Genomic DNA, 55,043 nt, shown 5'->3' with positions numbered 1-55,043 from the left:
GGGACGCTTCAGCAAAACAAAACCCCTCCGGAGGAAATTAAGCGGGGAAGGGCAAGGGAAGAGCAGGTGTTTGATTCACTGGCGCTGCCAAGGCCAGCGGCGCTTGGCGGGCGTGTCGATCTGCCCGATGGCGCTGGTGAGCGGCAGCATGATAGCGCTGAGCTGGCGGTGGCAGACGGCGCTGCTGAGCACGCCGGGGCACTGCTTGAGCAGCAGGTCGCACTGCTGCGAGGCGATGAACAGCTGCTCGACCACCGCCGGGGCGAACAGCGGCTTGGCTTGCTGGCAGCAGCGGGTCAGCTCGCGGGAGAGCAGGGAGAGCATGCTGCTATCCAGCCAGCAGGGCAGCGGGTCTTCCAGCCGTCCTGCAATCGAGTGCTGAACGGCTTCAAACGACGTGCGTAAAAACAGCAGGGTTTGACGAAGCTGGCGCTGTTCACTGGTCATGGGACGTTCCTTCACCTCAACGGCTCTTTCTCTGCCAGGGGGATGGCTAAAAAGAGAGTGTTTCTCATTTGCATCTTTGGTGAAGATAGCCTCCTTCAATCGCAGTGTCAATCACAGGCTATGAGCGGGCAGGCTGACATTCGCCAACCCATGGGTGCTGTAAGTGCCATCAACGCTTAGCGTGTCAGCAGGTAAACCCCCTGCAGGAAGTAGAACACCCCAATGCCGGTGACGATCCAGCGGGTCCAGGTGCGGAAGTTGGCATCGGTCAGGCGGTGCAGGATCCGCGTGCCGGTTTGGGTGCCCAGCATGGCAAAGGGCGCAGCCAGCAACACCATGGCCCACTCGCCAGCGCTGAGTGCCAGCGCTGCCCCCAGGTAAAAGATGATCTTGATGGAGTGAGCGACGACCTGAATCATCGCCTTGGTGGCCACCACCTGGCGGCGGTCCATGTGGGAGCGCACGAAGAAGATGTCGATCAGCGGACCAGACACCCCGGCGGCGATGGTCAGGCCGCCGGAGGCCAGGCCGCAGCACACGGCATGGCTGGGACGTTTGGCGTCCAGTTGAAACCAGTGTTTGGGCATCCAGACCAGCAGCGGCATCAGGCCGATCAGCAGCGACACCGTCGCCGCGTTGGGTGCGTAGTTGAAGAGCAGCAGTAACCCGGCGGCGCTCGTAACCCCCAGTGTCATGAGCGCCACGATCCGCCAGACGATGAAGTGTCGCGATAGCCACGCCCGCGACGCATTGGCGGTCAGCTGAATGACCCCATGTACGGCCATGGCGGTGCCCGCCGGGAAGATCACCAGCAGAAACCACAGCAACACCAGCCCGCCCGCCATGCCAAACACGCCAGACAGCAGGGAAGTAAAAAACACCACGCCAACGAATAAGCTACCTACCAACAGGGTCATGATGCGTGCCCTCAGCTACGGCAAAAGGGCCAGACCTGGTAGAAGCGTCGACACTGAAATTCGGCTTCACAGCTGTTCAGCTGGGCTTGATAACGCCCGGCTCGCTGGGCGACCTGGCGGCCCGCGCTGAGCACGTGGGGCTTATTGCGGTAGGTGCCACGCTGATAGCCGCCCGCGCCTTCATGGTAGGCGTAATAAAGGTGTTCGGGGTTGCTCAGGGAAATGCCGGTTTGCGCGCGGGTGCGGGCGTTGTACCAGCCGATGAAGTCGGTGGCGTGCTTCATGTGAGTGCGCCGCGCAAACATGCTGCCAGCCTGGTCGCGGTATTCGCCCCACACCGGGTCCTGTGCCTGGGCATAACCCCTGGCCGATGAAGGGCGCGGGCCGGGAATGAAGCCCAGGTAGCGCTTGCGGTCGGGGCGCACATGGCTACGGAACGAGGACTCCTGCTGAATGAACGACATCTGGGTGGCAATCGGCGTGCCCCACTGCTCCTGAGACTCCCGCGCATAGTCGTACCAGCTGGGCTGCTCGCGGAAGATTTCGCAGATGTTGCTCTGGTCCTGTGGCGGGCTGGGCGCCAATGAGGCACACCCCGACAGCAGCAACAGCGCCGCGATGCTCAACCATAGGCGCCAGGCCAGAGAGTTATCAACAGGGCGATGCATAGGACGTTCCTTATGAATAAATGGTTATACGGGGTCAGTGCCCCTGGCGCAGCAGTGGTTCCAGGCAGCGGCGCAGGCGCTGCGCTTCGCGTGCCAGGGTTTCCCCCGACAGCATACCCACCCCCATCACCAGGCCCACGCGAGGGTCAGAGGCGGCGCACACCGGGCTCAAAGGCCGCACGATCAAGTGCTCTTTCAGCAGCGCCTGGGCGATGGCCACGTCGTTGACGCCCGGCGCGAACTCCACGCACAGGCTGATGGCACTGCTGGGCGGCGAGACCGAGCGCACCTGGGGCAGCGAGCACAGTTGGTCGTGCAGCACCTGCTGGCGGCCTAGATAATCCCGTTGAATACGCCGACACCAGGCATCCAGGTCGCCGTCGAAGATGAACTGGGCCAGCACCGCCTGGTCCAGCATGCGGCCCTCGCGAAACAGCTCGCTGCGCAGGCGGTTCATCGGCCCCGCCAAGTGGCGTGGCACCACCAGATAGCCCAGCCGCAGGCCGGGAAACATCATCTTGGAGAACGAGCCTACCAGCAAATGGCGCTCAGAGGTGGTATCAAAAAGTAGATTGGCATGATCGTCCCGGTTGAACTCGTAGTCATCCTCGACCACGTAGCGGGGCGCAAGCGCCTCGCACAAGCGCTGCTTGTGGGCAGCACGGGTCGGCACGCTGAGCGGGTAGTGGTGCGAGCCGGTGAGGTAAGCCAGCGTGACCGGGCTGGAAGCGGTGGGCAGCGTATGGCCCGTGTCCGGCCGCCAGGGCAGCATGTCGATGTTCAAGCCCGCCGCCGTGAAGACGTTGCGCGCGCCCCAGTAACAGGGCGACTCCATGGCCACCGTGTCGCCCACATCCGCCAGGGCCACGGCGCACAGCTCGATGCCATTGTGGGTGCCGTCGGTAATGATGATCTGCTCGGTATCGCAGTGAATATTGCGCCAGCGGGCCAGAAATTCGCGGATGGCCCGCTTCAGCGGCCCGTAGCCGCCGGTGGAGTAGGAGAGCAGCAGGGCGTTTTGCGGCACCGTGACGCTGGCATAGAGCTGGCGCCACTTGCGCATCGGGAACTGGGCAATGTCCGGGATGCCCGGCACGAAAGCGCCGCTTTGAATCATGCTGGCCCCAGGCCCCTGCAAGACGCGCTGAGCGCGACGCGAAAGCCGAGGCGGCAGCGGGGGCTCGTGCGCTGGCGCGCTGGGCTTGCAGGTCCAGGTGCCCTGGCCGTGGCCGGTGGTCAGCAGGCGCTCCTCCTGCAGGGTGGCCATGGCCAGGGCCAGCGTTTGGCGGGCCACGCCGAAGGCCTCTGCCAGGGCGCGGTGCGAAGGCAGCCGCAGCCCACCAGGCCACTGCTGAATGATGGCCTGGCGCAGCGCCTGCTCTATTCGTACCTGCTTGCTGAGCCGTTCAGGCTGCAGTGCATAAAGTTGTACGCATTGGTGCAACACCCGCTCGCGATCCATGAAATTGCCTCTTTTTTTCTGCCAGGCCGCTCACGATCAGCCTCTTAGACGAAAGCATCATGCGGAACATGCACCTCCATGGTGCATTAAAAAAGTGGTCTAGTCGAACGCCAAAGTGGTCCATTACGCGGTTTGGCAGCCACCTGCTAGCGTGACGTTATTCCCTTGTCGGAATCAGGACACTGCGCCCAGAGCGCCAACCATAATCTCCAAAAACGTGCAGGAAAACGATAATGACGACTCCCTCTTCTGAACAGGACAAGCTCGTCCGAGTGCTGGCCCGGGGCGACGTATTGGCCCTGGCCTTTGGCGCGATGATCGGCTGGGGCTGGATTGTACTGACCGGCACCGCCATTCAATCCGCCGGTAGCCTGGGCGCTATTTTAGCCTTTATCGTCGGCGGTCTGGCGATCGTGATGGTCGGCCTCACCTACGCCGAGCTGGCCTCGGCCATGCCCAGGGTGGGCGGCGAGCACGTCTACAGCTACCGCGCCCTGGGCCACTTGCCCTCGTTCCTGTGCACCTGGGCCATCATTCTGGGCTACTTGAGCGTAGTGGCGTTCGAAGCCGTGGCGCTGCCCACGGTCATCGAGCACCTGGCCCCCAACTACGCCGTGGGCCACCTGTGGACCATCGCCGGCTGGGAAGTGAAAGCCACCTGGGTCGCCGTGGGCGTGGGCGGTTCGCTGGCCATGATGATCATCAACTACTTCGGCGTAACCACCGCGGCGCTGATTCAGAAAGTCGTCACGGGCATGATTCTGCTGGTGGGCGTCATGTTTGTCACGGGGGCGCTGTTCGAAGGCGAAACCATCAACATGATGCCGCTGTTCACCCAGGCCGATACCGGCGTGGTGGCGGGCATCGTCGCGGTGCTGGTCATGGTGCCGTTCCTGTTCGTGGGGTTCGATGTGATTCCCCAGGCCGCCGAAGAGATCAACCTGCCGTACAAGGCCATCGGCAAGGTACTGATGATGTCGGTGATCCTGGCGGTGGTGTGGTACGCGCTGATCATCCTGGCCACCAGTCTGGCCCTGAACAGCACCGAGCTGGCCGCCAGCTCCCTGAGCGTGCCGGATGCCATGGGCAGCCTGTTCAACGCCCCCTGGGCCAGCAACCTGATGGTATTGGCCGGTATTGCGGGCATCATCACCAGCTGGAACGCCTTCTACATTGGCGGTTCACGGGCCATTTACGCCTTGGCCAAAGCGGGCATGCTGCCTGCGCCGTTTGCCAAGCTGCACCCGCGCTATAAAACGCCCACCAACGCCATTTTCCTGATGGGCTTTCTCTCCTGTATCGCGCCGTTTTTCGGCCGTCCGGCGCTGGTGTGGATCGTCAATGCCGGTGGCCTGGGCATCGTGATCGCCTACCTGTTCGTGGCCATCTCCTTCGTGGTGCTGCGGGTTCGCGAGCCGGAGATGGAGCGCCCGTTCCGCATTCGTCACGGCAAGCTGTGCGGCACCCTGGCCGTGGTGCTCTCCTTCGGCATGGCCTGCCTCTACCTGCCCGGTAGCCCGGCGGCCCTGAGCGGTGCGGAGTGGTCGATCTTCGCGGGCTGGTCTTTGCTCGGGGTGGGGCTGTACATCCACGCCCTGCGTACCTACGGCCGCGCCTACAGCGACCGCCACATGCTGGCGGATCTATAAACCCCTTCCAACACCCTAATAGTAGGAGCACGCCATGAGTTTTATCGAACAGTGGTTGCACGATGCCGTACCGGCCCTGGTGGGCGGTGAATGGCGCAAGGGCCAGCAGACCTTTGCGGTGGACAACCCCGCCACCGGCGAGACCATCGCCCATGTGGCGGACTTGAGCGCCGACGACACCCGCGACGCTGTGGCCGCCGCTTACGAAGCCGGTGCCGCCTGGCGCGCCACCCCGGTGAAACAGCGCTCGGCCCTGCTGCGCCGCTGGTTTGAGCTGGTCAATGAGCACGCCGACGACCTGGCCCGCCTGATGACTCTGGAGCAGGGCAAGCCGCTGGCGGAAGCCAAGGGCGAAGTGACCTACGGCGCCTCGTTCATCGAGTTTTTCGCCGAAGAAGCCAAGCGCATGGCCGGGGAAACCCTGCCCAGCCACGGTGCCGACAAGCGCCTGCTGGTACTGCGCGAGCCGGTAGGTGTGGTGGCCGCGATTACCCCGTGGAACTTCCCGCTGGCGATGATTACCCGCAAGTGCGCCCCGGCCCTGGCCGCCGGTTGCACCGTGGTCATCAAACCCGCCGAAGCCACCCCGCTCACCGCGCTGGCCGCCGCCTACTTGGCGCTGGAAGCGGGCCTGCCCGCCGGTACCATCAACGTGGTGACGGCCTCCAAGCCCGCCGCCGTGGGCGAAGTGCTCACCACCGATGCGCGGGTGCGCAAAGTGTCGTTTACCGGCTCTACCCCGGTGGGTAAGCACTTACTTGCCCAGTGCGCCAGCACGGTGAAGAAAACTGCCATGGAGCTGGGCGGCAACGCCCCGTTCATCGTCTTCGATGACGCCGACGTGGACGCCGCCGTGGACGGAGCCATCGCCTCCAAATTCCGCAACGCCGGGCAAACCTGCGTATGCACCAACCGCTTCCTGGTGCAGGACGGCATTTACGATGCCTTCGTCGCCAAGCTCACCGAACGCGTGAACGCGCTGAAGGTAGGCGACGGCCTGGCCGACGGCAGCATCATCGGCCCACTGATCAACCAAGCAGCGGTGGATAAAGTGCAGCGCCACGTCGATGACGCGATAAATAAAGGCGCACGGCTGCTGTGCGGCGGCCAGCCCCACGCGGCGGGCGAGCGCTTCTTCACCCCCACGGTGCTGGCGGATGTGACCACCCAAATGGCCGTGGCCGATGAAGAGACTTTCGGCCCAGTCGCGCCGGTGTTCCGCTTCAAGCAGGACGAAGAAGCCATCTCCATGGCCAACGACACGCCGTTTGGCCTGGCCGCCTACTTCTACGCCACGGATTACCGCCGCATCTGGCGCACCATGGAAGCGCTTGAATACGGCATGGTCGGCGTCAACGAAGGCTTGATCTCTACCGAGCTGGCGCCGTTTGGCGGCGTGAAGGAGTCCGGGTTGGGCCGTGAAGGCTCTCACCACGGATTGGATGAATTTACCGAACTGAAATACGTCTGCGTAGGCGGCCTGTAAAGAGAACGATGATGACTAACCAAGAACTGAACGACCTGAAAAACCGCTTCGTGGCCAACGGTGCCGCCACACCCACCACCCAGTTTGCCGAGCGTGCCGAAAACGCCGAGCTGTGGGACGCCGACGGCAACCGCTGGATCGACTTCGCGGGCGGCATCGGCGTGCTCAACCTGGGCCACCGCCACCCGAAAATCGTGGCCGCCGTGGAAGCGCAGCTCAAGAAAGTCATGCACACCAGCGCCGCGGTGATCTCCTACGCGCCCTACGTGCAGCTGTGCCAAAAGCTCTGCGAACTGACGCCGGTACGCGGCCCCGAGCGCAAGGCCATGCTGGTGAACACCGGCGCCGAAGCGCTGGAAAACGCCGTGAAGATCGCCCGCGCTGCCACTGGCCGCACCGGCATCATCACCTTCGATGGCGCCTTCCACGGCCGCACCATGATGACCCTGGCGATGACCGGCAAGGTGCTGCCCTACAAGAACGACTTCGGCCCCATGCCGGGCGATGTGTTCCGCGCCCCGTTCCCCAACCCGCTGCACGGCATCAGCGAAGAAGCCTCGCTGAACGCCATTCGCACGCTGTTCAAGACCGATATCGCCCCGCACCGCACGGCGGCCATCGTCATCGAGCCGGTACAAGGCGAAGGCGGTTTCTACATCGCCTCACCGGACTACCTGAAAGCCCTGCGCACCCTGTGCGACGAGCACGGCATTCTGCTGATCGCCGACGAAGTGCAGTCCGGCTTCGCCCGTACCGGCAAGCTGTTCGCGCTGGAACACAGCGGCATCGAAGCGGACATTCTCACCACCGCCAAGAGCCTCGCCAACGGCATGCCGCTTTCTGCTGTGGTCGGCACCGCCAAGGTGATGGACGCCTCCGGCCCCAACTCCCTAGGCGGCACCTACAGCGGCAACCCGCTCTCCTGCGCAGCGGCCCTGGCGGTGATCGACGCCATCGAAGAAGAGAACATCCTGGCCCGCAGCGAGCAGATGGGTAAGATGCTGGCCGAACGCTTCGCCGTTTGGGAAGAACGCTTCCCCGCCGTCGCCCACGGTCGCCAACTCGGCGCCATGGCCGCGTTCGAACTGCTTGATAGCGAAGGCAAGCCAGATGCTCAGATGACGGGTGCGCTATGTGCCAAAGCACGGGAGAAAGGCCTGATCCTGCTGTCGTGTGGCTTCTACGGCAACAGCATCCGCATCCTGGTGCCGCTGACGGTATCGTCTGCGGTGCTGGAGGAGGGGCTGAGCATTATCGAGGAATCGTTGGAAGCGCTTAGCTAGTAGCCTTCTAAGCGGCACTAAGCCCGCCCATCGTCAGGTAGCGTAAGCTGTTGGCGATGGGTGGGTTGAAAGCTCAAAGCCGAGATAGTTAGATTTCCTAAGAATTTTGTGCCAATCTGGAGTTCGTAGGGTGGATGAGAAAAATAGCAAGACATGTGGCCTTCCAATGAGGAGGTGTTGCAAATACAGTGAAGCGCGAGTTTTAGATATGCAGCCTAAAAAATTAATAAATATGAAAATCAAAGGTTTGGGAGCATGAGGCAGGCTATATTTTAGGAAAATCATGTCGGCGCTTTCATCCAATCATAGAAGGCGCTGCCTAATACCTGTTAGGTTTCAAAACTATGAAAGATCCGTGGGAAGAAAGGACTAAACCCAGCATAGATCACATAGCCTCTTTGTTTGAAAATGAGGTGCTGGGTGCATTCTTGGCCGGTCACCTGATTCTTGAGTCAGTGTTGGTATTAATGCTCGAAACGACCCCTAAAGACTCCGATAAAGGTAAGTATTTCGATTGGAGCTTTTACAGAAAAATTAATGCTGCTGAAGCAAGAGGGCTGATTCATAATGAAATGGCGTGCTTTCTCCATGAGGTAAATGGGATAAGAAACCGGTTGGCGCACAAATTAGATACACCAATTTCATTTGATGAGGCCTTTTTTCTTGCTCAGAAGGCAGCTGCTGGTGGTGTGGATTTTTCTGATGACACGATTCATTCTGATCGTATGAAGTCAGAAGAATGGTATGGGATTCATGGAATAGTCCAAGAAGTTTTCCAAAATGCTTCTCAGGATTTGCTCTTCTTGCTAGAAGATGATGATCATATAACGAACTTCGTGTCTGACAATGAAATATAAAAAATCAATCAACTAGGCGCCTGCTGTGCCGGACAGACTACACTGCTCTTCGCTCTGTTAAGCTGCCGGTTATTTAGGTGTTAGGCTCAATATGTACGCTGTCGACCCACATGACTCTCTTGTCCCTATTTTCGTGGAGCACTTAAGCTCTGGAAAAATCGAGCAGATTGGAACCGGTATATTTATTGAGCTCCAAGGAGCCCCTTTTCTTTTAACCGCAGCACATGTCACCGATATAGCAGAGTATGGTAGCTTAATGGCCCCGACTATACATGGCATATCTGCAATTGATGGATATATGGCATATGTGGATTTATTGCCTGAAAGCAAAAGGGAGGAAGATGCTGTTGATATAGCTTATTTCAAGCTGGACACTAATTATGCTAGAAGCCTAACTGCTTTTTTCAAGCCTTTACATCAATCTAGGTGCGATATTGTTCATGATTTAGCCGAGCCAGGTGTTTATTCTGTATGCGGCTACCCTGCAAGCAAGGCGCGTCAAAAAGGTGATTTTTTTAGCTCCGAGTTTGCATCCTACCGTGGCCTTTCTGCAAGAAGTGAAATATACGACGAACTTGGTTTAAATAGTGAATCGAATCTTGTCATTCACTTTCGTAAGAAAAATGCCGTCTCCCCATTAAATGGCAAAAAAATGAATCCCCTTAGCCCACGCGGCGTAAGTGGTGGTGGCATATTTGCTTGGCCTGCTGGGCATGAGTTTTCTAACGACTGGTCTCTTACTCGTTTAGTAGGCATATTTCATACCTATAAAGAGAGAAAAGGCCTAATGATTGGCACTAACCTCATACCTGTATTCACGGCAGTGCAGCTTGGGGCAATGAAAAATTATGGCTGTGTTGAGTGACCGCCCAGCCTAACAACTGATTCAAATCGTTAGCTTCGCTCACTAGGGTGGATTAAAGCATTTTACTTAATCAAAATTAGAAACTTTATGGTCAACTGAGAAAACACATTCTGACAGTTTCTCGAACAGGTCGCAGGCAAGGTAAAGTCGTGTATCTAAACGCTTGGTTAGAGATGTTAAAGCAATAAATTAGCCAAAGCATTTTGCTTATGTCCTGGTTTGCTCGATGCGACGCGTGTAGGTAATGGCCTTGTTAAATAGAATGCGATCGCCACTGGGACGCATGATTAGCTATGCTGAGTCGGTGCTAATGTGGCCACTTCCTCTATCAAAGAGAATAGTGAGCCTTATCCAAGTATAATAGCTACCTATCCACTAACCCGCCCTCACCAAACAACAAAAGCTGCTGCCGATTATCAGCCTTCGCTTTTTTACCACGCCGAGCCGCAGGCCGCCGCTGACTAGCCAGCTTCTCCACAATCGCCTGACTGGCATCGCGGGCTTCCGGCGTTCGGCGCAGTTCGTACAACATCTTCTTCCAGTGGCGCGCTTCGGCTTCGAAGTCGTTGGGGATGGGGTAGTCAACGCCCGGCTGAAAGCCGAAGCGTTTTTGCAGGCTTTCCGGTAGTGCCCAGGGTTTGGCGCGCCATTCCTGGGGCAGGGGCGAAAGCTCCGGCACCCAGCGGGCGATGAATTCGCCGGTAGGGTCGTTATCTTCTGCTTGCTTGATGGGGTTGTAGACCCGCAGGGCGTTGGTGCCGGTGGCGCCTGCCTGCATCTGCACCTGGGGGTAGTGAATGCCGGGTTCGAAGTCGGTGAATAGCCGCGCCAAATGTAAGGCTGGCTCAACCCAGTGCAGCCCCAGGCCGAAGGTGGCGTGGGAGAGCAGCATGGCGCGCATGCGAAAGTTGATCCAGCCGGTGGCGGTCAGGCTGCGCATGCAGGCATCCACCAGCGGCACGCCGGTTTGACCCTGTTTCCAGGCGATCAGGTGCGGGTGTTCCGGGTCGCGCTCCCGCAGGCCGCGCAGCGCCGGGTGCAGGGTTTGCTGCTCGATGCTGGGTTCGCTTTCCAGCTTTTGAATGAAGTGGCAGTGCCAGTAGAGCCGCGAGGTAAAGGCGCGCAGCGAGCGGGCCCAGGCGGTGTCGTCGGCGTGTTTTTGGCGCTGGCGGCGCAGGGATTGCACCACTTCGCGCATCGAGAGCGTGCCCCAGGCCAGGTGCGGGGAGAGCCGCGAACCAAACTCCCAGGCCAATAACGGTTTGGAAAGCGAGCCGCGATAGCGCCGCCCGCGCTGCGTAATAAAGCTCAACCACAGCGCGCGGCCTTCGCTGCGCCCGCCGCGCTGGCGTTGGGGGCAGGGCGTGGTATCGAACCCCAAGGTCAGCGAGGGCAGTTGCGTTACGTCTACGTGATGAAAGGCTTCCCAACCGGGTGCGGCCACCGCTGCTTGTGGCGCGGGGCAGGTGGGGGCGGCCATCAGAGTTTCCCAGTGGTTTTCCCAGCGGGATTGGTGCCCGGTGCGGCTGCTCAACCCGCGAATCACGCCCTGCTGGCGGGCTTCCTGCCAGGGCACCTGGTGGGCCTGGCACCAGGCCTGAACGCGCTGGTCCCGCGCGAAGCTCCAGGCGTTGCCGGTCTCCTGGTGGGAGTGCAGCACCAGTTCGCCGTAGTGGGCTTTGAGGGCGGCCAGGCACTCCAGCATATCGCCTTGCCACAGGCAGAGCGGCAGGCCCAGGGTGTCGAGCGCCTGGGCCAGGTCAACTAGCGAATCGGCGGCAAACTGCCAGTGGCGCAGGGCGCTGTCGGGCGCTTGCCACTGGTCGGGCTCGATGGCAAACAGCGGCAGCACCGGGCCTACCGCTGCGGCGTTGGTCAGCGGTACGTGATCGTGAATGCGCAAATCGCGTTTGAACCAAACGACCTGAAGGGGTGCCTGAGCCATGAGCCGTAACGCCTGTTCGTCGCAATCTATTCGTGATGAACGGAAGACGTTACCATCAAGCCAGCGTTGGCGTAATCACTCTATCTACTCCCGATCAACAGGAGAGTCTCGATGTACATTGCCATGAACCGTTTTCGGATTGCCCCAGGCCGCGAAGAGGATTTTCTGGAGGTGTGGCGCAACCGCGATTCCCACCTGGAGGAAGTGCCGGGCTTCAAGGAGTTTCACATGCTGCAGGGCAAAAGCCAGGAAGAGCACACCGTGTTCATCTCCCACAGCGTGTGGGAATCTGAAGAGGCCTTCCGCGCCTGGACCAAGTCAGAGGCTTTCCGCAAGGCCCACGCCAATGCCAAATCGCCGGAAGGCATTTACCTCGGCCCGCCCAAGTTCGAAGGCTATGAGGTAGTGCTGTAAGGCCCCAGGCCCTTGGCTCCAAGCCGCCGTCAGGCAAGCGCCAGCCCCACCGCGAGCAGCAGGCTGTAAACCAGCGTGGAAAGCGCGGTTTTCTTGAGCATGCCCGTTAGCTGCTCGCCATTTTCGGTGCGGCTGAGCGTGCGCCCGGCGTCGTAGAGCGGCTTGGCCACCACCAGGCAGCTCCAGCCCACCCAGGGCACGGGCAGCCACACCAGATACCCCAGCGTCAGCAGCAGGGCGGCGCCCAGAAGCGCCCAGTGGTAGAGAACGGCCCGCCGTTTGCCCAGCCTCACGGCCAGCGTCATCTTGCCGTGGCGGGCATCGCTGTGGATGTCGCGCACGTTATTGACGTTGAGCACGGCGGTGGCCAGCAAGCCGCACACGGCGGCGGGCAGTATGGCCAGCCCGTTCAGGCTCTGGGTATGCAAGTAGAGGGTACCCAGCACGCCCAGCAGCCCAAAAAACACGAACACCGCCACATCCCCCAGCCCACGATAGCCATACGGCTTGCCGCCCAGCCCCACGGTGTAAGTGATGGCCGCTAGCAAGGACGCGGCTCCCAGCAGCACGAACACCAGCCAGCTGCGCAGGTCGCTGCCAAAAGCGACGAACAGCAGCGATAACCCCGCTATGGCCGCCGCCAGCCCGGTGAGCAGCATGCCCCGGCGCATGGCGTCTGGGGTCAATAGCCCGCTGGCCACCGCCCGCACGGGGCCGGTGCGGCTAGCATCGTCCACCCCCGATTGGGCATCGCCATAATCGTTGGCCAGGTTGGAAAGCACCTGCAGCAGAATGGCCGTGAGCAGCGACAGCAGCAGCACCCCACCCTGAAAGCCACCCGCCTGCGCCGCCATGCCCGAACCCAGCAGGATCGAGGCGCAGGCCAGCGGCAGGGTGCGCAGCCGTGCGGCGAGCAACCAGGCATGAAGTGGGCGGTGTGGGGTGGTGTGTTCCATGGTGAGCATTCCTGTTGCAGTCGCTGAACTGGTCAGCGTGGCCGGTCGGTGTAGCCATCGGGCAGAGTAAACATTCAACTCTGTATCATTAATGGCAAAAACCACGACCTGGGTCAAAAAAGAGGTATCCGTCCTGACGCACACTGGGGCTTCCCCCTGAAAGTGAACGTGGCAGGAGTCTACGCGATGATCGGCGAGTTTTTCAGACAAAACAAATATGCTGCCCTGGTTTGGCTACTGTTGAGGCTGTACCTGGGCATTACCTGGCTGACCCTGGGCATCGGCAAGATGACCGGCGGCTTCAATGCCGAAGGGTTTTTGCGCAACGCCGTGGCCAACCCGGTCATGCGCGAAGGCAGTATGGTCTACCCCAACTACGTGGCGTTTCTGGAGCATGTCGCGCTGCCGTATGCGGATGTGATCAACGTGATGATCCCGCTGGGGGAAGTGCTGGTGGGGCTGGGGCTGATCGTGGGCGTGTTGACCTGCTATGCCGCTTTCTTTGCTATCGTCATGAACATGTCGTTCTTGATGGCGGGCACGGTGTCCACCAACCCCTGGATGATCGCCCTGAGCTTTTTCCTGCTGGTGGCCGGTGCCAACGCCGGGCGCTATGGCGGCGACCGCTGGGTGCTACCCTATATCAGGCATCGGTTGTCAGGGAAGTAACGACTATGCAGGTGATCCAGGCCGCGAAGGCGCTGGCAGCACAGCTGTCGGCGCTGGACCTTTTGGCATGCCGGGGTACGCAGAGCCTGAGCGTGCCCTGCGAGGTGGAGGATTTGGTGGGGTGGTTGAACGCACAGCGCGTGACGCCCCGCCTTTATTGGCAGCCGCGTGAGGCCTCGGCGGCGGGCTATGCCGTGCTGGGCGAAGCGCGAGCGTTTGACTCTCTGGTGGCGCTGCAGGTCGATATGCAGGCTCAAGCCCAAGCTCAAGCTCAAGCCCAGCCCGACAGCGGCTCACCCGACTATTTCGGCGGGGTGGCCTTCGATGCCCAGTCGGCGGGTTGGCCCGGGTTTGGTGACTGCCGCTTCATACTGCCCCGGGTGTTGCTCAAGCGTCAGCAGGGGCGATGCACGCTTTCCGTGAACCTGCGCTTCGATGACCGCCCTCCCGCCGAAGAGCTGGCCGCCGCCCAGGCGTGCCTGGCGGCCATCGCCCCGGAACAGCCGCTGCCCCCGGTAGCCCATGGCAGCTACCAGCGGTGTGATACGCCCACTCGGCCGGAGTGGGGCCGCTGGGTGTCGCAGGTGACCCAGCCCGAACGGCTGCAGCAGCTTCCAAAAGTGGTGCTTTCCCGAGAAACCTGCCTGACCGCCGAGCGCGTGCCCAGCCCCTGGGCCTTGCTGGGGCGCTGGCAGGCCGAGGCGCGGCACTGCTTCCATTTCGGGGTGCAGTGGGCGCCCGGTACGGCGCTGATTGGCTGCTCCCCCGAACGGCTCTACCGCCGCCAGGGCCAGCAGCTGATCACGGAGGCACTGGCCGGTACGGCCCGGCGGGGGCGTGACACGGTGCAGGACGAAGCGCTCGCCGGGGCGCTGCTGGCCGATAAAAAGAACGGCCTGGAAAACCAGTGCGTGTACCAGCAGCTGTTGACCCAGCTGGAGCCGCTGGCCCAGCGCCTGGAGATGGGGGAGGCCCACGTGGTGCCGCTGCGGTCCGTGCAGCATATTCGCCGCGAAATTCACGCCGAGCTGCACCCCTTCATCACCGACCAGCAGCTGCTCAGCGTGCTGCCCCCTACGCCCGCGGTCGGCGGCACTCCGCGGTCGGCGGCGCTGGCCAGAATCCGTGAGCTGGAGCGCCACGCCAGGGGCTGGTACGCCGGTGCTTTTGGCCGCGTGGGGCATGACTCCAGCGAGCTGGCGGTGTCGATTCGCTGTGCCCAGGTCAGCGATACGGCGATCCGCCTGTATGCGGGGGCGGGTATCGTGGCGGGGTCGCAGGCCGAAGACGAGTGGCACGAGCTGGATGCCAAGATTGCCGATATTCTCTCGCTGCTGGGAATGGGATAAGCCGATGCATTACGCCACCTTTAACCACGTTTGGGCGTCGCTGCTGTTGGAAGAGCTGTACCGCTGGGGGCTGCGCGAGGTAGTCGTGGCGCCGGGCTCGCGCTCCACCCCGCTGACCATGGCGGCCAGCGAGCACGCCGGGCTGCGCTGCCATACTCACTTCGACGAGCGCGGGCTGGGGTTCATGGCGCTGGGCCTGGCCCGAGGCGCCCAGCAGCCGGTGGCGGTGATCACCACGTCCGGAACGGCGGTGGCCAACCTTTATCCGGCCGTGGTGGAAGCCGCGCTGCTGGGTGTGCCGCTGGTGATTCTGTCTGCCGACCGGCCCATCGAGCTGCTGGATAACGGCAGTAACCAGGCCATCGACCAGCGGGATATCTTCGCCCGCCACACGGTGGCGCACCACGACTTGCCGACCCCCAGCCGCGAGATTCCCGCCGCCTATTTGCTCAGCACGATCGACCAGACCATGGCGCGGCAGCACCGCCTGCCGGGCCCGGTGCACTTCAACTGCCGCTACCGCGAACCGCTCTACCCCTCCGCCCCGCCCGTGGCGGCCAGCGACTACCTGGCGCCGCTTTCGCGCTGGCAGCACAGCGCTGCCCCCTGGAGCGCCTGGCAAACCGCCCCCGCCGCCTTGCCGGTGGCATGGCCCGCCGCCTTCACCCGGCAGCGTGGGGTAATCGTGGTGGGGCGCATCGATGACCCTCAACAGGCGGCCCCCATTGCGGCCCTGGCCGAGCAGTTGGGCTGGCCGCTGCTGGCCGACCTGCAAAGTCAGCTGCACGGCGACCCGCGCCACCTGGTGCACATGGACCTGGCCCTTCAGGACCCGCAGGTCAGTGCCGAGCTGGGCCGCGCCAACGTGCTGCTGCAGTTTGGCGGCAGGCTGATTTCCAAACGCCTGACCCAGATGATTGCAAGCCACCCCTGGCAGCAGGCGTGGCTGGTCGACCCGTTGCCCCAGCGTCTGGACCCGGACTTCACCCTTACCCAGCGGCTAGTGTGCACGCCCGCCGAGGCCATCGCCACGCTGCCCGCCGGGCCCGCCCAGCCCCCCTGGCATACCCTGGCACGCCTTCAGCAGCGCACCCGCCAGGGCATCGAACGCTATACGGCGGAGTTTTCCGAGCTGGGGGTGTGTCATCAGCTGGCCCAACTGGCCAGAGGGGCGCTGTTCGTGGGCAACAGCCTGCCCGCCCGGCTGATGAACATGCTGGGCTCTACCCGTTCGACGCCGCTGCGGGTGATGGCCAATCGCGGGGCTTCGGGCATCGATGGGCTGCTGGCCACTGCGTACGGGCTGGCCTGCACGACCGATGAACCCACCACGGTGATTCTGGGCGACACCAGCGCGCTTCATGACCTCAACAGCCTGGCGCTGCTGGCCAGGGCCCAAGCGCCGCTGGTCGTGGTGGTGCTGAATAACGATGGCGGCAGCATTTTCCACATGCTGCCGGTGCCGGACGAGGGCGACCTGCTGGAGCGCTACTATCGCCAACCCCACGGGCTCGCGTTCGAGCATGCGGCGCGCATGTTTCATCTGAACTATGCCGCACCGACCACGCTGGCGGCGTTTTGCGAGGCCTACACCCAGGCGCTGGAAGCCGGGGTGACGCTGATCGAGGTCACGGTGCCCCATCAGCAGGCCACCGATGCGCTGCAGGCTCTGGGCGCGTGGCTCCGGGAGGCAGCCCATGCATCCTGACCCTTCGCCGCCCTTTACGCTGGTAATGCTGCACGGCCTGCTGGGCGATAGGGACGATTGGCAGGCGCTTGGCGAGGCGCTGGAACAAGTGCTGCCGGGCGTGCGCTGCCTGGCGCTGAACCTGCCGGGGCATGGGCAGCCCACCACGCCTGCAGTAGGCTCTTTTGCGGATGTTCATGACTGGCTCAGCGGCACGCTGGCCGAGGCGGGCGTGGGGCGTTATGGCCTGCTGGGCTACTCCTTGGGTGGCCGGCTGGCGCTCTATCATGCCAGCCAACGGCCCGCCGGTCTGGAGGCGCTGTGGCTGGAGAGCGCGCACCCCGGGCTGGCCGCGCCAGAGCGGGAAGCGCGCCGCGCCCACGATGAGCACTGGGCGCAGCGTTTTGAACAGTCGCCGCTGGTCGACGTGCTGACAGCATGGTACCAGCAGCCGGTGTTTGCCGATTTGACGCCAGCACAGCGCCAGCGTCAGATTCAGCGCCGGTTGGCCAACCATGGCCCCGCCGTGGCGCACATGCTGCGGGCCACCTCGCTGGGTCGGCAGCCCTCTCTCTGGCAGTGGCTGGCCGAGACCGAGCTGCCGGTTGGCTATTTCTCCGGCCTGCGGGACCCTAAGTTCAACACCCTGGCCAATCGCCTGACGCAGCACGCGCCGCGCCTGCGCCACTGGGCGCTGCCGGGCGGCCATAACCTGCACGTGGAACACCCCAAGGCCATGGCAGGGCACTTGTCACAGCAACTGGCACAGCACTTGGCACAGACGCTGCCGCGCTGAGGCGCGGCAAGCGCATGGTGCACTGAGTCAGTACATGGCTCACTGAATCAGCAGTAGCCAGGGCAGGCCAATGGCCAGCCAGGCCACCAGGAACAGCAGCCCGAAGATGGCCCCCAGGCGCCAGTACAGTGCGCTGGGCAAGTATCCGCTGCCGTAATACACCGGGCTGGGGCCGGTGCCATAAGGGGTCAGGATGCCCATGAAGCCCAAGGTGGGCAGCAACAGCAGAATGAACAGCTGCATGTCCAGCCCGGCAATGCCCGACGCCGCCGCCAGCATGACCGGCAGCAGGGCGGTGACGTGGGCGGTGACGCTGGCGAAGAAGTAGTGCAGGACATAGAAGATGACCACCAGGGCGACCATGGCCAGCAGCGGGTCGAAGTGGCTGATCTGCCCACCCACCACGTTACCGAACCAGCCCACGAAGCCCACCTGGCTCAAGCCGCCCGCCAGAGCCACCAGGGTGGCAAACCACACGAAGGTGTTCCAGGCGGCGCGGTTGTCGAGAATGTCGTTCCAGCTCACCATGCCGGTCAGCAGCATGCCGCAGATGACCACCAGCCCCACCAGCGACGCCGATACCCGGTCGCCAGCGAAGATCCATAGCAGCAGCGCGGTGACCACCATGATGACCAGCACGATTTCGTGGCGGGTCAGCGGGCCCAGGTTCTGCAGTTCCCCTTCCGCCCAGTCGGAGATCTCATGCCCGGCCTTTACCTCCGGGGCGCACAGCCAGTAGCACAGCAGCGGCACCAACAGCAGCAGAAGGACCCCCACCGGCACCACCGCCATGAACCACTGCCCCCAACTGATATGGATGCCCGTGGCGCTTTCGGTGAGCGCGATGGCCAGCAGGTTCGGCGCCAGGGCGGTGAGAAACATCGAGCTGGTCACGCAGGTGGCCGCAATGGCGGTCCACATCAGGAAGCTGCCCATACGCTTCATGCTGGGGTCGTTGGGGTGCGAGTCATACAGCGGCGGCAGGTTACGAATGACCGGATAGATGGTGCCTGCGCTGCGCGCCGTATTGGAGGGCGTAAAGGGGGCCAGAATGCCATCGGCGATCATCACCGCGTAGCCCAGGGTCAGCGTGCGCTTGCCCATGGCGTGCACCAGCCACAGCGAGATCCGCCGCCCCAGCCCGGTCTTTTCATACCCCAGGGCAAACATGAAGGCACCGAAAATCAGCCAGACGGTAGCGTTGGTGAACCCCGAGACCGCCCAGGCGAAGGCCTGGTTGGCGGCGTTGAAGCCGTCATTGGCCAGCTGCTCCGGGGAGAACAGCACCCAGCGGGAAAGCAGCGCCACCAGGGTAATGCCAACCAGCCCGATGACCGCGCCGGGCAGGGGTTCCAGAATCAGGCCGACCACGCAGCCCATGAAGATGGCAAAGAAGTACCAGGCATGGGGCGGTAGCCCGGCCGGGGTAGGCAGCAGGGCGATCACCAGCGTGGTGGCCAGTGGCGCGAGCAGCGGCCAGCGAGTGCGGAGCGAAGCGCTGAGGTTCATGGCGACCTCTCGATAAGTTATCGGCAAGCCGTAGCGCCTTGCCTGAGTGAGCACAGCAGAGATGAGGTTCAGCGTGGTGTTTCACGGGTGTCAGGGAAAGCATAGGCAAGGCAAGTCGCGGTTTATTTGATCTACATCAATCATGCTTTAGATCAAGGCCGAGGGCCTGTCGGGCTGTGATAACGTCGCTTCATCAGCAGGGCGGCAGGCCGTGCGCAGGCCGGAATCGCGTCATGAGAAGTACGTCATGAGAAGTCCGTCATGAGAAGTGCAGCCGCACAAGGGGGTGCCATGCAGCAGCAGGATGTGGATATCGTCATCGTCGGCGGTGGGGGCGCGGGCCTGCGGGCCGCCATCGCGGCCGCCGAGCAGGCCAAACAGGGCGGTCACGCGCAGCGCATCGCGCTGGTGTCCAAGGTGTATCCCATGCGTTCCCACACGGTGGCAGCCGAAGGGGGCGCGGCGGCGGTGACCAGTGATGAGGACTCGTTTCAGGCGCACTTCGACGACACGGTTTCCGGAGGCGACTGGCTGGTGGAGCAGGGCGTGGTGGACTACTTCGTGCGCCACGCCTACCAGGAACTGGTGCAGATGGAGCGCTGGGGGTGCCCCTGGAGCCGCCAGCCCGACGGCCGCATACAGGTGCGCCGCTTTGGTGGCATGAAAACGGCGCGCACCTGGTTTGCTGCCGACAAGACCGGCTTCCATATGCTGCACACGCTGTTTCAGACCTCGCTGAAATACCCCGAGATCGAACGCTTCGACGAGTACTTCGTACTGGACCTGGCCGTGCACGAAGGGGCCGTGGTGGGCGTCATTGCCCTGCAGGTCGCCACGGGCGAGCTGCTGCTGTTGCGTGCCAAGGCGGTGGTGCTGGCCACCGGCGGGGCCGGGCGGCTGTTCCGCTTCAATACCAATGCGGGCATCGTCACCGGTGACGGCATGGCCATGGCCTACCGCCACGGCGTGGCGCTGCGCGACATGGAGTTCGTGCAGTACCACCCCACCGGCTTGCCCGGCTCGGGCATCCTGATCACCGAAGCGTGCCGGGGGGAAGGCGGTATTCTGCTCAACAAGGAGGGTTACCGCTACCTCCAGGACTACGGCCTAGGCCCGGAAACACCCCTGGGCAAGCCGGAAAACAAGTACATGGAGCTGGGGCCTCGGGACAAGCTTTCCCAGGCGTTCTGGCAGGAGCAGCAGGCCGGGCGTACCGGCAAGTTTGGCGACAGCGACGTGGTCTATCTCGACCTTCGCCACCTGGGCGCCGACTATCTGCATGAGCGCCTGCCGTTCATCTGCGAGCTGGCCAAATCCTATATCAATATCGACCCCGTCAAGGAGCCGATCCCTATTCGGCCTGCGGTGCACTACACCATGGGCGGCATCGAAACCGATCCCGAGTGCGAAACGACCATTGCGGGCCTATACGCCGCCGGGGAGTGTGCATCGGTAGGCCTGCATGGGGCCAACCGGCTGGGCTCCAACTCGCTGACCGAGCTGCTGGTTTTTGGCCGTTTGGCCGGGGAGCAGGCCAGCCAGCGGGCTGCCCGCACCGACTGGGTGGCGCTGCCGGTCTTGCAGGCGCAGGCCCAGCGGCAGCAGGCGCGGCTGGCCACGCTCTGCGATGGCCAGGGCAGCGGTGAATCCTGGGTGACGCTCAAGCACGCCATGGTGCAGGCCATGGAGAGCGGCTGCGGCATTTACCGCACCGAAGCAGGCATGCAGCAGGCGTTGGACACCCTTCGCCAGCTGCGCCAGCGCTATGCCCAGGTGCGGGTCAGTGACACCAGCAAGATATTCAATACCGAGCTGCTGGAGTGCCTGGAGTTTGGCTATGGGCTGGAGATCGCCGAGGCGTCGTGCCTGGCCGCCTTGGAGCGCCGCGAATCCCGGGGTGCCCACCAGCGCCTGGACGAGGGCCTGCAGGCCCGTGACGATGTGGGCTATCTCAAGCATAGCCAGGTGTTTTACCAGGGTGACGCGCCCGCCGAGCTGCGCTGGCAGGCGGTGGATACCCGCTTTTCGGCCCCGGCCGCTCGGGTTTACGGGGATGCGGCCAAGGGAGGCAAGGCATGAACAAGCACATCAGCATCAAGCGTTACCTGCCCGACAGCGCAGCGGAACCCTACTGGCAAACCTACGACGTGGCGGTGGAGGACAGCACCTCGCTCCTTGATGCGCTGAACCATATCAAGGAACAGCAGGACAGCACGCTAAGCTACCGCTGGTCTTGCCGAATGGCGATTTGTGGCTCCTGCGGCGTCATGGTCAACGGTATTCCCAAGCTGGGCTGTAAAACCTTCCTGCGCGACTACCCTGACGAGATTCGTATCGAACCGCTGGCGCACTTCCCCGTGCAGCGGGACCTGGTCGTGGACATGGCGCTGTTCCTGGAGCACCTGGCGTCGGTGAAGCCCTACCTGATCGAACAGGACACGGTGCAGACCTTCGATCCCGGCCAGGCGCAGCCCCATGTGCAAACGCCTGAACAGCTGGCGCGCTATCGGCAGTTTGCCAACTGCATCAACTGTGGCCTGTGCTATTCGGCGTGCCCGCAGTTTGGTTTGAACCCGGAGTTTCTGGGGCCTGCGGCGCTGACCCTGGCGCACCGTTACAACCTAGACAGCCGGGACCAGGGCAAACGCCAGCGCATGGCGCAGCTCAACCGCCACGATGGTGTCTGGAGCTGTACCTTCGTGGGCTTCTGCTCGCAGGTATGCCCCAAGCACGTCGACCCGGCCGCTGCGGTCAACCAGGGCAAGGTCGAGGCCGCCAAACATACGCTGATCGCGCTGTTCAAGGGGTAGGGGTAACCAAACCGCGTTGCCGTGCGGCAGGTTTCCGCGAGGGCGCTGTGAACCCATCCATGGGCGCTACTTTCGCCATCCTTGGCGAAAGACCCTCGCTACAACCTGCCCCACTCAACGGTATCGGATATCCGTCACTAACTGAGATAGCCCAGTTAGAAAAGGCGTAGGAGATTAGATATGGAAAAATCATCATCACAACGGCTGCCGCCCCTGAAGCGCAACTGGTGGCTGAAGCACGGCTTCTTCAAGCGCTATATGCTGCGCGAAGCCACGGTGGTGCCGCTGGTGTTTTTCATTCTCTGCCTGTTGGCAGGGGTGTTCGCGCTGTTGCAGGGCCCGGCGAGCTGGCAGGGCTGGGTGGCCTTCATGGGCTCGCCGCTGGTGCTGCTGCTGAATGCGCTGGCGCTGGTGGCCAGCCTCTATCACGCGGCCACCTTCTTCGTGCTGTTTCCTCGGGTCATGCCGCTACGCGTGGCGGGGCGCAGCGTGCCCGCTGGTGCCATCGTTGCTGGCCAGTGGGCGGGAGTCGTGGCAGTGGCGGTCGTGTTGTTCTGGCTCTTGGGGAGGGTGGGCGCATGAAAACCTCACATCAAAAAGCAACCCTGGGTCAGCCACGGCAAGCCTATGACGAACCCCTGTGGTGGGGGCTGTTCAGTGCCGGGGGCGTCTGTTTTGCCGTGGTCTTGCCTGCGGTGATTCTGTTCATCGGGCTATTGCTGCCGTTGGGCCTGCTGCCCGCCGAGGCGCTTGGCCACGAGCGGGCCTCCCGCCTGCTGTTCAGCCTGCCCGGCGTGCTGTTCATCGGCGCCGCCGTGTGCTTGCCGCTGTTTCATGCCGCCCACCGGCTGCGCCATGGCCTATTCGACCTGAGCCTGGGCCAGGACACCCGCAACAAATGGCTGATGTACGGCCTGGCGTCCCTGCTGAGCCTGTTGGCGCTGGCTCTGGTGATCGTGGGCTGGCTGCGCTGAGGCCCGCTCGCGAATATGGTCGTATCAAAAATAATGCACACCCCTGATAAAGCACGAGGTCAGCATGATCGAAGGACTCACGGAACAGGCGCTGTATGCCCCCATCAAGTGGCAGGACGCCTCGCAGGAGTACCAGGACATCCTCTATCACACCGCTGAAGAGGGTATTGCCCGGATCACCATCAATCGCCCTGAGGTGCGCAATGCGTTTCGCCCGCAAACGGTGAGCGAGATGATCCATGCCCTGGGCCGCGCGCGCCACGACAGCGCCATTGGCGCGATTCTGCTGACCGGGGCGGGCGAACAGGCCTTCTGCTCTGGGGGCGACCAGCGCATTCGCGGCGACTACGGCGGCTACCGCGACGAGGCGGGCACCCATCACCTCAACGTGCTGGATTTCCAGCGTGACATTCGCACCTGCCCTAAGCCGATCATCGCCATGGTGGCGGGCTACGCCATTGGCGGTGGCCACGTGCTGCACATGATGTGTGACCTGACCATCGCCGCCGACAACGCCGTTTTTGGGCAAACGGGCCCCAAGGTGGGGTCGTTTGACGGGGGCTACGGGGCTGCCTACATGGCGAGAATCGTCGGCCAGAAAAAAGCCCGTGAAATATGGTTCCTGTGCCGACAGTACAGCGCCGCCCAGGCGTTGGAGATGGGGCTGGTGAACCACGTGGTGCCGGTGGCCGAGCTGGAGCGAGAGAGCGTGCGCTGGTGCCGTGAAATGCTGCAGCATAGCCCCATGGCGCTGCGCTGCCTGAAAGCGGCGCTGAACGCCGACTGCGACGGCCAGGCCGGGCTGCAGGAGCTGGCGGGCAATGCCACCATGCTCTTCTACATGACCGACGAGGGGCAGGAAGGGCGCAACGCCTTCAATGAAAAGCGCCGCCCGGACTTCTCGCGCTACCCGCGCAACCCCTGATGGCGCTGGCGCTTTACCGCTACTCGCTACCGTTTCGCCAGCCGCTGATGTTCAAAGGTCAGCGGTTGGCGAGCAGAGAAGGCCTGTTAGTCACCATCAACGGCCAGTGGGGCGAGATAGCCCCTTTGCCTGGCTTTTCCCGTGAGAGCCTCGCTGACACCACCGCCGAGAGCCTGGCCTGCCTGGCGGCTATAGAGCGCGGTGAGACAGCCAAACCAACGTTACCTTCAGTACAGTTTGGTTTCGACTGCGCCCGGCACCGCTGGCCTGCTTTCCTGCCTGCTCCTCTGCCGCCCTACCCATTGCTGCAGGGCTCCCCGCAAGCGCTGATGAGTGCACTGCCGGAGCGCGCGGCCCAATGGCAGGCCGCTCCACCAGAGCGCATCAAACTGAAGGTGGCCCGCTACCCGAGCGATGCGGAGCTGGCCTTGATCGCAAGCCTCGCCAGATGGCTACCCAACACGCGGCTGATCCTCGATGCCAACGGTGGCTGGCAGCGCGAGCAGGCACTACGCTTTTGCCAGCAGCTGTCGCCCTCCCAGATCGATTACCTGGAGGAGCCCTGTGCCACGTTGGCCGACAGCATCGCCGTGGCGGACGCCACGGGCATCGACATCGCCCTGGATGAAACCCTGCAGCGCGGCACTGCCTGGGCGCCGCACCCCCGGCTGACCGCGCTGGTCATCAAGCCGACGCTGATTGGCGGGTTCGCAGCTTGCCAGGCGTTGGTTCAGCGCGCCAGGGCCCACCGCTTGCGGGTGGTGATCTCATCCAGTTTCGAATCTCAATGGGGGTTGGGGCAGTTGAGTTGCCTGGCCCGGCAGTGGGCTCCCGAGGAGCCTGCGGGGCTGGATACCGCCCAGGCGTTCAGCGAATCACTTCTCTCGCCAGCCGGTAAGTTGCGGCACGCGCGGCTGTACTGCCTCTACCACGCCGCCGCTGGCGACGACTGCAAGGAGCTTTCCCCGTGACCGAGACATGCCCCATTCACTACTGGGCCCAGCAGACGCCGGAGCATATCGCGGTGGAGGCGGGCGCGGTGCGCCTGAGCTATCGCACGCTGAACCGGCGCGTGGCATCCCTGGCCCAGCAGTTGGCCAGGCAGGGCCTGATGCCGGGCATGCCCCTTTTGGTACCCACCCGAGGGTCGTTGCAGGGCGTGCTGCTGGCCTGGGCCTGCCTGCGGGCAGGGGTGGTGTTCTGCCCGCTGAATCCGGCGTTTCCCGTGGCTCAGCAGCAGGCGCTGGCGCGGCGGATGCAGGTCACCCGGGTGTGCCAGCCGGAAAGCGACTTTGCCTACTCTTCCGAGCTGCCGCCGATCTCCCTCGACTACCGCGCGGAGGCCGACCCCGGCGAGCCACCGGTCTTGTACGCGAGCCAGCGCAGCAACACCATCCTCACCTCCGGCTCCAGCGGCCCGCCCAAGGCGGTGCTGCACCGGGTGGGGAATCATCTGGCCTCGGCGCGGGGTTCTGCATCGCTGATGCCTGTGAACCCGGATAGCGGCTGGCTGCTTTCGCTGCCGCTGTTTCATGTGGGGGGCTATGCCATTGCGTTTCGGGTCTTTCTGGCCGGGGGGCGGCTGGTGCTGGACGATGCGACTCGCCCGCTGGCTGAGCGCCTGATGCAGCAGCCTATCACCCACCTTTCATTGGTGCCGACGCAGCTTTGGCGGCTATTGAGGGAAGGCTTCGACCCTCGACACACCCAGCTCCGCGAGCTGCTGCTGGGGGGCGCGGCCATTCCCGCGCCGCTGGTCGAACGCTTGCAGCGCCTGGGGCTGACGCCCAAGGTCAGCTATGGGCTGTCGGAAATGGCCAGCCAGGTGTGTACCGGCTTGCCCTCCGACCCTGGCGTGGTGGGGCAGCCCTTGCCGGGGCGTCAGGTGCGGGTGGTGGATGGCGAAATTCAGGTCAAGGGCGACACGCTGTTCAGCGGCTATCTGGCCGATGGCGCGCTGGACCCCGCCGTCAACGACGAGGGCTGGTTCGCCACCCGCGACCGGGGCTACTTCGACGACCAGCAGGCGCTCGTCGTCGAGGGGCGGCTCGACAACGTGTTCATTTCCGGCGGTGAAAACATACAGCCAGAGAGCATCGAGCAGCGGCTGGTCGACTACCCGGGCGTGGCCCAGGCACTGGTGGTGGCCGTGCCCCACCCGGAGTGGGGCGAGCGCCCGGTGGCCTTCATCGAACCGCAAACCGATGCGCTCTGCCACAAGGCCCTGGCCGCCTGGGTACGCGAGGCGCTGCCGGGCTTCATGGTCCCCGATGCCTGGCTACCCTGGCCACCGCAGGTGGCGCTCAAACCCTCGCGCAAACAGTTCGCCGAGTTGGCACGCAGGCAGTTGGCTGACGTTTAGCCTCTGCGTCAGGCCTGTTCTGGGGGCGCGTATTCAGGTGGCGTCAATGGCGGCAAATAGCGCTCAAGCAACTGTGCAGCGTGCAGCACCTTGAGGTCCTGGTATTTTCCGGCCACCAAATGCAGGCCCACCGGCAGCCCTTGCTGATCCAGCCCGCAGGGAAGGGAAGCGGCGGGTTGCTGGGTCAGGTTGAACGGGTAGCTAAACGGCGTCCAGTCCATCCAGTCGCGATAGCGCCCGCCCGGCGGCACGTTGTGGCCTGCCGCGAAAGGCGCGATGGGCATGGTGGGCGTGACCAGCAGATCGTACTGCTCATGAAAGGCGGCCATGTGGGCGGTCAGTTCGCTGCGCTCACGGCGGGCGGCAAGGTAGGCGGAAAGTGAGACGTCCTGCCCGCGCCGTGCAATCTCCAGAAAGCCAGGATCGAGCGCGGCTTGCTGCCGTGCATCGAGCTTTTCGACGGCCTGGGTGGCGCCTGCAAACCATAGTGTGTTGAACGTCCTGAGCGGATCGCTAAAGCCAGGGTCGATGCGGTCGACGGTGGCGCCCAATGCTTCCAGGTAACCGACGGCTTCTTCAACGCGCTGGGCGATATCCGGCGCGACGTCTACGTAGCCGAGATTGGCGCTAAAGGCGATGCGCCAACCCTGCAGGCTGGCCGGAGGGGGCGTAAGCCAGTCGGGCCCGCTGGGGTTGCCAGCGTAGCCATCCCGAGCATCCGGCTGGGCCATCACGCTCAGCATCAGGGCGCTATCCCTTGCTGTGCGCGTCATGGGGCCCAGATGCGACAGGGTGCTCATGGCGCTGGCGGGCCACTGGGGGACCCAGCCAAAGGTGGGCTTGATGCCAAAGGTGCCGGTAAAGCTGCAGGGAATACGAATGGAGCCGCCTGCGTCGCTGCCCTGATGAAGCAGGCCCAGGTTCAGCGCCGCGGCCGCCCCCGCACCGCCGGATGACCCGCCGGGTGTGAGATCAGTGTTCCATGGGTTGCGGGTAATACCGTGCAGCGGGTTGTCGGTGACGCCTTTCCAGCCAAACTCGGGCGAGGTGGTTTTGCCGATCACGATGGCCCCGGCATTGCGCAGGTGGCGGCTGATGGGCGCGTCTATCTCCCAGGGGCCATCCGGTGCCGTGGTCGTCGACCCCAGCCGAGTCGGCAGCCCTTTGGTCAAGGTCAGATCCTTGATGGTCACGGGAATCCCGTCCAGCGGCCCGCAGGGCGCCCCGGCCTGCCAGCGCCGAGTGGACTCGGCGGCTAATTGGCGGGCCTGTTCTCCGTTGACACAGCTGAAGGCATTGACCCTGGGGTTATCTCGTTCGATGCGGGCCAGGCAGTCCTCCACCAGCGTCTCCGGCGAGAGCGATCTCTCTCTGAAGCGCGCCAGAGCGTCCACGGCCGTCAGGGTTGCTAAGGTGTCTGCCATGCTATTCGCCATCCTCGATACCTGCCGCTTCCAGCATGGCGTGCAGCAGCACGTTACAGCCTGCGTGGACGTGTTCGGGCGTGGCGCTTTCGATCTCGTTATGGCTGATGCCATCCTTGCAGGGTATGAAGATCATCGCGGCGGGGGCAACACGGCCAATGAACATCGCGTCGTGGCCTGCGCCGCTGATGATATCCATGTGCGATAGCTGCAGCTTTTCAGCGGCCTGGCGCACGCTATTCACGCATGCCTGATCGAAATGCTCAGGGGCAAAATCGGCCGTCGGGGTCAGTTCGTACTCCAGCCCGTGACGTTGGCAAATCTCTTCCACGGCGCTGGCCACGGCTTGCCCCATGGCAATGAGGGCCTCGGGTTCCCAGTGGCGCATGTCCAGGGTCATCTTGACCTGGCCGGGAATTACGTTGCGCGAGCCCGGGTGCAGCGTCATGCAGCCCACCGTGCCGCGCCCGTGGGGTTGATGCTCATGGGCAATCCGGTTGAGTGCCTGGGTGACTTCTGCCGCGCCCATCATGGCATCCCGGCGCAGGTTCATGGGCGTGGGCCCTGCATGGGCTTCGAGCCCGGTCAGGGTCAAGTCGAACCACTTCTGCCCAAGCCCGCCGATGACCACGCCAATGGTGGTGTCGGTATCTTCGAGAATGGGGCCTTGTTCGATGTGAGGCTCGAAATATGCCTTGATCTCGTCCGGCGACACCTCATCCTGGCCGCGATAGTGAATGGCATCCAGAGCGTCGCTCACCGTGATGTCGTCGGCGTCGGTGCGCGCCATCATGGCATCGAACGCCAGTTCGCCGGTAAAGACGCCAGAGCCCATCATGCAGGGAGGAAAGCGGCAGCCCTCTTCGTTCGTCCAGGCGACCACTTCGATGGACGAGCGCGTGGTGATGTTGTGCTGGTTGAGCGTGCGAATGACTTCAAGACCCGACATGACACCGAAGCAGCCGTCGTATTTGCCGCCGGTGGGTTGGGTATCCAGGTGGCTGCCCGCCATGACTGTCTTGGCACTGGGGTCGCTGCCTTCCCGGCGGGCAAAAATATTGCCGATATTATCAATGCGGATCGTGCAGCCCTCGGCACGGCACCACTGAATAAACAGGTCGCGGCCCTGGCGCTCCAGGTCGGTCAATGCCTGACGGTTCACGCCGCCCTTGGGCGTGGCCCCTAGTTTGGCCATCTCCATGAGCGACGCCCAAAGGCGGTCGCTGTCGGTACGTAGGTCGGTGCGGTGGCTGGGGGTAACGTAGGTGTTCATCTCATGTCTCCTCGCCGAATCAAACGGCGGTATATTCCGTTGGCAGATCGTGCAGCTTGGATCGATGGTGCGAGTTATTCGTTAGTGCGGTGCTGACCAGCATCTGGGCGGCCATTTCCGTTTCCAGTGCGCTCATGTGGTGCTCGGCATCGGCCATGTGCTCGGCCATGATGCGTCGCACACGCGGGGTATCTTCCGCGCGGTAGGCGTCCACCAGCTGGCGGTGGTAATCCTGGTTGGCGTGATCGAACTGCTTGCGCTCGGGCACGTAGGCTTTTTTGATCACCACGAGATCGCGCAACATGTCGTTCAGAAACTGGCACATGAAGGCGAGCAGGGGGTTTGGGCAGGCATGGGCCAACCGTTGATGAAACTCCAGCTCCAGAAAGCGCTGGTGCCGGTGGTCGTCTTCATCACTGGCGCAGCAGGCGCAGGCCGCCATGTTGGCTTCCAGCTGCTGGAAGTCATGTTCGGTGAGCCGTCCCACGACCGAAGCGGCCAGCTCGACTTCCAGCAGTTTGCGTAGCTGGTACACCTGCTTGCCATCCAACTGCTGGAAGTGCAGGAAGTTACGCAGCATGCGGCTGGCAGGCTCCATGCTCGGCTGATTGATGACCGCGCCCCCTTTGGGCCCGGTCTTCAACGTGATGAGCCCCTCGACTTCGAGAATCTTGAGCGCTTCGCGCACGGTGCCCTTGGCGCTTCCGTAAAGCTCCATCAGCGCTTTTTCGTTGGGTAGCCGGTCGCCTTCCCCCAGCGACTCTGCGGCTATCCAGCGCTTGATGTCGTCACTGATCAGCTCGGCGAGCTTGGGTCTGCGCGGCGCGGCAGCAGGGGCTTGAGTCATCGACCCACTCCTTATTTGCGATTAGCGCTGGTGGACACTGCCTGGGAGTAGGCGGGCAAGCGCTCTGGGTGATACTCGGCATCGTAGTCATGGCGTGCTTGGGTAAAGCGTTCCACGACGGCGGTATCGCGGCGGTTCAGCACGTGGCTGAGTGCCACGAACAGCGCTGCATTCAGCAGCAAGCCCCAGACCCCGGCGTGGTAGCCAAAGGGGGCGCTTAGCGGGCCAAAGGTCATGAGCAGGACACACGCCACCCCTGCCCACAAGCCCACCAGTGCGGCCGTGGGATGGGCCTTTTTCCAGGTGATGGCACCGAGGGTGGGAATGATCAACTGGGCCGTGCCCGCCAGTGCTGCAATGCCAATGGTGACCAGTACGCCCGGCACGGTCAGCGCCATGATGTAAGCGGCCAATGAGAAGCCCACCAGCGAAAGACGGCCGATGTAGACGATGCGTGCCTGGGTGGCATCGCGGTTCACGTAGCGTTTGTAGATATCCATCGTCACCACGGTGGATACTGCGTGAATCTGCGAGTTGGCCGTGGACATGGCCGCCGAAGCGCCCGCCGCCATGATCAGCGACGCGAGCAGGTAAGGCGCATACTCCATGAGCATGATGGGCAGAATCTGGTCGGGGTTGGCGATGTTGGGCTCGAGCAGTACGCCCGAATAGCCAGAGAGAACCGAGCCCACATAGGCAAAGGCTGCCAGACCCAGCAAAAATGGCATCAAGTTGAACAGCTTGCCGTGTTTGACCGAGTACATGCGCAGCCAGATTTGTGGGCCCATGAAGGCCCCGATAGCGGTAATGGCAAACAGCGAGAACCACATGGGGTAGCCCATCGTGCCGTTCGGCCCTGGCATGGTGAGATGCTCGGGGGAGCTCTGTTGAAGCTGACCGAACAGCGCCGTTGGGCCACCCACCTGGGTCGAGATGTAATAGCCTGCGTAGAGCATGCCGAAGAACAGCAGCGCGCCATAGATCACGTCGGTCCAGGCAATGGCACGAATGCCGCCAATCCACACGTAGATAATGATGATGAAGTAGAAAAGCAGGGCCGCTAGCCAGAAAGGGATCAGCCCGCCGGAGGCGACTTCGATTAAATAGGCGCCGCCGGTTAGCTGGATCTGCAAATAAGGCACGGTGAAAATCAGCGTAATCGCCGCCACGGTAATACGCAGCGCTTCGCTGTTATAAAAATCACCGATCAAGTCTGAAGGCGTTAAATAGTTGAATCGTTTGCCTAAAAACCAAACTCGTTTGCCAATCCAGTAGTACATGAAGCCAAACAGCAGGTTCCAGGCTAACGCAGTAAGAAATACGGGCCCGTTGGTATAAAACGTGGCATTGGAGCCAAGGAACGCGAACGCGCTCCACCAGGTGGCGGCCACGGTAAAAAACACCGCGATGCTGCCCATGGCACGACCCTGGACAAAGAAGTCCTCGCTGGTTTCCTGTGACTGTCGAGCCGATAACACGCCCACCATGAGTGGGATGATCATAAAGGCTGCAATGATGATTAAGCTGCCGGTCATGGTGACCCCCTTTTCTTACCGCTGCTGAGTGGCGTGAACAGACGACGGTTCAGGGCTACCCCAGTTGGTGAAGTAAGCCACCAGAAATAGCGACGTCAACGCAAACCACCAGAAAAGGTTCCAGACCAGTAGAAAGGGGAGTCCCAGCACCATGGGCTCTATGCGATTAGCCAGCATGATGACGGGGCTTTCCAGCATGAAGAAGCTGAAAATCATACCGCCATAAAGCGATAGCTTGAGCGGAGTTACGTGTTTCATAGCGATTTAGCCCTTTGTTTATATTGAGTTCATGAGCTTTGTTTCAAACGTTGACGCGCTAGCAGCCTTCTTTGTAGGCCGAGTTTCAGGCGCAGATTAACGTTTGGGCATGTTCCAATTTTTTATTGTATTTATTCGTATAAATATAATGGTTAGGCCGATTTTGCGTCTTCGTCAAGCGCTGGCAAGTCCTCAGCGCGCGCTATTACGTATCTATTCCCTAACGTGAACAAAAGAAAAGCGTAATTTTACATACGTGTCGAGTGGCGCATGCTGGCTGCATGCCATATTGCCAGGCAGCCAGACATGAGGAGACGAACACCATGTTGGACGTACAACGACAATCCGCCACGCAGGCCGCCGAGCACGCATCCCGTGATGGGGGGGCGTCTGCGCCGCTGAATCAGCACTATTGGATGCCCTTTAGTGCCAACCGGGACTTCCGTGCCAACCCGCGCATGATTGCGGGCGCCGAAGGGCGTTATTACATCGATGACCAGGGGCGCAAGCTGTTCGATTCGCTCTCTGGCCTGTGGACCTGCGGGGCGGGCCATAACCGTGAAGAGATTCAAAAAGCGGTAGCGGCGCAGTTGGGCACGCTGGATTTTGCCCCCGGCTTTCAGATGGCCCACCCGTTGGCGTTCAAATTAGCGGAAAAGGTCACCAGCTTAACGCCTGCCGGGCTGGATCACGTGTTTTTCACCAACTCCGGCTCAGAAGCCGCCGATACCTCGGTCAAGATGGCCAAGGCGTATTGGCGGTTGAAGGGTAAGCCGGAAAAAACCCGCATGATTGGCCGCGCCAAGGGCTACCACGGGGTGAATATCGGCGGCACCAGCCTGGGGGGCATTGGCGGTAACCGCAAGCACTACGGCCAGTTGATGGACGTGACGCACCTGCCCCATACGCTGCAAGCGGGCCATGCCTATACCCGTGGCCAGGCGGAAACCGGTGCTGAGCTGGCCGATGCGTTGCTGGATCAAATTGCCTTGCACGATGCGTCGACCATTGCCGCCGTGATCGTGGAGCCCATGTCGGGCTCGGCGGGGGTGATCGTGCCGCCCAAGGGCTACTTGAATCGGCTGCGGGAAATCTGCACCGCCCACGATATTCTGCTGATTTTCGATGAAGTCATTACCGCCTTTGGCCGCAGCGGTGCCACCACTGGTGCCGAAGCGTTTGGCGTCACGCCGGACATCATGAACGTGGCCAAGCAGATCACCAATGGAGCGGTGCCCATGGGGGCCGTGATCGCCTCCCGGGAGATTTTCGACACCTTCATGCACGCCGGTGGCCCGCAGCATGCCATCGAGTTTCCCCATGGTTACACCTACAGCGCTCACCCCGTGGCCTGTGCTGCTGGCCTGGCGGCGCTGGAGCTGTTCGAGCGTGAGGACTTCCCCGCTCAGGTCAGTGCGATTGCCCCGGTGTTCGAGCAGAAACTGCACGCCCTGAAAGGCCGCCAACATATCGTCGATATTCGCAACTACGGCCTGGCCGGTGCCCTGCAGCTTGCGCCGCGTAACGGCGACCCGACGATTCGCCCCCGCGATGCCCATATGGCGCTGTGGGAAGCCGGTTTTTACGTGCGCTACGGCGGTGACACCCTGCAGTTCGGCCCTCCCTTTGGCACCACGGAAGCCGAGCTTGAGCGTTTGTTCGATGCCGTCGCCAGTACCCTGGATTCCTTGGCATAACCTTGGCCCACCCTGTTTCGGAGTTTCATGATGAGTGTTGTTTCCCACCTGATTAATGGTGAACTGGTGGAAAGCCAGCGTACGCTGGACGTGACCAACCCCTCCACGGGCAAGGTGGTTCGCCAAGTGGCGGATGCCAGCGCGGCGGATGTGGAGCGGGCGATTGCTGCGGCTCAGGCGGCGTTTCCTGCCTGGCGTGATACGCCGCCCGCCAAGCGTGCTCAGGTCATGTACCGCTTCAAGCAGCTGCTGGAAGAGCACGCCGACCGCCTGGTGCAGCTGGTCAGCGAAGAGCATGGCAAGACGGTGGAAGACGCCATGGGCGAGTTGAAGCGTGGCATTGAAAACGTCGAATACGCCTGTGGCGTGCCGGAGCTGCTGAAAGGCGAGTACTCCCACAACGTGGGGCCGGGTATCGATGCCTGGTCCAACTTCCAGCCGCTGGGCGTGGTGGCGGGTATTACGCCATTCAACTTCCCCGCCATGGTGCCGCTGTGGATGTACCCCATGGCGATTGCCTGCGGTAATACCTTTATCCTCAAGCCCTCCGAAAAAGACCCGTCGGCCGCCATGGCCGTGGCCGAACTGTTGCAAGAGGCCGGGCTGCCCAAAGGCGTGATGAACGTAGTGCATGGCGGTCGCGAAGCGGTGGAAACCCTGCTGGATGCCAAGGCCGTGAAAGCCATTTCGTTCGTGGGTTCTACCCCCGTGGCAGAGGCGATCTACTCCCGTGGCTCGGCCGCAGGCAAGCGCGTTCAGGCGCTTGGTGGCGCGAAAAACCACGCGGTGATTCTGCCGGACGCCGACCTGGAAAACGCCGCCAACACGCTGATGGGCGCCGCCTACGGCAGCTGCGGCGAGCGCTGCATGGCGATCTCGGTGGCGGTGTGCGTCGGTGATGAAACCGCCGACCGTCTGGTCGAAACCATGCTGCCCAAGATCGCCCAGTTGAAGGTGGGCCCCGGTACCGATAAAGGCCTGGACATGGGCCCGCTGGTCACCGCCGAACATCGCGATAAAGTGCTTGGGTTTATCGAAGACGGCGTTAACGCTGGCGCTTCGCTCGTGGCGGATGGGCGCGGCCTGAGCGTGGCTGGCCATGAGGAGGGCTATTTCGTCGGTGGCTGTCTGTTCGATCACGTCACTGCGGAGATGCGCATTTACCAGGAAGAGATCTTCGGGCCGGTACTCTGCGTGGTGCGGGTCGGCAGCCTGGACGACGCCATGCAGCTGATCAACGACCACGAATACGGCAACGGCACCTGCCTGTTCACCCGCGATGGCGAAGCCGCCCGCCGCTTCACCGACGGTATCGAAGTGGGCATGGTAGGGGTCAACGTACCGCTGCCCGTGCCGGTGGCCTACCACAGCTTTGGCGGCTGGAAGCGCTCGCTGTTTGGCGACCTCCACGCCTACGGCCCAGACTCGGTGCGCTTCTACACGCGCCGAAAAGCGGTTTCCCAACGCTGGCCCTCCGTCAGCGAAGCCACCCGGGCGGAGTTCTCGTTTCCCACCAACCAGCGTTGACGCGATGCGCTAACTACGCCATCTTCTCTGCACCACCGCCTGCCTCCTTGTGGGGCGGTGGTGCAGTTTTTGGTGCGTATTGTGAGAGGGTGTTTACAAATGTCACGAGGGACGGCCAGGCAAGGCGAAATCAGCCGAAAAAGCGCAGTTTACGAGGTGTAAATGAGCATTTTGAGGTTGGTTTCAACGCCGCATGGCCTAGCGCAGTAGTTTGTAAACACTCTCTGAGCGGACGGTTGCAAAGGGATACCAGCGTGGCGAGAACACAGGACGAAATACGGCAAACCAACGTCAAGAAAATCCTTCAAGCGGCGGAGCAGCTGTTTGCCGAAAAAGGCTACGCCGGTGCCTCCATGGGCGACATTGCCCAGTTGGCCGACCTGCCAAAGTCCAACGTGCACTACTATTTCTCGACCAAGAAGGCGCTCTACCAGGAGGTGCTGCTGGCGCTGCTGGAGGTGTGGAAGCAGGACGCGCTCTGCTTCGAGCTGTACGACGACCCACGGGTGGTTCTCTCCACCTACATTCGCGCCAAGATGAACCACTCCCGCTACCGCGCCCACGGCTCCAAGATCTGGGCGGCCGAAGTGATGCAGGGCGCCCCGATTCTCAAGGAGCGGCTGCGTGATAACCTCTATGAATGGGCCAAGCTGAAAGAGTCGAAAATCCGCGAGTGGATCGACTCCGGCCAAATCAACCCCGTCGAGCCTTCGTACCTGCTCTACATGATCTGGGCCTCCACCCAGCACTACGCCGACTTCGACTACCAGATCTACCTGCTCAACGACGATAAACCGCTGGACGACCTGCAGTTCGAAAAAGCCGTGCAGTCGGTGACCTCGGTGATTTTGAGAGGAATTGGGTTGACGGCTTGAGGAGTGCGTCACGATGTTCGGGTGTGATGTTCCGTGATCCCAAAACAAAGGGGCATGTTCCAATGGCAAGAATTCTGCTTGGGCTTCTCGCGATACTGGCTGTAACCAGTGTCGGTGCTCAAGGTGCTTATGCTCAGCCAGCCGTTCAGGCATTCAGCATTGAATCCGACGAGGGCACAGCACTGTTGGAACGCCTTCGTGAAGGCGGGCTGGTGATGTATATCCGCCATGCCGATACCTCTGGGCAGCAGTGCGATACCTATAACGATAGCGCCGGGCGAGAGGGGCAGCGCAATATCTCATCAATGGGCCGCGAACAAGCGGTTGAGCTAGGTAAACGGATCGAAGAGCTGGGCATCCCTGTCGAGGAACCTATTTTGTCTGGCCCGGTGTACCGTGCGCGTGATACCGCTGAACTGGCGTTCGGTGTCGAGAGAGTGAGCGTGACCGATAGCCTGCTCGCAGATGATTATTCCCGCGGTCGTCTTGACTGGGTTCTGTCTGAACATCGACGTCTGTTTAGCGAGCCAATGGCGCCGGGAAAAAATCGCGTACTCGTGGGCCACCGTACTCCGGCTCAAATGATTTTAGGAAGTGTCCTCTCCGGCACCAGCCTGCCGGAAGCGGGCGTGATGGTGTTGGCGCCGCGCGGGGTGGAAGGCAGCGACTTATTAGGTGTTCTTGAGATTGTGCCGGCGATTAATGGCGGTAATCCACCATGTTTGTAGCACCCGCGTAATGACGCTTCGCCAAGTTGCCGATGGCTAAAGCGTCATCGTGTGTGCCCTTCACCAGTTGCCACCTGCTCAGCCATCAAGCACAGCAGCTCATACATGATGGCTGGCACTCACTGGCTCAAGCTCGCCAGGCTGGCGGCCAGTAACTGAGTGCCTGCGACAGCGTCGCTGAGGTCGGTGTGCTCATCGGGGTGATGGCTCAGGCCATCGCGGCAGGGTACAAACAGCATGGCTGTCGGGCAGTGCCTGGCGAGATGAATGGCGTCGTGAAAGGCTCCTGATACCAAACGTGGCGCAGCCATGCCCAGTGCGTTTGCTGTGTTATCAAGCAAGGCGGTGAGTGTCGTGGGAAAGGCGACGGGCTCGACGCGCGATAGCGGTGTCAGGGTGGCTTGGCACCCCGCCCAGGTTTGCTGAGCGAGCTGATTGAATTCGGCTTCCAGCGCTTTTAGCGTCTCCGCTTCTGGGTGGCGTAAGTCGATACTGAAGGTCACTTGGTCGGGAATGGTATTCACCGAACCAGGGCCAACGGCGAACTTGCCAATGGTAAAGCGTACTCGGTCTTCGCTGTCTTTCGCGCTTTCTCGTAATGCCGTGGCCAGTGCGCAGGCGCCCTCTAGCGCATCGCGGCGCATGGCACGCGGGGTGGTGCCTGCGTGGTTAGCGTTTCCAATGACCGTGACTTCAAACCAACTGACGCCTTGAATACCTTCGACAACGCCCACTGCAGCACCGCTGCGCTCCAGAATGGGGCCTTGCTCAATATGCAATTCCAGAAAGGAGTGCATGGGCGTTGCCAAAGGGCGGCGCGGTACACCGGCGGCGTCCAGTTCTTCCAGGCAAGTATCCAAAGCATGCCCAAGACTTACGCCTTCGCTGTCTTTGACTGAGCGCGTTTCCTCCAGGCTACGTACACCACAAAAGACTGCGGAACCGGAGGTGCCTGGTGAGAAGCGCGCGCCTTCTTCATTGGTCCAGCTCACCAGTGATAGCGGGCGGCGTGGAGCAAACCCCGCTCGTTTTAGCGCGCGAAGCGCCTCCAGCCCGGCCAGCACGCCCAGCGCCCCATCGTACTTGCCGCCGGTCGGCTGGCTGTCCAAGTGACTTCCCGTGACGACGGGATCGAGCGTAGGGTCGCTACCGGGTACGTCGAGAAACACGTTGCCGATGGCGTCCACGCTTGCCGTTGCCCCCAGTGCACTGGCCTGCTCAATGAGCCACAGCCTGGCCCTGGTATCGTTATCGTCGAGCGCAAGGCGCGCCACACCACCATCTGAACGAGCACCAAATTTGGCCACCGTTGCCAAGTCATTGGCTAAACGCTCTGGGTCGACTGCGCCTGCTATCGCCTTGATGTCGGCCAATGCGCGGTCAGCTGGATACGGGGTATGGCTTTGCATGGGGCTCTCCTGACGGATTTGTTATTCGTAGACTTCGAAATGTACCTCGACAGGCACACAGTCTGCACCGTTGATGGGAATGATGTCTTGCGGGCAGGCGGACATTGCGACAATACAGTCCATCTCAGCGCGCAGCTCGACATAGTCGCCAGCTTTTGAAACGGGTGGGCACCAGTCGACCTTCATCTGCGCATTCACGGGAATGTTCATCCATAAATTGAGCGGCTGGGGCACCTCGGGGACATCTACGCCGATGGCTTTCATGGCTAACCTCAGGTTATCGGCGCAGCTGTCGTGATAGCCCTCGACACCCAGAGTCATATAGCGGAACAGGTCGCAGGCGGCCATCAGCGTATCGTGAATGCCTGGTGAGGTGTCGGCGGTAAGGGTCATGATCGGACGGCGACGATTGCTGATCAGTGGGTCGCCTACCTGGGGAATAAGCGCGCTCAGCCAGGCACGGCCGTGCTCCCAGGACATGAACTCGTTGATGTTATCGGTGCTGAACGCCCAGGTATCACACACTTGGGTGCCGTGCGTATTGATGATACGGATGGTTTGCCCAGCCTTTAAACGTACCGCTCGCCCGCCACGGGCGGAGACTTCGTAACGTTTGCCTAACACTGGCGTACCATCAGGGGAGATGGGGTTTTCAAGGCTGTGGTTATGGCCGCAAGGTTCGCTGTTACTGCGCGGCAGTTGCTCGATGCGGGCGTGGTCAAAGCGTGTATCAGAGTTCATGTGATGCTCCAGGGGAGTGAACGATGTTTCGGTGGCAGAATCAGTCGATATGGCGCTCGCGCCAGGTGTTGAGAAACTGTTGAAGGCGTTCGCTTTTGGGTTGACGGAATAGCGTGTTGGGAGGGCCGCTCTCTACTACGCGACCTTGATCCATAAAAATCACGCGATCAGCGACTTTGGCGGCAAAGCCCATTTCGTGGGTAACAATCACCATGGTCATGCCGTCTGCGGCAAGCGCTTTCATGACATCCAGCACTTCGCCGACCAATTCAGGGTCAAGCGCCGACGTGGGTTCATCGAAGAACATGACGCGGGGCTTCATGGCCAGGGCTCGGGCAATGGCCACGCGCTGCTTCTGGCCACCGGAGAGACTTTCTGGAAAGTGCCCTGCGCGGTCAGCAAGGCCCACCTGTTCGAGCATGGTCATGCCAGCTACATCAGCATCGCTGCGAGACAGCCCATTGACCAGACGCAACGCTTCGGTGACGTTCTCAAGTGCCGTGCGGTGGGGCCATAGATGAAAGTGCTGGAACACCATGCCCACTGGGGCGCGCACTTCGTCCACGCGCCTTTCGCTGGTGCGCACACGCTTGCCGCTACGATCCTCATAGCCCAATAATTGGCCGTCGATATAGACGCTGCCGTGATCGTAGGGCTCCAAAAAAGCCAGACAGCGCAGCAGGGTGGATTTACCAGAACCGGAAGGGCCTATCACACAGACCACTTCGGAAGGCGCAAGGCTGAAGTCGATGTTGGACAGCACTTCCAGCTCGCCAAACTGCTTACTGATACCGTGAGCCTCGACAATAGCTTTGCGAGGGCTAGGCGAAGGTGTCGAGAGGGTCTCAGCCGTTGGCATGGGCAGGGTCCTTGTGGGCGTTCTTGTGAGAGAGGTGGTGTGGTCGACGATTGGCCAAGCGTTTTTCCAGCGCATAGCCACCTCGGGCGACCAGTTCAATCATTAGCCAGTAAAGCAATGCAACCGCCAAGTAGGGTTCGATGACCTGGAACGTCTGATTGACGATCGTGGTAGCGTTTTTGGTCAGATCATCCACTGAAATGATCGAAATCAGAGCAGACTCTTTCACCAGGATGATCAGCTGGTTGGTGCTTGGCGGTACGATCAGGCGGGCCATTTGAGGAATCTGAATGCGTATTAGCGCGTGCCAAGGGGAGATGCCGAGCATTCGCGCTGCCTCCAGTTGGCCTTTGGGAATGGATTTGAAGCCACCACGGTAAATTTCCGCGAAGTAGCCTGCGCCATACAGCCCAATACCGAAGACACCGGCAACTTCGGCATCAAGCCTCAGACCAACACTGGGGCCGCCGTAATAGAGCAAAAACAGCAGAATAAGTAACGGTGTGCCACGGCATATCTCCACGTAGCAAGCTACTGGATATCCGAAAAGGCGTGGGTTAGCCAGCCGTAGCGCCGCTAATACCAGCCCCCAAGAAAGGGCGAGTAAGCAGCCTAAAAAACATATCCATAGCGTATTCCACAGTCCTTGCAGAATCAGGCCGCGCATTTCCCAAAGCAGGGCAATATCGAACATGACGGACACTCCCTATTCGGTGGCTAGGCCGCCGTTCATACGGCGTTCCAGGTAAGCACTGATGCGTGCCAGTACAAGATTGACGGCGAGATACAGCATGGCCGCAGCAAGGTAGGTCTCTAGCGGCTGAAAAGTACGCGACACGATCTGTTCGCTGACACGCATGAGCTCCGTCACCGCAATCACTGAAATCAGCGACGAGTTTTTGAGAATCGTGATGATCTCGTTGGTCAAGGGCGGCAAGGTCAGGCGAAACACCTGGGGCATGATGATGCGCCGCCGTATTTGCCAAATGGAGATGCCTGCCATACGTGCCGCTTCTATCTGCCCTATGGGAATATGGCTGATACCACTGCGGAAGATTTCCGCCTGAAAGGCCGTTGTATTGAGCGTTAACGTCAAAATAGCGGCTGAAATGGGTGCGATCTCAATACCGATGTCGGGCAGCAAGTAATAGACCAACAACAGTTGCAACAAAATGGGGGTGCCACGCCAAAAACTGCGGTAAAGCCCGCAAGGCCAACGTACCAAGCGGTAACGGCTGGTCAAGCCAAAGGCCAGCAAAACGCCAAGTACCAACCCCAGCGCGATGGCGGAAAGCGAGACCACCAGAGTGGTGGTCAAGCCTTTGAGCAGCACAGGGTAGTGGTTGAGTAGAATCTCAAACATGGTGCACCCTTAAAGAGAAACGAATCGGCTGAGCGAACTGCGTGCCGTCTTACTCGGTCGCTGGCAGTTCCAAAGGCAGATCCATAGGGCCACCGAACCATTTTTCCTGTAGCTCATTGAGTGTGCCGTCTTCATTGAGGCGTTGAATTTGCTCATCCATAAACGCATTCAGCGAAGCGCTTTCTTCGTCGTTACGCCCAGCCCAGCTGAAATAGACCGGATCGCCGAAGGTGCCGACCACCTCAAATACGTCCGGGCGGGTACGCTCTGCTTCGAGCAGGTTAGGAAGACTATTGATCACTACATCAACACGACCGGTACCCAGCTCAGCGTAGGCTTCATCGACCCCTGTGTAGGTTCGAATGTTGGCAATGGGTGTACCTGCCTCTTCAAGTTCAGCCGCCAAGGCTTCCAGAGCGGCCAACTGGGCAGAGCCCGATTGAGCGGCGGCTACTTTGCCAGCAAGGTCTTCAGGTGAGTTGATGTTCTCTTCGCCAGCGCGTTTGAGAATGGCCATGGTGGCATCGGCAATAGGAGCGCTCAGGTGGTAGCGCTCCATACGCTCCGGGGTGGCGGTGACCGAGGTAATCACGTAGTCGAAGCGTTCGCGCTCCAGGCCCGGCAAAATACCTTGCCAAGGTAGATCCATACGGATCAGCTCGACGCCTTCCAGCTCTTCCATGATGTATTCCATGATATCGGCGGAGTAGCCGACGATTTCGCCGTCTTCTATATATTCAAACGGGGCGAAGCGTGCTTCCGTGCCTACGGTGAAAGTACCATCAGAGCGTATGTCTTCTAGCAAATCACTATGGGCAGTGGAGGCAAAGCTGACGCCAAGTAGGAGACCTGCAGTAATCGTTGGAATGCGTTGCATGGGGATGCTCCTCAGAGTGGTGATACTCGAATCAAAAGGCGAAGGCCTGTTGAACAAGAACACCTTGAGTAAAGCAGGCGCTATGCAACAATAAAACTGTTATCTTTAGATGTTCGTACCCATTTTATTGATGTGATTTGCACTAACGTAGGGCACGCTAATGAAGCTCTCAGCCGCCGATCTCAAGAGTCTTTCCGTTTTCCTTGCGGTGACCGAACATCGTGGTTTTGCCGGTGCACAAACAGCGCTGCATATGAGTCAATCCGCTATCAGCTTTCACATTCGGGCACTCGAGGAGCGGGTAGGGTTCACCGTATGCCACCGGGGTCGACAAGGATTTGAGCTGACTGAGCGGGGTGCCATCGTATACGAGCGCGCAAAGATGTTGCTTTCATCCGTAGACGATTTTGACAGCGAGATGAGCGAGTTGCGTAGTGCGGTTTACGGAACATTGCGCTTGGGTGTGGTGGATAACACCATCATGGATATCGATCTTGATCTGCAGGGCGTAATTGGTGAGTTTCTGCGCAAGAACCCTAAAGCACGGCTCAATATTACGGTAGGCAGTCCTGACCGCTTGATCGGGGAAATCGCCAATGGTGCCGTGCAACTCGGTATCTTGCCGGAAACGGCGCAGATGGAAGGCTTGCAGCATCGGCAGGTCTATACCGAGGTACACGGGATGTACTGTGCAACAAGGCATCCGCTTTTTCATCATGATAGCGCCCAGTTAACAGTCGCTGATGTGATCAAGTTTCCCTTCGTAGTTCGTCCTTATGCCAATTTGCAAGAACTGAAAAGCTTTCCCAATGCCAAGGTGGGTGCCCATGCCTCCAATATGGAGGCGCAGGCGCTTCTTATTCTAAGCGGTCATTTTATTGGCAACTTGCCCCATTATTATGCCAACCACTGGGTAGAGAGAGGGGAGCTCAAAGCGCTCTTGCCGGACCAGGTCGAGATTGCGTCACCTTTTTGTGTGGTGACTCGGGCTGGGCGTCGTCCATCGCTCATTGTGAGAAGCTTCATTCAGGAACTGGTGTCCAAGCTTTGGCAGAAGTCGCATCTCGTCGAGGAATATAAAGGAGATGAACTGCTGGCTCATGCTGCCACGATGGCTGATAAACCGCCCCCTAATGGGCATTGAGCCTCATGGTTCCCTTGCCCATCAGAACGGCGTGCCCTCCCACTTGCACATGCCCAGCTTCGAGATGGCCATTCGCAGCCGTTTCGATGATGCTGGGACGGCCCATTTCAATGCCCTGATGAATCGTGCAATGCAGTGCGTCGCTGGTGAGCGATGCCAGATAGTGGGTCAGGGCGGCGGCGGCACTGCCGGTTGCGGGGTCTTCGCAAAGGCTGGCATGCATGCAGAACATGCGGCTACGAACCACCGTGCGGGTCGCCTCGTGTCGTTCGATGACGTAAAGATAAACCTGGGGGGCCTCGCTGGTCATCACGGCACTGGCCCAAAGCGCCGATGAAATGTGGACGCTCTCCAGCGCCTTCACATCGGCTAGCTCGATCAAATGAAAGGGCAGCCCCAAGGAGGCCATGACGGGGTCGCCTATCACCTGATGGATATCGAGCCCCAATAGCTCAACGGCCGTCAGCCGGTCGATCGGGCTGGCGGCCAGTAGGGCTGGTTGTGACGTCGTGAACATGGCCTGGCCGTTTTCGTAGCGAACCGTCAGCGCACCAATGGGCGGGTGAAGCACCAGGGGTTGCGTGGGGTTGGCGATTTCCAATGCTGCCAGCAAGTGTGCGGTACCCACCGTCGGGTGGCCTGCAAACGGGAGTTCTCTCGTCGGCGTGAAAATCCGCATCGGATAGTGGTTCGGTTGCGTGGCGGCACTTAGAAAAACCGTTTCTGCCAGATTCAGTTCATTGGCCAAGGCCTGCATGGTGGAGGTGTCCAGTTCATCGGACGCCAGAAAAACCGCGAGCGGGTTGCCGGTAAATGGCTGCTCGGTAAAGACGTCCAGCAGGTAGTAGTCAGCACTTTTCATGGGGAGTCTCCTCAAGGGGCGTATGTTTCCAGAACGCTTTATGGCCTTCTTGGGCTGCCTGGGCGCGGGTGATACCAATATCCTCGAGTAGCCGGTCATCCAGGGTCAGTAGCTGGCGGCGGCTACGGCGGTAGTGGCGGTACTGATGCAGTTGGAGACGTAGCTGACAGCGGAGCTGGGCAAGACTGAAGCGTGGCATGGCGAATCCTCCAAGGGCATGGCGATGGGCTGCAGGACTAGATTATTCGGCGCCGTTTTTTTGATACAGACATAGGTTTTTTTATTTTTAAGATACAGATGGGCGTGTTATACCTCTGTATGGCAGTTGGTTACGCCATCTGTATGGTGGGGTGGGCTATAAGAAGGGGATTGTCATGACGCGCTATGAAGAAGTCGCCGCTATCCTGCGCGAGCGTATCGAGCACGGTATCTACCGTGTGGGCGACCGCCTGCCCTCCATTCGAGCGGTGTGCCAGGAGCTGGACGTGAGTATCTCGACGGCCCAGGAAGCCTACCGGCAACTGATGGATGTGGCGTTGATCGAGTCGCGGCCCAAGTCGGGTTACTTCGTGCTGCCGAGCCGAGCACCCTCGGTGCTGCCGTCCATGTCGCGGCCTGCCCAACGGCCGCTGGACATCTCTCAATGGGATCAGGTGCTGGAGCTCGTGGCTACCCAGCGCGATGATCAGCGGCTGTTGTTGGGGCGGGGAGTGCCTAACCTGGAGTACGAGACGCTGCGCCCGCTCTCCAGAATCTTGGCGGGTCTTCACCGTCGCAATGATCTGCATGGTTTCAACTATGACAAGCTGAGCGGCAGTCCCGAGCTGCGCCAGCAGGTCGCCAGGCTCGCGGTCGCGTCTGGCTGCCTGCTGCATCCAGATGATCTGCTGATCACCACGGGCTGTCAGGAAGCGTTGGCCATTGCCTTGCGCACGCTGACACAGCCCGGCGATGTGGTGGCCGTCGACTCGCCCAGTTTTTACGGCACCATGCAGATTTTGAAAGCCAATGGTCTGAAGGCATTGGAAATCCCCACTGATCCGCAAACGGGCATCAGCCTTGAGGCGCTGGAGCTGGCGCTGGAGCAGTGGCCGATCCGCGCCATACAGGTCACGCCCACCTACAATAACCCGTTGGGGTACACCATGCCGGAGGCGCGCAAGCGGGCGCTGTTTCAGCTTGCCCAGCGTTTCGATGTGGCGATTATCGAAGACGATATTTACGGTGACTTGTCCTTTAGCCTGCCAAGACCGCGCACCGTGAAATCCTTCGATGACGATGGCCGCGTGATGTTGTGCAGCGGCTTTTCCAAAACGGTGGGGCCGGGGCTACGGGTGGGCTGGCTGGCGCCGGGGCGTTATCGCGATCAGGCGCTGCACATGAAGTACGTCTCCACCGGTGCTTCAGCCACGCTGCCCCAACTGGCCGTGGCGGAGTTCGTTGCCAAAGGGCATTACGAGCGACACCTGCGCCACTTGACCCGGCAATACCAGCGCCAGCGAGACGTCATGATCGGTTGGGTGCAGCGCTATTTCCCGCCTGGTTCGGGCATCAGCTACCCCCAGGGCAGCTTCCTGCTATGGGTAGAGTTACCCGCCGCGGTGGATTGCGTGAAGCTCAATCAGCGTCTGGCGCAGCATGCCATCCACGTGGCGCCGGGCTCGCTGTTCTCCGCCTCCGGCAAGTTCCGCCAGTGCCTGCGGCTGAACTATGCGTTTACGCTCACTCCCGCCATCGAAGAAGCGGTGCGCACGGTAGGTGAGCTTGCCACTGAGATGGTGGAGGAGGTGCAGACGTCGCTCGTCTAAAAACGACGGTATCGGTCAGTAAGCACACCTAATGAACTTCCTGCACGGGCCATCCCCAGTTGCCGTTCCCCACAGGCTTGGGGATGAATCTATAAGGGGTGTACCCATAATGTCTATTTATTTTTGATGCGTGTGGCGTTACGCGCTACAATGTGTGCAGGTTCGACGGCAAGGGAGGCAAAGCGATGCGATGATAAAGAAAATCAAACACAAAGGACTGAAACGGCTTTATGAACGGGGGGAGCCTCAGGGAGTACAGCCTAACCATGTAGACGATTTAAGAGACATACTGGCAGCGCTGGATGCCGCAACCAAACCTAGTGATATGGATTTGCTAGGTTTTGATTTCCATGGTTTGAAAGGTGATAAGAAAGGCTTTTTTTCAGTGCATGTAAACGGTAATTGGGTAGTGATATTTACGTTTGATGGGGAAGATGCGCATCTTGTTGATTATTTAGACTACCACTGACAGCGGCGCTCCTTGATAACCGACACGATACGGTTATCAAGGGCCACCGGATGGTTTCGACTTGAGCGGTAGCCACGATTGCACAGCCTCTAGGTATACATATTAAAAATATTGTGCATGACGATGACGATGACGATGAGGATAACGTGATGACGATGATGAACCCGCCGCACCCAGGCAGCTTGTTACGCCGCCGGATCGTGCCCGCGCTGGGGCTGAATGTCACTGATTTTTCGAAGAAACTAGGTATGTCCCGTACAGCAGTATCCCGCGTTTTGCATGAGCATGCCAGCATTTCCCCTGATTTTGCGGTTAGGCTTGAGCATGGCGGTATTGGTAACGCTAAGCACTGGATGACCATGCAGACCAATTACGACCTATGGCAAGCCGAGCATAAAGAGCAAAATCATATTGAAAGAATCGCTGTTGTTTGAATTAGTAAGTTACTAATTCGCCAGCCTAAAGCTCAACGGATCGTGCCGTTGGGTTCTTTGCTTGGAGAGCTAGGTAATGGAGGTTATATGAACGTTGATAGGCTCGACTATTTTGCAGGTTTGGCAATGCAGCAATTCCTTATAATGGCAAACGACAATGAACTTGCAGTCGATTTCGACCATGGGCAGATAGCGTATGATGCCTATTCACTAGCTAAAGTCATGGTAGAAGAAAGAGAACGACTAGACGAAGAGGGTTATAGATAATCCGTTTCCCGCAGGCGCGGGGATCAGCTATCCCCAAGCCGCTGTCTGTTCTGGATGGAGCTACCCGCGGCTGTGGACTGCCTGCGCCTGAACTACGCGTTTACGTAAACGCCTGCTATAGAAAGCTTCGTGCGCACGATGGGTGATCTTGCAACTGAGATGGTGGAAGAGACGCAGGCGCACGAGGTAGGTTTAGGGTAAGTGGTCTTCCTTTTAGTTCGTCACGAAGGCCGTAAGAAGCGAGTCGGTGAGTGCTGGTGCGGGATTGGCGCCGGTCAGAATGGTAGCGATATGAGCCCCCTGAGGCCACTGGTCACGCATGGCATAGGCGGCTGCCAAGCCGAGTGCCCCTGCGGGTTCCAGCAGCAGCCCCAGATGTTCCAGGCCAAGGCGCATGCCCTCTTCGATACGGGCTTCGTCCACGAGCCAAATGTCATCGACTACATCACGCATATCCTCCAGTGCCTCGGTAATAGGAGCGCGAACCGCCACGCCATCGGCCATGGTGTCCACGCGATCATTAGTGACGAGCGTACCGCGCCGCCAGCTTTGCCAGGTGGCATCCGCGCCTTGAGGGCAGATGCCGATGACCTGGGTAACGGGGGAAGAGGCTTTGAACCAGCGGCCTACGCCATTGATAAGCGCGCCATTACCAAGGGGCACCAGCAGCGTATCGAAGGTGTCACCGTTTGCGAGCATTTCGACCGCAATCGTACCTGCGCCTTCGGTAATGGCGGCTTGTCGGCCATCTTCTACAAACAGGCTACCATTCTGTTTAGCAAAGCGAGCCGCTGCCTGCTTGGCTTGATCAAAATCAGCTCCCATGCAAATAACCTTCGCGCCTAGTGCGCGGATACCTGCAACTTTAAGTGGGTTAGCATTGTCAGCGACAAAGACGCTAAGGGGCAGCCCATGTTGCTTGCAAGCATGCGCCATGGCTAGCCCCCAGTTCCCTGCACTGGCGCAAACCAGCGGGGCAGGTTGTTCTTGCTGAACATGGTGGGAGACAAAATGGTCGGCACCGCGCCCTTTGAAGTTGCGCAGGGGGTTGAGCGTTTCGACCTTCACTGTCATGGCGACGCCTAACGCAGCATCGAGTGAGGGCGAACGATACTGCGGGGTTGCCAGGAAGGTAGGGGTGATGCATCTGGCAGCAGCGGCAATATGCTCCAGCTTGATGCGGTGTTCGCTGCGTTGAGGGGCAATTAGCTCGGCGTGGCGAGCGATCGGCTGTAAATCTTCCGGATGCTCTATACGATCCACCATGAGCAGGCCATCAAGGTGGTCTACCTCGTGCTGGATCAGTTCAGCCAATGACGCTGAAAGGTGATGCCAGTGGCAGGTTTTGCCGTTTTCGTTTTGGTACGTCAGGCTGATACTGGCGTGGCGCCTGACATTGGCAATATGGCCGGGCACGCTCATGCAGTCGTCCCAAACTGGCCGAGTCTCTTCACTTCGCCAGACAATGAGTGGATTGATCAAGGTAAAGGGGCGGCCGCCCAATTGAACTGCCACGATGTGTAACGGCTCGCCTATTTGCGGGGCAGAGAGGGCACGGCTGAAACCGTTTCGCGCTTTGAAATCGGCAAGTGTGGCATGTAGTTCGGAAATTACCTTTGCTATATCGGAGGTGATTTCTTCTACTGGCTGTGAAACGGCTCTTAAGCGTGGGTCGCCTTCGGTCAGGATCGTGCGTACCTGGTTCATGGTGTTGTCTCTGCCTGTATGGTTAAGTCTTTGCTTGCGTTGCGTTAGCTTAACGGGCAAGACCTTTTTACTGGCCGCATATCCTGGCGGGCCATTGCGGGGAGACTGCATAATGAGTGACCAAACTGCGGGCGAGCGGCCCACAGAGCAACTGGATGATTTTGATCGTCGGATTTTGGCTATTTACCAGCACGATACGCGTGTGACCGGGGAGAGTATCGGCCAGGCGGTTGGCTTATCGGCGGCAGCAGTTCAGCGGCGGCTCAAGCGGTTAAGGACGCGGGGCGTTATTATTCAGGAGGAGGCTCGGCTGAATGCTAAAGCATTAGGCTTGCCAACTACCTGCATTGTCGGTGTCGATCTCGAGTATGAACGCAACCAGCATGTCGATGAGTTTAAGCAGCGGATGCGAGAGCACCCCAATGTGCAGCAGTGTTATTACGTCACAGGGAGCATGGACTTCGTGCTGATCGTAGTGACCCGTACGCTGCAGGAGTACGAAGATTTTACCCGCGAAGCACTGATGGAACACCCCAATGTGCGTTCGTTCACAACGATGGTTGCCATGGACGCGGTCAAGTCGGGATACGCATTGCCTTTAAGTGACTGAGCCTCTGAGTATTATGCTCTTTCAGCCGGATGAAGAGTACTTCATCTGTGCCCCTCATCTACGAGGTACTTATGCATCGCCATGCTCTCACCTACCGGACCTTCGGTAATCCGCTTGAAACATTGAACATGGAAACGGCTGAGGTGCCTGAACTGAGCGCGAATAAGCTCAGGGTCAGTATGCTGTGTGCTCCCGTGAATCCCTCTGACCTGATTCCCATCCACGGAGCGTACTCGCATCGCATAGCACTGCCCGCCGTTGCGGGCTACGAAGGCGTAGGGCGCGTGATGGAGGCACCTCAAGCGTATGCTTCGCTGATCGGAAAACGCGTGCTTCCACTACGCGGTGAAGGCACTTGGCAGACGCTTGTGGATTGTGACCCTGCGCTTGCCGTGCCTGTCCCGGATGACATTCCTGATGCCGTGGCTGCACGGGCCTACATCAATCCCCTGGCAGCCTTGACGATGCTGGAAATGTGGCCTGTCAGGGGCAAGCGTGTGCTGCTCACTGGCGCGGGTTCGAATTGCGCGGAATACCTGGGAACGTGGGCCTACCAGCATGGGGCTCGTGAAGTCATTGGGGTATATCGCTCCGAGAGCCGAGCCGCCCGCCTCGAACAGCTGGGTATTCGGACGCTATCTCTTCAGGATACGTCGCAGATCACCCATGTGGCGCGCGTGTCCGATGTGGTCTTTGACGCCTTGGGCGGTCCAGTGGCCTCGAACATTCTGCAGTCAATGGCGCCTGGTGCGATGTTTATCGCCTATGGATTATTGACGGGGCAGGCTGTTCAATTGGATGGCAAACCTCGCGCTCATTACAGAAGGTTTCATCTGCGCGATAGCTTGGCCAGGATGCCTGCAGACACCTGGCAGCATCAGTTCCTGGCCATCTGGAAGCTGCTGAGCCAGCTAGAGATGCCGAATTATCGCGTGTTTGCATGGCAGGATTGGCAGCGAGCGGTCGAGGCGGTGCTGCAGCCACAGAGCCAGAAAAGCCTATTGGACTTTACTCGCCTGGCGTAGGCGATGATGACCGTAGCAAATCAGCCCGGGCGCTGAAACTGCCTGCGCGCCTGCTCCACCTGTTCGCGTGTGATGCAGTGGAGCGAGTGGTCGTTGAGCAGCCCCATGGCCTGCATAAAGGCGAACGCCGTGGTGGGGCCGAAGAATTTCCAGCCGCGTTTTTTCAGCTCCTTCGCCATGGCGATGGATTCTGGCGAGGTGGTCTGCGATTGAGGGGCCTCGGTGTCGCTGGGCTCATAGCGCCAGAAGAACGCCGCCAGCGACCCTTCCTGCTCGACCATCTCCTGGGCGCGCTGGGCGTTATTGATGGTGGCTTCGATTTTTCCACGATGACGAATGATGCCCGCGTCTTGCAGTAAGCGCTCCACGTCCTGTTCGCCAAAGTGGGCTACCTGATGAAAATCGAAGTGGTGAAAAGCGGCGCGAAAGTTGTCGCGCTTATTGAGGATCGTGCGCCAGCTGAGCCCCGACTGAAAGCTTTCCAGGCAAAGTTTTTCGAACAGGCGCTGGTCGTTATCGACCGGAAACCCCCACTCCTGGTCGTGGTACGGCAGGAATTCCGGCGCTCCTGCGCACCACTGGCAGCGGGGTTGCCCATCCGGGGCGATAAAGCCGTTCGTCATCAGTCGTGTACCGTGGTGGTCAGAGGATCAGGCAAACCATTCCCGAGCGGTGCGCCACAGGCACATGCCGGTGAAGTAGACCGATGTCAGCACCCAGCCCCACAAGGCCCAGGCGGCATGGGTGGGGTTCGAGAGAATCAGCGAAGTCGTGCAGACACACCACACCAGCGTGACCGTGATGTTCAGCGGCATGAATTGCCGTACCCGGAAAGGGTGCAGAAACTTCATGCGGGTGACGGTGAGGGCCGCCATGAGCAGAATGATCGCGAAGGTGACAAACGGCGGAAAATCAAGAATGTAGAAGTAGGCGGCGATGATGTTCCAGGCAGCAGGAAAACCGACAAAGTAGTTGTCCTGGCTTTTCATGTTCACGTTGCAAAAGCAGAACATGGAGGAGAGCAGGATGATGAAGACCGAGAGCAGTTCGAAGTGGGTGGGCAGCTCGACGAAAAAGTAGATGAACAGCGCCGGGATGAATGCCCAGGTGAGATAGTCGATCACCATATCCAGCGTGGAGCCATCGAAGTGGGGCAGAATGGTCTTCACTTCATACTTGCGCGCCAGGGTGCCGTCCAGGCCGTCTACCATCATGGCGGCGCCTAGCCACAGCAGGCAGGCCACGGGGTTGTTATCGATCAGCGCCAACAGCGCCATGGTGCCCAGCAAGACACCGCTGGCAGTGAAGACATGCACGCTCCAGGCCTTGTAGACCGAGGCGCGCGATTCTGTGTGTGAAGAGAGCAATTGAGCCACCTTGACCCCATGGGGAACGGCCGTTCCCTTTCTATCAGGTTTATAAATGAGCGTATAAAGAACGCTACACTACTACAAGAGTGCCCCCCTAGAATACGTTGGTCTTGTGACCATCGCGGGAAAGTGGCGTGTCGGGAGTGCGGGTTTGATGGGCCAGATACGCGTTGCTCAGCCACTGTCCTGCCCAGGCCAGGGTCTGTTCGTTGGCACTGGCATAGCCAAGCACCAAACCGAATCGCTTGTTGGCGGAAAGGTAGTAATGTGACAGTGGCGACAGTGTAATGCCCGCCTGGGCAGCATGACTGACCAGAGCCGTTTCCTCCTCGATACTGCTCAGCTCGGCCAGCAAGTGCATGCCAGCATGCCCCTCCGATAACCGTAAACCTGCCGCAACGGCGGGGGCCAAGGCGGCGCGTAAACAGCTTTGGCGGTGACGGTAGGCCGTCCGCATGCGGGTGATATGGCGGGTGAAGTGGCCACTGGCCATGAAGGCGGCCAGTGCCGACTGGAGTGGGTAGTGACCCTCTCGATGTAAACGGGCCTGGGCCCGGCACACATCGGGAGCGAGTTCAGGCGGGGCGACCAGATAGCCCAGGCGCAAACCGGGATACAGGACTTTGCTGAACGTGCCCACATAAATGACCGGCGCCTGTTCGGTCAGCCCCTGGAGTGATGGGAGCGGTGGGGTGTCATAGCGAAACTCACTGTCGTAATCGTCTTCGATGATCCATCCGCCGCAGCGTTCGGCGACGTCCAGCAGTGCCAACCGACGAGTGACGGGCATGGTCACGCCAGTGGGGTATTGATGGGAGGGGGTGGTATAGATCAGTCGAGGGGCGGGAGCACTTTTTTCGCCCAAGGCCGGGTCGAGCCCATCGGCATCAACGGGAACGGGCGTGACATCGAGCCCAGCTGCCAGAAAGCAGGCTTTGGCACCGCCGTAGCCAGGCTCTTCCATCCAGACCGCGTCGTCAGGGTCGGTCAGTAGCTGGGTGATCAGCTCGAAGGCTTGCTGTGCCCCCTGAGTGATGATGACCTGTTCAGGCTGGCAGCGTACCGCTCGAGAGAGCCTCAGGTAGTCGCTGATCGCCACTTTCAATGCTGCCAGCCCGCCGCCGGTCTGATAATCCATCCACGCCACATCGGCGTTGCGCTGATGCTGGCGCACAAGCCGTTGCCACTGCGCTTCAGGAAACAGGTCCAGGGCGGGTACGCCGGGTGAGAACGCTCGGTAGCCGTTGCTGAGCGTCTTGCTCAGCGCCAATAGGGTGCGCCCGCGGGAAGAGTAGTGAACGGCCTTTGGAGGCGGTGTGGTCTCGGTATCCAGCACGCGAGGCAACTGCGCTACGTAAAGCCCCGCCCCTTGGCGTGCCACCAGCAGCCCCTCGGCCAGCAGCCTGTCCGTTGCCGCGAGGACGGTATTGCGGCTGACGCCCAGCGCATCCGACATGTGACGTGACGAAGGCAGCCGCTGGCCCGCCGTGAGTTTACCCTGGCGTACCCACTCCTTGAGCGGATGGTATAGCCGCTGACTGAGTGATCGCGTTGCGTGTTGATGCATGCGCAAGGCCAATGCGTCGATGATCCAGTCACTGTCGCTGGCGCTCTGTTTCACTGGTTCTCCTGAAAGGGTGCAAAGTGGCTCTTTTTAAGGAACCACTATAGCGGCAGACTGGGGCATTACTCCATGACTATCGAGGCAATGACATGACCCAGATTCGTCCAGCGGTGTTTGATGACCTGGCTCCCTTGAGTGAGCTGCTCGATGGCTATCGCCAATTTTACCAACAGCCCAGCGACTTGCTGGCTGCACGGAGGTTTCTCGAATTGCGGATGGGGCTGGGCGACTCCTACATTCTCGTCAGTGAGGCGAGCGATGGCTCACTGACGGGGTTCGTGCAGCTCTATCCGGGTGTTTCCACCGTGGGGCTGAATGCTCGGTGGACGCTTAATGACCTCTTCGTGCAGCCAGCGTCGCGCACGCAAGGCACCGGCAGAGCGTTGATGGAAGCCGCCGCCAGGCTGGCCCAGGAGCATGGAGTCGCACGCTTGATCCTCATGACACAGGTAGAGAATCAGCGCGCCCAGGCGCTTTACGAGTCACTGGGCTGGCAGCGCAATACGGCGTTTTATGGCTATTTGCTCGACATAAAGTAAACGTTTTTACACTGCCACTTAGTGGATGGTTTTTGCCGCAAGCCCTAACCAAGCCACGGTGGCGTCACGATGCGTGCGGGCTCCCGCTGCATGATGATGTCACCGTGGCGGACGGAGAGCAGTACGTCACCCTGGTTGCGTAGCACGCTGTAGTCGTCTTCTCCATCCAGCAGGTTGAAGCTGGCGGGTTTGCCCACCTCGATACCGTAACGTGCCTCGATGTTGAGCGTGCGGGCGCTGTTGTCGGTGATCAGCGACAGCGCCTGGCTGAAGTCCTGATAGCCCATCATCTGGCAAATATGCAGGCCAAAATCCAGCGTTCGCAGCAGTTTGCCGTTGCCCAGCGAGTACCAGGGGTCGAAGATGGAGTCTTCGGCAAAACAGACGTTGATACCGGCTTCGTTGAGTTCCTTGACGCGTGTTACGCCGCGCCGTTTGGGGTAGGTGTCGAAGCGCCCTTGCAGGTGGATGCTCTCGGTGGGGCAGGAAATGAAGTTGATGCCCGAGCGCTTGAGCAGCAGAAACAGCTTCGAGCAGTAGGCGTTGTCGTAGGAGTGCATGGCGGTGGTGTGGCTGGCGGTCACGCGGCTGCCCAGCTCATGAAACAGTGCCTCACAAGCGAGCACTTCGAGAAACCGCGAGTTGGGATCATCGATTTCGTCGCAGTGTACATCCACCAGGCGGTCGTACTTGATGGCCAGTTCGATGACGCGCTTCATGGACGCCACGCCCAACTCTCGCGTGTACTCGAAGTGAGGAATGCCGCCTACCACATCGGCGCCAAACTCCAGCGCCTCTTCCATGAGTTTGTCGCCGCCGGGGAATGAAAGCAGGCCATCCTGCGGGAAGGCCACCACCTGAATGTCGATTTTGTCCTTCAGCTCGTCTCGCAGTGTGCAAAGGGTTTTCAGGCCTACTAGGCTGGGGTCGCTGGTGTCGGCATGGGTGCGCACGAACTGCACGCCGTTGCCGATCAACAGGTTGAGGGTCTTCAGTACGCGCTCCCGAATGTCCGCCTCGTCGAGCAACGGTTTACGCTCCCCCCAGCGTTCGATGCCCTCGAACAGCGTGCCGCTCTGGTTCCAGTGAGGCTCGCCAGCGGTCAGGGCCGCATCCAGGTGGATATGCGGCTCGATAAACGGCGCACACAGCAGTTTGCCGCCCGCATCCCTCTGGCCTTCGCCTGCCGTTTGCGGCGCATCCTGAGCGGTGATTGCGGTGAAGACGCCGTTCTCGATGTCCAGCCGATAAAGCCCAGGGCGCTGGCGAAGGCGGGCATTGATGATCTGCATGTTCATAAACAGGTGCTCACTTATTGTTTGGCCGTCGATGGGAAGCTATCACCCAGCGTAGCGTGCTTCATACGTAGCAGCACGGCGTAGCTGCCTGCCGCGACTGCGACTCCCACCAGCGGCGGTAGTAACGGAGAAAAATAGGCAGCCCCGGCACCAATGGCATAGGCGGCGAGGCCACGCCGATTGAAATCGGGTAGCTGCGCAGAGGCCAAAGCAGGGTAGCGGCCTCGGTGCTTGAGCCAAAAATCAGCCATGATCACCCCGCCCATGGGAGGGATAAACGTGCCGAGCAGCACCAGAAATGGAATGAGCAGGTTGTACATGCCACCTACCGCCAGCACGGTACCAATGGCGGCGCCGCTGACGGTGACCAAGCGGCGCTTTTCGGTGCGCAGCAAGTTGCATCCCGCCACGGCGAAGTTGTAAATCGTGTTGTCCTGGGTCGT

55 protein-coding genes (1 of these 55 only partly in view) are annotated in these 55,043 nt (G+C 60.5%); 29 read left to right on the top strand and 26 right to left on the bottom strand.

Translation table 11 applies throughout. The features are described from left to right. Window positions 1-75: 75 nt before the first annotated feature. The 4 genes from FEU76_RS04835 to FEU76_RS04820 all read right to left on the bottom strand — a co-directional run bounded on the left by FEU76_RS04835 (window position 76) and on the right by FEU76_RS04820 (window position 3,494). Window positions 76-447: a hypothetical protein gene (locus tag FEU76_RS04835; protein WP_144980866.1), complete on the bottom strand. Its 372-nt coding sequence runs from the start codon at window positions 445-447 to the stop codon at window positions 76-78. A gap of 176 nt (window positions 448-623) precedes the next feature. Further along, window positions 624-1,364, bottom strand: coding sequence for a sulfite exporter TauE/SafE family protein (locus FEU76_RS04830; protein ID WP_039175092.1), 741 nt, complete (start codon window positions 1,362-1,364; stop codon window positions 624-626). Between the two features lie 11 nt (window positions 1,365-1,375). Next, window positions 1,376-2,032 (bottom strand): transglycosylase SLT domain-containing protein, encoded by a 657-nt coding sequence (locus FEU76_RS04825; protein ID WP_052196287.1) that lies wholly within the window; start codon window positions 2,030-2,032, stop codon window positions 1,376-1,378. A 34-nt stretch (window positions 2,033-2,066) separates the two neighbouring features. Then, entirely contained in the window at window positions 2,067-3,494 is a 1,428-nt protein-coding gene (locus tag FEU76_RS04820; protein ID WP_096921986.1) for an aminotransferase-like domain-containing protein, read from the bottom strand. 233 nt (window positions 3,495-3,727) lie between these two features. Between FEU76_RS04820 and FEU76_RS04815 the strand changes: the two genes are divergently transcribed. The 5 genes from FEU76_RS04815 to FEU76_RS04795 all read left to right on the top strand — a co-directional run bounded on the left by FEU76_RS04815 (window position 3,728) and on the right by FEU76_RS04795 (window position 9,634). Beyond that, window positions 3,728-5,143: an APC family permease gene (locus FEU76_RS04815; protein WP_039175094.1), complete on the top strand. Its 1,416-nt coding sequence runs from the start codon at window positions 3,728-3,730 to the stop codon at window positions 5,141-5,143. 34 nt (window positions 5,144-5,177) lie between these two features. Next, window positions 5,178-6,629, top strand: coding sequence for an NAD-dependent succinate-semialdehyde dehydrogenase (locus tag FEU76_RS04810; protein WP_144980863.1), 1,452 nt, complete (start codon window positions 5,178-5,180; stop codon window positions 6,627-6,629). A gap of 11 nt (window positions 6,630-6,640) precedes the next feature. After that, window positions 6,641-7,912, top strand: coding sequence for a 4-aminobutyrate--2-oxoglutarate transaminase (gene gabT, locus FEU76_RS04805; protein ID WP_144980860.1), 1,272 nt, complete (start codon window positions 6,641-6,643; stop codon window positions 7,910-7,912). A 344-nt stretch (window positions 7,913-8,256) separates the two neighbouring features. Further along, complete coding sequence (locus FEU76_RS18550) at window positions 8,257-8,769, top strand: hypothetical protein (RefSeq protein WP_186299092.1); 513 nt, start codon at window positions 8,257-8,259, stop codon at window positions 8,767-8,769. A 91-nt stretch (window positions 8,770-8,860) separates the two neighbouring features. Continuing rightward, window positions 8,861-9,634 carry a hypothetical protein gene (locus tag FEU76_RS04795; RefSeq protein ID WP_144980857.1) on the top strand — a complete coding sequence of 258 codons (774 nt, stop codon included), beginning with the start codon at window positions 8,861-8,863 and terminating at the stop codon, window positions 9,632-9,634. Window positions 9,635-9,998: 364 nt separating this feature from the next. Here FEU76_RS04795 and FEU76_RS04790 read toward each other — a convergent pair whose 3' ends face one another. After that, on the bottom strand, window positions 9,999-11,579 hold the full coding sequence (locus tag FEU76_RS04790) for a cryptochrome/deoxyribodipyrimidine photo-lyase family protein (RefSeq protein WP_144980854.1): 1,581 nt from the start codon (window positions 11,577-11,579) through the stop codon (window positions 9,999-10,001). A gap of 111 nt (window positions 11,580-11,690) precedes the next feature. Between FEU76_RS04790 and FEU76_RS04785 the strand changes: the two genes are divergently transcribed. Next, complete coding sequence (locus FEU76_RS04785) at window positions 11,691-11,993, top strand: antibiotic biosynthesis monooxygenase family protein (RefSeq protein WP_144980851.1); 303 nt, start codon at window positions 11,691-11,693, stop codon at window positions 11,991-11,993. 29 nt (window positions 11,994-12,022) lie between these two features. On the opposite strand, the gene menA is transcribed toward FEU76_RS04785, so the two are convergent. Next, on the bottom strand, window positions 12,023-12,949 hold the full coding sequence (gene menA, locus FEU76_RS04780) for a 1,4-dihydroxy-2-naphthoate octaprenyltransferase (protein WP_016915195.1): 927 nt from the start codon (window positions 12,947-12,949) through the stop codon (window positions 12,023-12,025). A gap of 186 nt (window positions 12,950-13,135) precedes the next feature. Here menA and FEU76_RS04775 point away from each other — a divergent pair, with 186 nt between their 5' ends. From FEU76_RS04775 to menH, 4 genes are read left to right on the top strand one after another with little or no spacing between them, the layout of a single operon-like run. Then, complete coding sequence (locus FEU76_RS04775) at window positions 13,136-13,618, top strand: DoxX family membrane protein (RefSeq protein ID WP_016915194.1); 483 nt, start codon at window positions 13,136-13,138, stop codon at window positions 13,616-13,618. Between the two features lie 5 nt (window positions 13,619-13,623). After that, entirely contained in the window at window positions 13,624-14,967 is a 1,344-nt protein-coding gene (locus FEU76_RS04770; protein WP_144980848.1) for an isochorismate synthase, read from the top strand. 4 nt (window positions 14,968-14,971) lie between these two features. Then, window positions 14,972-16,675 (top strand): 2-succinyl-5-enolpyruvyl-6-hydroxy-3-cyclohexene-1-carboxylic-acid synthase, encoded by a 1,704-nt coding sequence (menD, locus tag FEU76_RS04765; protein WP_144980845.1) that lies wholly within the window; start codon window positions 14,972-14,974, stop codon window positions 16,673-16,675. Then, window positions 16,665-17,450 (top strand): 2-succinyl-6-hydroxy-2,4-cyclohexadiene-1-carboxylate synthase, encoded by a 786-nt coding sequence (menH, locus tag FEU76_RS04760; protein WP_144980842.1) that lies wholly within the window; start codon window positions 16,665-16,667, stop codon window positions 17,448-17,450. Before menD ends, menH begins: the two co-directional genes overlap by 11 nt. A gap of 39 nt (window positions 17,451-17,489) precedes the next feature. Here menH and FEU76_RS04755 read toward each other — a convergent pair whose 3' ends face one another. Further along, window positions 17,490-18,959: an anion permease gene (locus FEU76_RS04755; RefSeq protein ID WP_144980839.1), complete on the bottom strand. Its 1,470-nt coding sequence runs from the start codon at window positions 18,957-18,959 to the stop codon at window positions 17,490-17,492. A gap of 291 nt (window positions 18,960-19,250) precedes the next feature. Here FEU76_RS04755 and frdA point away from each other — a divergent pair, with 291 nt between their 5' ends. From frdA to FEU76_RS04720, 7 genes are all read left to right on the top strand, one after another. Then, window positions 19,251-21,038, top strand: a complete 1,788-nt coding sequence (gene frdA, locus FEU76_RS04750; RefSeq protein ID WP_144981514.1) for a fumarate reductase (quinol) flavoprotein subunit — start codon at window positions 19,251-19,253, stop codon at window positions 21,036-21,038. Beyond that, window positions 21,035-21,769 (top strand): succinate dehydrogenase/fumarate reductase iron-sulfur subunit, encoded by a 735-nt coding sequence (locus FEU76_RS04745; protein WP_144980836.1) that lies wholly within the window; start codon window positions 21,035-21,037, stop codon window positions 21,767-21,769. The genes frdA and FEU76_RS04745 overlap by 4 nt, the downstream gene beginning before the upstream one ends. Before the next feature lie 180 nt (window positions 21,770-21,949). Next, complete coding sequence (locus FEU76_RS04740) at window positions 21,950-22,351, top strand: fumarate reductase subunit C (RefSeq protein WP_144980832.1); 402 nt, start codon at window positions 21,950-21,952, stop codon at window positions 22,349-22,351. After that, window positions 22,348-22,743 (top strand): fumarate reductase subunit FrdD, encoded by a 396-nt coding sequence (gene frdD / locus FEU76_RS04735; protein WP_144980829.1) that lies wholly within the window; start codon window positions 22,348-22,350, stop codon window positions 22,741-22,743. The genes FEU76_RS04740 and frdD overlap by 4 nt, the downstream gene beginning before the upstream one ends. A gap of 64 nt (window positions 22,744-22,807) precedes the next feature. Next, on the top strand, window positions 22,808-23,668 hold the full coding sequence (menB, locus tag FEU76_RS04730) for a 1,4-dihydroxy-2-naphthoyl-CoA synthase (RefSeq protein ID WP_144980826.1): 861 nt from the start codon (window positions 22,808-22,810) through the stop codon (window positions 23,666-23,668). Beyond that, window positions 23,668-24,639: an o-succinylbenzoate synthase gene (gene menC, locus FEU76_RS04725; RefSeq protein ID WP_144980823.1), complete on the top strand. Its 972-nt coding sequence runs from the start codon at window positions 23,668-23,670 to the stop codon at window positions 24,637-24,639. Before menB ends, menC begins: the two co-directional genes overlap by 1 nt. Further along, window positions 24,636-26,030, top strand: coding sequence for an AMP-binding protein (locus FEU76_RS04720; RefSeq protein WP_144980820.1), 1,395 nt, complete (start codon window positions 24,636-24,638; stop codon window positions 26,028-26,030). Before menC ends, FEU76_RS04720 begins: the two co-directional genes overlap by 4 nt. A gap of 8 nt (window positions 26,031-26,038) precedes the next feature. On the opposite strand, the gene FEU76_RS04715 is transcribed toward FEU76_RS04720, so the two are convergent. Genes FEU76_RS04715 through FEU76_RS04695 form a run of 5 tightly spaced genes read right to left on the bottom strand, consistent with a single transcriptional unit; the run spans window position 26,039 to window position 31,367 of the window. Then, window positions 26,039-27,454, bottom strand: a complete 1,416-nt coding sequence (locus FEU76_RS04715; protein ID WP_144980817.1) for an amidase — start codon at window positions 27,452-27,454, stop codon at window positions 26,039-26,041. Between the two features lies 1 nt (window position 27,455). Beyond that, complete coding sequence (locus tag FEU76_RS04710; RefSeq protein WP_144980814.1) at window positions 27,456-28,727, bottom strand: Zn-dependent hydrolase; 1,272 nt, start codon at window positions 28,725-28,727, stop codon at window positions 27,456-27,458. 19 nt (window positions 28,728-28,746) lie between these two features. After that, window positions 28,747-29,574, bottom strand: coding sequence for a FadR/GntR family transcriptional regulator (locus FEU76_RS04705; protein ID WP_096922002.1), 828 nt, complete (start codon window positions 29,572-29,574; stop codon window positions 28,747-28,749). Window positions 29,575-29,585: 11 nt separating this feature from the next. Next, entirely contained in the window at window positions 29,586-31,109 is a 1,524-nt protein-coding gene (locus tag FEU76_RS04700; protein WP_144980811.1) for a sodium:solute symporter family protein, read from the bottom strand. Window positions 31,110-31,124: 15 nt separating this feature from the next. After that, window positions 31,125-31,367 carry a hypothetical protein gene (locus tag FEU76_RS04695; RefSeq protein WP_039175114.1) on the bottom strand — a complete coding sequence of 81 codons (243 nt, stop codon included), beginning with the start codon at window positions 31,365-31,367 and terminating at the stop codon, window positions 31,125-31,127. A 323-nt stretch (window positions 31,368-31,690) separates the two neighbouring features. Here FEU76_RS04695 and FEU76_RS04690 point away from each other — a divergent pair, with 323 nt between their 5' ends. The 4 genes from FEU76_RS04690 (at window position 31,691) to FEU76_RS04675 (ending at window position 36,194) form a co-directional block, all read left to right on the top strand. Further along, on the top strand, window positions 31,691-33,064 hold the full coding sequence (locus FEU76_RS04690; protein WP_144980808.1) for an aspartate aminotransferase family protein: 1,374 nt from the start codon (window positions 31,691-31,693) through the stop codon (window positions 33,062-33,064). A 30-nt stretch (window positions 33,065-33,094) separates the two neighbouring features. Next, window positions 33,095-34,591: a CoA-acylating methylmalonate-semialdehyde dehydrogenase gene (locus FEU76_RS04685; RefSeq protein ID WP_081194574.1), complete on the top strand. Its 1,497-nt coding sequence runs from the start codon at window positions 33,095-33,097 to the stop codon at window positions 34,589-34,591. A 254-nt stretch (window positions 34,592-34,845) separates the two neighbouring features. Beyond that, window positions 34,846-35,466, top strand: a complete 621-nt coding sequence (locus FEU76_RS04680) for a TetR/AcrR family transcriptional regulator (RefSeq protein ID WP_016915179.1) — start codon at window positions 34,846-34,848, stop codon at window positions 35,464-35,466. Window positions 35,467-35,528: 62 nt separating this feature from the next. After that, window positions 35,529-36,194: a histidine phosphatase family protein gene (locus FEU76_RS04675; RefSeq protein ID WP_186299091.1), complete on the top strand. Its 666-nt coding sequence runs from the start codon at window positions 35,529-35,531 to the stop codon at window positions 36,192-36,194. A 119-nt stretch (window positions 36,195-36,313) separates the two neighbouring features. Here the strand turns inward: FEU76_RS04675 and FEU76_RS04670 are convergent, their stop codons facing one another. The 6 genes from FEU76_RS04670 to FEU76_RS04645 are packed head-to-tail and all read right to left on the bottom strand — an operon-like array spanning window position 36,314 to window position 41,443. Continuing rightward, complete coding sequence (locus tag FEU76_RS04670; RefSeq protein ID WP_144980802.1) at window positions 36,314-37,603, bottom strand: M20 family metallo-hydrolase; 1,290 nt, start codon at window positions 37,601-37,603, stop codon at window positions 36,314-36,316. A gap of 21 nt (window positions 37,604-37,624) precedes the next feature. Beyond that, window positions 37,625-38,344: a DUF1989 domain-containing protein gene (locus FEU76_RS04665; RefSeq protein ID WP_144980799.1), complete on the bottom strand. Its 720-nt coding sequence runs from the start codon at window positions 38,342-38,344 to the stop codon at window positions 37,625-37,627. Window positions 38,345-38,384: 40 nt separating this feature from the next. Then, complete coding sequence (locus tag FEU76_RS04660; protein WP_144980796.1) at window positions 38,385-39,203, bottom strand: amino acid ABC transporter ATP-binding protein; 819 nt, start codon at window positions 39,201-39,203, stop codon at window positions 38,385-38,387. Then, the gene (locus FEU76_RS04655; protein WP_144980793.1) at window positions 39,190-39,897 is read right to left on the bottom strand and encodes an amino acid ABC transporter permease; all 708 of its coding nucleotides are present in this window, start codon (window positions 39,895-39,897) and stop codon (window positions 39,190-39,192) included. The genes FEU76_RS04660 and FEU76_RS04655 overlap by 14 nt, the downstream gene beginning before the upstream one ends. A 12-nt stretch (window positions 39,898-39,909) precedes the next feature. Next, window positions 39,910-40,566 carry an amino acid ABC transporter permease gene (locus tag FEU76_RS04650; RefSeq protein ID WP_144980790.1) on the bottom strand — a complete coding sequence of 219 codons (657 nt, stop codon included), beginning with the start codon at window positions 40,564-40,566 and terminating at the stop codon, window positions 39,910-39,912. Window positions 40,567-40,615: 49 nt separating this feature from the next. After that, window positions 40,616-41,443 (bottom strand): transporter substrate-binding domain-containing protein, encoded by an 828-nt coding sequence (locus FEU76_RS04645; RefSeq protein ID WP_144980788.1) that lies wholly within the window; start codon window positions 41,441-41,443, stop codon window positions 40,616-40,618. Window positions 41,444-41,603: 160 nt separating this feature from the next. Between FEU76_RS04645 and FEU76_RS04640 the strand changes: the two genes are divergently transcribed. Beyond that, window positions 41,604-42,587 carry a LysR family transcriptional regulator gene (locus FEU76_RS04640; RefSeq protein WP_144980785.1) on the top strand — a complete coding sequence of 328 codons (984 nt, stop codon included), beginning with the start codon at window positions 41,604-41,606 and terminating at the stop codon, window positions 42,585-42,587. On the opposite strand, the gene FEU76_RS04635 is transcribed toward FEU76_RS04640, so the two are convergent. Together FEU76_RS04635 and FEU76_RS04630 are read right to left on the bottom strand one after the other, a co-directional pair. Next, a complete protein-coding gene (locus tag FEU76_RS04635; RefSeq protein WP_144980782.1) occupies window positions 42,574-43,449 on the bottom strand; it encodes a PhzF family phenazine biosynthesis protein in 876 nt (291 codons plus the stop codon). The genes FEU76_RS04640 and FEU76_RS04635 overlap by 14 nt on opposite strands. Next, window positions 43,436-43,648, bottom strand: coding sequence for a DUF1127 domain-containing protein (locus tag FEU76_RS04630; RefSeq protein WP_081194578.1), 213 nt, complete (start codon window positions 43,646-43,648; stop codon window positions 43,436-43,438). The genes FEU76_RS04635 and FEU76_RS04630 overlap by 14 nt, the downstream gene beginning before the upstream one ends. A 175-nt stretch (window positions 43,649-43,823) precedes the next feature. On the opposite strand from FEU76_RS04630, the gene FEU76_RS04625 reads away from it, so the two are divergent. The 4 genes from FEU76_RS04625 to FEU76_RS04610 all read left to right on the top strand — a co-directional run bounded on the left by FEU76_RS04625 (window position 43,824) and on the right by FEU76_RS04610 (window position 46,427). Beyond that, a complete protein-coding gene (locus FEU76_RS04625; RefSeq protein WP_144980779.1) occupies window positions 43,824-45,257 on the top strand; it encodes an aminotransferase-like domain-containing protein in 1,434 nt (477 codons plus the stop codon). Between the two features lie 190 nt (window positions 45,258-45,447). After that, complete coding sequence (locus tag FEU76_RS04620; RefSeq protein WP_144980776.1) at window positions 45,448-45,726, top strand: type II toxin-antitoxin system RelE/ParE family toxin; 279 nt, start codon at window positions 45,448-45,450, stop codon at window positions 45,724-45,726. Window positions 45,727-45,875: 149 nt separating this feature from the next. Beyond that, window positions 45,876-46,160 carry a HigA family addiction module antitoxin gene (locus FEU76_RS04615; RefSeq protein WP_222114781.1) on the top strand — a complete coding sequence of 95 codons (285 nt, stop codon included), beginning with the start codon at window positions 45,876-45,878 and terminating at the stop codon, window positions 46,158-46,160. A gap of 87 nt (window positions 46,161-46,247) precedes the next feature. Continuing rightward, window positions 46,248-46,427 carry a hypothetical protein gene (locus tag FEU76_RS04610; protein WP_144980773.1) on the top strand — a complete coding sequence of 60 codons (180 nt, stop codon included), beginning with the start codon at window positions 46,248-46,250 and terminating at the stop codon, window positions 46,425-46,427. Window positions 46,428-46,640: 213 nt separating this feature from the next. Here the strand turns inward: FEU76_RS04610 and FEU76_RS04605 are convergent, their stop codons facing one another. After that, a complete protein-coding gene (locus FEU76_RS04605) occupies window positions 46,641-48,134 on the bottom strand; it encodes a pyridoxal-phosphate dependent enzyme (RefSeq protein ID WP_186299090.1) in 1,494 nt (497 codons plus the stop codon). Window positions 48,135-48,246: 112 nt separating this feature from the next. On the opposite strand from FEU76_RS04605, the gene FEU76_RS04600 reads away from it, so the two are divergent. Together FEU76_RS04600 and FEU76_RS04595 are read left to right on the top strand one after the other, a co-directional pair. Beyond that, window positions 48,247-48,744: an Lrp/AsnC family transcriptional regulator gene (locus FEU76_RS04600; RefSeq protein WP_144980767.1), complete on the top strand. Its 498-nt coding sequence runs from the start codon at window positions 48,247-48,249 to the stop codon at window positions 48,742-48,744. Between the two features lie 47 nt (window positions 48,745-48,791). After that, a complete protein-coding gene (locus FEU76_RS04595; RefSeq protein ID WP_260851353.1) occupies window positions 48,792-49,769 on the top strand; it encodes a zinc-dependent alcohol dehydrogenase family protein in 978 nt (325 codons plus the stop codon). Window positions 49,770-49,789: 20 nt separating this feature from the next. On the opposite strand, the gene FEU76_RS04590 is transcribed toward FEU76_RS04595, so the two are convergent. The 3 genes from FEU76_RS04590 to pdxR form a co-directional block, all read right to left on the bottom strand. Continuing rightward, the gene (locus FEU76_RS04590; RefSeq protein WP_144980764.1) at window positions 49,790-50,392 is read right to left on the bottom strand and encodes a DNA-3-methyladenine glycosylase I; all 603 of its coding nucleotides are present in this window, start codon (window positions 50,390-50,392) and stop codon (window positions 49,790-49,792) included. A gap of 27 nt (window positions 50,393-50,419) precedes the next feature. Beyond that, window positions 50,420-51,136 (bottom strand): phosphatidylcholine synthase, encoded by a 717-nt coding sequence (gene pcsA / locus FEU76_RS04585; RefSeq protein WP_016915175.1) that lies wholly within the window; start codon window positions 51,134-51,136, stop codon window positions 50,420-50,422. A 97-nt stretch (window positions 51,137-51,233) separates the two neighbouring features. After that, window positions 51,234-52,706, bottom strand: coding sequence for a MocR-like pyridoxine biosynthesis transcription factor PdxR (gene pdxR, locus FEU76_RS04580; RefSeq protein WP_144981505.1), 1,473 nt, complete (start codon window positions 52,704-52,706; stop codon window positions 51,234-51,236). Between the two features lie 146 nt (window positions 52,707-52,852). Between pdxR and FEU76_RS04575 the strand changes: the two genes are divergently transcribed. Next, window positions 52,853-53,302: a GNAT family N-acetyltransferase gene (locus FEU76_RS04575; protein WP_144980761.1), complete on the top strand. Its 450-nt coding sequence runs from the start codon at window positions 52,853-52,855 to the stop codon at window positions 53,300-53,302. A 44-nt stretch (window positions 53,303-53,346) separates the two neighbouring features. Here the strand turns inward: FEU76_RS04575 and codA are convergent, their stop codons facing one another. Continuing rightward, window positions 53,347-54,600: a cytosine deaminase gene (gene codA / locus FEU76_RS04570; RefSeq protein ID WP_144980758.1), complete on the bottom strand. Its 1,254-nt coding sequence runs from the start codon at window positions 54,598-54,600 to the stop codon at window positions 53,347-53,349. Window positions 54,601-54,614: 14 nt separating this feature from the next. Continuing rightward, window positions 54,615-55,043, bottom strand: partial view of a cytosine permease gene (codB, locus tag FEU76_RS04565; protein WP_096922012.1) — the final stretch only. The gene runs 837 nt beyond the window's last position; the window shows 429 of its 1,266 coding nt (coding positions 838-1,266); its start codon lies beyond the right edge, outside the window; its stop codon occupies window positions 54,615-54,617.

Origin of the sequence: Halomonas sp. C22 (assembly GCF_007655045.1) — a bacterium.
GTDB classification, from domain to species: Bacteria; Pseudomonadota; Gammaproteobacteria; order Pseudomonadales; family Halomonadaceae; genus Vreelandella; species Vreelandella hamiltonii.
This window is presented reverse-complemented; position numbering and strand designations above follow the sequence as displayed.

Bases quoted from the DNA above. Each gene is read 5' to 3' on its own strand.
- FEU76_RS04835 (WP_144980866.1), bottom strand. From the start codon at position 447: ATGACCAGTGAACAGCGCCAGCTTCGTCAAACCCTGCTGTTTTTACGC.
- FEU76_RS04830 (WP_039175092.1), bottom strand. From the start codon at position 1,364: ATGACCCTGTTGGTAGGTAGCTTATTCGTTGGCGTGGTGTTTTTTACT.
- FEU76_RS04825 (WP_052196287.1), bottom strand. From the start codon at position 2,032: ATGCATCGCCCTGTTGATAACTCTCTGGCCTGGCGCCTATGGTTGAGC.
- FEU76_RS04820 (WP_096921986.1), bottom strand. From the start codon at position 3,494: ATGGATCGCGAGCGGGTGTTGCACCAATGCGTACAACTTTATGCACTG.
- FEU76_RS04815 (WP_039175094.1), top strand. From the start codon at position 3,728: ATGACGACTCCCTCTTCTGAACAGGACAAGCTCGTCCGAGTGCTGGCC.
- FEU76_RS04810 (WP_144980863.1), top strand. From the start codon at position 5,178: ATGAGTTTTATCGAACAGTGGTTGCACGATGCCGTACCGGCCCTGGTG.
- gabT (WP_144980860.1), top strand. From the start codon at position 6,641: ATGACTAACCAAGAACTGAACGACCTGAAAAACCGCTTCGTGGCCAAC.
- FEU76_RS18550 (WP_186299092.1), top strand. From the start codon at position 8,257: ATGAAAGATCCGTGGGAAGAAAGGACTAAACCCAGCATAGATCACATA.
- FEU76_RS04795 (WP_144980857.1), top strand. From the start codon at position 8,861: ATGTACGCTGTCGACCCACATGACTCTCTTGTCCCTATTTTCGTGGAG.
- FEU76_RS04790 (WP_144980854.1), bottom strand. From the start codon at position 11,579: ATGGCTCAGGCACCCCTTCAGGTCGTTTGGTTCAAACGCGATTTGCGC.
- FEU76_RS04785 (WP_144980851.1), top strand. From the start codon at position 11,691: ATGTACATTGCCATGAACCGTTTTCGGATTGCCCCAGGCCGCGAAGAG.
- menA (WP_016915195.1), bottom strand. From the start codon at position 12,949: ATGGAACACACCACCCCACACCGCCCACTTCATGCCTGGTTGCTCGCC.
- FEU76_RS04775 (WP_016915194.1), top strand. From the start codon at position 13,136: ATGATCGGCGAGTTTTTCAGACAAAACAAATATGCTGCCCTGGTTTGG.
- FEU76_RS04770 (WP_144980848.1), top strand. From the start codon at position 13,624: ATGCAGGTGATCCAGGCCGCGAAGGCGCTGGCAGCACAGCTGTCGGCG.
- menD (WP_144980845.1), top strand. From the start codon at position 14,972: ATGCATTACGCCACCTTTAACCACGTTTGGGCGTCGCTGCTGTTGGAA.
- menH (WP_144980842.1), top strand. From the start codon at position 16,665: ATGCATCCTGACCCTTCGCCGCCCTTTACGCTGGTAATGCTGCACGGC.
- FEU76_RS04755 (WP_144980839.1), bottom strand. From the start codon at position 18,959: ATGAACCTCAGCGCTTCGCTCCGCACTCGCTGGCCGCTGCTCGCGCCA.
- frdA (WP_144981514.1), top strand. From the start codon at position 19,251: ATGCAGCAGCAGGATGTGGATATCGTCATCGTCGGCGGTGGGGGCGCG.
- FEU76_RS04745 (WP_144980836.1), top strand. From the start codon at position 21,035: ATGAACAAGCACATCAGCATCAAGCGTTACCTGCCCGACAGCGCAGCG.
- FEU76_RS04740 (WP_144980832.1), top strand. From the start codon at position 21,950: ATGGAAAAATCATCATCACAACGGCTGCCGCCCCTGAAGCGCAACTGG.
- frdD (WP_144980829.1), top strand. From the start codon at position 22,348: ATGAAAACCTCACATCAAAAAGCAACCCTGGGTCAGCCACGGCAAGCC.
- menB (WP_144980826.1), top strand. From the start codon at position 22,808: ATGATCGAAGGACTCACGGAACAGGCGCTGTATGCCCCCATCAAGTGG.
- menC (WP_144980823.1), top strand. From the start codon at position 23,668: ATGGCGCTGGCGCTTTACCGCTACTCGCTACCGTTTCGCCAGCCGCTG.
- FEU76_RS04715 (WP_144980817.1), bottom strand. From the start codon at position 27,454: ATGGCAGACACCTTAGCAACCCTGACGGCCGTGGACGCTCTGGCGCGC.
- FEU76_RS04710 (WP_144980814.1), bottom strand. From the start codon at position 28,727: ATGAACACCTACGTTACCCCCAGCCACCGCACCGACCTACGTACCGAC.
- FEU76_RS04705 (WP_096922002.1), bottom strand. From the start codon at position 29,574: ATGACTCAAGCCCCTGCTGCCGCGCCGCGCAGACCCAAGCTCGCCGAG.
- FEU76_RS04700 (WP_144980811.1), bottom strand. From the start codon at position 31,109: ATGACCGGCAGCTTAATCATCATTGCAGCCTTTATGATCATCCCACTC.
- FEU76_RS04695 (WP_039175114.1), bottom strand. From the start codon at position 31,367: ATGAAACACGTAACTCCGCTCAAGCTATCGCTTTATGGCGGTATGATT.
- FEU76_RS04690 (WP_144980808.1), top strand. From the start codon at position 31,691: ATGTTGGACGTACAACGACAATCCGCCACGCAGGCCGCCGAGCACGCA.
- FEU76_RS04685 (WP_081194574.1), top strand. From the start codon at position 33,095: ATGAGTGTTGTTTCCCACCTGATTAATGGTGAACTGGTGGAAAGCCAG.
- FEU76_RS04675 (WP_186299091.1), top strand. From the start codon at position 35,529: ATGGCAAGAATTCTGCTTGGGCTTCTCGCGATACTGGCTGTAACCAGT.
- FEU76_RS04670 (WP_144980802.1), bottom strand. From the start codon at position 37,603: ATGCAAAGCCATACCCCGTATCCAGCTGACCGCGCATTGGCCGACATC.
- FEU76_RS04665 (WP_144980799.1), bottom strand. From the start codon at position 38,344: ATGAACTCTGATACACGCTTTGACCACGCCCGCATCGAGCAACTGCCG.
- FEU76_RS04660 (WP_144980796.1), bottom strand. From the start codon at position 39,203: ATGCCAACGGCTGAGACCCTCTCGACACCTTCGCCTAGCCCTCGCAAA.
- FEU76_RS04655 (WP_144980793.1), bottom strand. From the start codon at position 39,897: ATGTTCGATATTGCCCTGCTTTGGGAAATGCGCGGCCTGATTCTGCAA.
- FEU76_RS04650 (WP_144980790.1), bottom strand. From the start codon at position 40,566: ATGTTTGAGATTCTACTCAACCACTACCCTGTGCTGCTCAAAGGCTTG.
- FEU76_RS04645 (WP_144980788.1), bottom strand. From the start codon at position 41,443: ATGCAACGCATTCCAACGATTACTGCAGGTCTCCTACTTGGCGTCAGC.
- FEU76_RS04640 (WP_144980785.1), top strand. From the start codon at position 41,604: ATGAAGCTCTCAGCCGCCGATCTCAAGAGTCTTTCCGTTTTCCTTGCG.
- FEU76_RS04635 (WP_144980782.1), bottom strand. From the start codon at position 43,449: ATGAAAAGTGCTGACTACTACCTGCTGGACGTCTTTACCGAGCAGCCA.
- FEU76_RS04630 (WP_081194578.1), bottom strand. From the start codon at position 43,648: ATGCCACGCTTCAGTCTTGCCCAGCTCCGCTGTCAGCTACGTCTCCAA.
- FEU76_RS04625 (WP_144980779.1), top strand. From the start codon at position 43,824: ATGACGCGCTATGAAGAAGTCGCCGCTATCCTGCGCGAGCGTATCGAG.
- FEU76_RS04620 (WP_144980776.1), top strand. From the start codon at position 45,448: ATGATAAAGAAAATCAAACACAAAGGACTGAAACGGCTTTATGAACGG.
- FEU76_RS04615 (WP_222114781.1), top strand. From the start codon at position 45,876: ATGACGATGATGAACCCGCCGCACCCAGGCAGCTTGTTACGCCGCCGG.
- FEU76_RS04610 (WP_144980773.1), top strand. From the start codon at position 46,248: ATGAACGTTGATAGGCTCGACTATTTTGCAGGTTTGGCAATGCAGCAA.
- FEU76_RS04605 (WP_186299090.1), bottom strand. From the start codon at position 48,134: ATGAACCAGGTACGCACGATCCTGACCGAAGGCGACCCACGCTTAAGA.
- FEU76_RS04600 (WP_144980767.1), top strand. From the start codon at position 48,247: ATGAGTGACCAAACTGCGGGCGAGCGGCCCACAGAGCAACTGGATGAT.
- FEU76_RS04590 (WP_144980764.1), bottom strand. From the start codon at position 50,392: ATGACGAACGGCTTTATCGCCCCGGATGGGCAACCCCGCTGCCAGTGG.
- pdxR (WP_144981505.1), bottom strand. From the start codon at position 52,706: ATGCATCAACACGCAACGCGATCACTCAGTCAGCGGCTATACCATCCG.
- FEU76_RS04575 (WP_144980761.1), top strand. From the start codon at position 52,853: ATGACCCAGATTCGTCCAGCGGTGTTTGATGACCTGGCTCCCTTGAGT.
- codA (WP_144980758.1), bottom strand. From the start codon at position 54,600: ATGAACATGCAGATCATCAATGCCCGCCTTCGCCAGCGCCCTGGGCTT.